The following is a 56,498-nucleotide window of genomic DNA, read 5'->3' as shown; positions in this document are numbered from 1 at the left end:
ACCTTCGCGTGCGGAGGTACGCCGAGCTCGGCGGCGACCGCGTCGTGGTCGAATCCCGCGAACTGGTGGGCGTGCAGGCCCATCGCCCGCGCCTGCAGGGAGACGTGCGCGGACGCCTGGCCGACGTCGTGCGCCGGGATGGTCGGGTCGCCCGGCTCCTCGCCCTCCTCCGCCACGACGGCGACGGAGACGAGGACCGCGGCGGCGCGCGGCACCCAGCCGGAGTTGCCGCGCGACAGGTGCCGCACCAGGACGTCGTGGGTGGCGCTGCCGCGGACGGCGACGAGGTAGCGCCACGGCTGGCGGTTCCCCGCGCTCGGCGCCCACTGCGCCGCCTCGAGCAGCCGGCTGAGCTGCTCGTCGGTGAGCACGTGGCCGGCGTCGAAGACGCTCGGGCTCCAGCGGGAGTGCAGCGGCTCGGCGATGTCGACCGGGTTCATGGGGTCGAGTATCGCGGGGGAGCGTCGCACCCGGCACGCGGGCCGCGCCGGCTCCGGTGGCGGCCGACCTCCGGCGCCACGGCCCCCTCAGGGCAGGGCGATGAAGACCTTGGTGGCCGGCTCGACCGTCTCCCAGGTGCCGGAGAACCCCCTCGGCACGAAGAACGCCTCCCCCGCCCGGAACTCCCGCCGCGCGCCGGTGTCGTCGACGAGCGCCACGACGCCGGTGAGCATCACGCACACCTCGTCGTAGGGGTAGTCGTCGAGGCGCAGCGAGCCCGGCCGCCCGGACCACGCGCCGCCGTACGGCCGCGACTCGTCGGCGCCGAAGACCCGCCACTCGGTCTCCTGCCAGCCGGGCGAGGCGGTGCCCGGCTCCCAGACGGGTACGACGGCGGTGCCGGCGCCGATCTCGATCGTGCGGACGTCGGCCACGGTGGCGCTCATCGGGACTCCTCCTGCTGCCCGGTGAAGCGGCGCAGCACGTTGTGGGTGATCTGCTCGGTGAAGGGGTCGTGGTGGACCAGGCCGCTGACCCACTCGGTGGTGCCGGCGTTGAAGACCTCACCGGCACCGCGCCGGAAGCTGGCGACCATGCCGGCGCCGTACCCGGTCGCGAACCGCTCCGGGACGTCGTCGCCCCACACGGCCGCGACCAGGTCGCGCATCTCCGCGAGAGGTGCGCCGATGGGGACCTCGCCGTCCCACCGGTCCGTCTCGCCGAGGACGGCGGGCGCCATCGCCACGATGGTCAGGTCCTCCGGCGCGCCGTCGGTCCCGGTGGCGTAGGGCAGGCCGTGGCGGAAGGTGTAGTCGACGCCGTCGACCTCGAACGCCGCCACACAGACCGGAGCCGCGCCGAACACGTCGCCGTAGAAGAGGTCGGTCCCGGCCAACGCCCAGTGCTCGGGGCGGTAGACCGTGTAGCCGCCGCTGCTGCGCGGCGTCGTCGCGCCGTAGCGGGCGTAGGCGCCGCCGAGCCCGGTCAGGCCCATGGTCCGCGCGCCGGGACGCCCGACGAACGGCGCGTCCCAGGTCGTGGTGACCCGGGTCGGGTCGGTGGCCAGCAGCGGGTCGAGGCGCGGGTCCTTGTAGCAGGTCTGCCGGCCCTCGTCGTCGAGCCGCACCTGCCACACGTAGTTGCCGGCGAAGCGCGCCACCCCGCCGCCGGCGTCGACGAAGCGGTCGACGACGTCGCGCATCTCCCAGGTCCAGTACTCGTCGTGCCCGACGAACACCGCGCAGCGATAGCCCTCGAGGGCCGCAGGGTCGTCGTGCAGGTCCTGCTGGGTGAGGAAGTCGAGCCGGTAGCCGTGGCGCTCCGCCCACACCACGAAGTGCCGCTCGTAGGTCGCCCAGAAGGCGTCGCTGTGGTGGCGGGAGTAGCCGTGCGTGATCGCCCACTCGTACGTCGGGTGGCGCGGCCGGTAGCCCGGCCCCGGCGTGGCGGGGTTCGCGTTGCGGGGCGCGCCGGGAGGCAGCCGGAGCATGCCGCGCGCGACCGGCCGCCGGCTCGAGAGCACCGGCGCCGGGATGTCGGCGTAGGGGTCGTCGCCGAGGCCGCGGTAGTGGTTGGCGCCGCCCCAGTCGTTGTACGCCGCCAGGGTGCCGGTCGTCAGCACCAGCGCGATGTCGGCGCTCGGCCGGGGTGCGCGGACCACGAAGAAGCCCTCCCGCTCGTGCCTGCGGCCGTCGACCTCGATCCCCACGACGACGAGGTAGAACCCACTGGGCCAGTCCGGGCCGACCGGGATCCGCACCGCGACCGGCCAGCCGCACCCGACCGCGTAGGCGTCCTCGGGCGTCGGGTGCGCGACGCCGGGCAGGTCCGCCGCCGACCACACCTCGACGGGCTCGGCGCCGTCGCGCACCACGCGGACGTCGTACGACGGTGCGGTGGTGTGGACGCTGAGCGCGACCTCCTCGCCGGGGAGGTAGCTGTAGCGGTCGGCGTAGCACCAGATCTCGGGGTTCGCGGGGTCGGCGCCGGGACGCTCGACGGGGAAGCCGGGGATGGACCAGGCGTAGCGGGCGGTGCTCACCGGGCGGCCGCCCTCTCCCGGACGACGCCGGCGACGAAGGCGAGCGCCAGCGGCAGGTTGATGAGCACGTTGTCGCGAGCGCCGAGGCCGGTCAGCAGGCCCATCTTGGAGCAGACGAGGTAGAGCACGACGGCCAGGGCGACGGTGGCGAGCGCCGGCGCGACCAGCCGCTGCCAGCGGCCCTCGTCGCTCCGGTTGCGCGCGAAGAAGCGGATCACGGCGACCGAGGTGAGGATCTGCAGGCACAGGACGCCCACCAGGGTGGGGGTGTTGGTCCAGATGACGACCTGCGTGTACGGGTCGAGGTCGGAGAGGCCGAAGCCGGCGAGCGCCACGACGACGAGCACGGACTGGACGACGACGGCCCGCGACGGGCTGCCGTTGCCGCCCGTCGTGCCGAGGGAGGCGGGGAGCAGCCGGTCCCTGCCGAGCGCGAACAGGTAGCGGGCGCCTGCGTTGTGCAGGGCGAGGACGCCGGCGACGAAGCTGGTGACGATGAGGACCTGCATCACGTCGGTCATGAACCCGCCGAGGTAGGCCTGGTTGATCGCGAACACCAGCTGCGACGGGTCGCCGGCCAGGGCGGCCTGGAGAGCGCCCGGCCCGATCGCCATCAGCAGGATCCACGAGACGAAGGTGTAGGTGACGGCGAGCAGCCCGACGGCGAGGTACGTCGCGCGCGGCACCGTCCGGCGCGGGTCGCGGGCCTCCTCGGCGTAGACCGCGGTCTGCTCGAAGCCGATGTAGACGACGAAGGTGATCACGAACAGCGAGCCCAGCGCGCCGGCGTCCCAGCCGGACGGGTCGAAGCCCGCGAGCGTGAGTCCCTCGGGCGCGCCCTGGGCGAGGATCGCGACCGCCAGCGCGAGGAGCAGGCCGAGCTCGCCGACGAGCAGCAGCGCGAGCACGCGCGCGCCGACGTCGACGCGGCAGTAGGAGACGACCGACACGATGATCCCGAGGGCGACGGCGCACACGCCCCACGGCAGGTCGACCCCGGCGAGGTCCTCCAGCGTGATCGATGCGAACAGGCCGGCCGCGGCGCAGAAGCCGATCTCGCCGAGGGTGTACGCGACGTACGCGACCAGGGCCGAGCCCGCGCCCACGGTGGGACCGAGCCCGCGGGTGACATAGGCGTAGAACGCGCCGGCGTTGCGGACGTGGCGCGACATCGCGCAGAAGCCCACGGCGAAGAGCGCGTAGACCAGGCCGGCGGCGAGATAGCCGACGGGGGCGGTCTGGCCGCCGACGAGGAAGGCGAGCGGCGCGAAGCCGGCCATCACGGTCAGCGGCGCCGCGGCGGACACCACGAAGAACACGAGGTGCCGCGCGCCGACGGCATCGCTGCGGAGCGCTCCGGCGGCCGGCTCCAGATCGGTCTGTGACATCGGTTCTCCTCGCACACATTTGCCTATCGATCGATAGGCGACGGCGTCACTGTAGGACCGCGTGCGCCGTTTGTCTATCACTCGATAGACTGCCGTCATGGCGCGTGCGAAGGTCTCCCGGGAGCAGATCCTGCGCGAGGCGGCGCGACTGTTCGCGATCAAGGGCTTCCACGGCACCTCGACCCGCGAGATCGCCGAGGCCGTGGGCGTGCGCCAGCCCTCGCTCTTCCACCACTTCGCCTCGAAGCACGACATCGCCCGCGCGCTCTACGAATACGACCACGAGCGCTCTCCCGGCCTGCAGGGGCGGCGCGAGCTGCCCGAGGGCACACCGGCGTCCGTCGAGTTCTACCAGTCGGTCCGGCGGGAGATCCTGGTCGAGATGACCAGCGCCTACGACCTCCGCGGCCTCTACCTCAGCGCGCTGATCGACGAGCCCGAGTTCCTGCCCTGGCGCACGGCGTACGACGCGGCGATGGCGCGCTCGCGTGCCGTCATCGAGCAGGGCGTGGCCGACGGCGAGTTCGTGACCACGCGGGCCGACGTCGTGATCGAGATGCTCGACGCGACCATCAATCAGGCGGTCCGGTGGTCCGGCACCCAGCACGACCCGTCGGTGCCGGACGACGTGGCGGTGCTGGCCCTGCGGCTGGTCATCGCCCGGCCCGGCCGGATCCCCGCCATCCGCCGGCAGGCGGACCGGCTGCTCAGGGACGCCGGCACGCCCTGGGCCGACGAGCTGGAGCAGCTGGACGCCTGAGCCCCCGGCTCAGCGCGCCGACGACCGGTGCGCCGTCGCGACCGGCGTCCGCGCTTCGTACTCGGCCACGGCCAGCTCGCCGGCGCGGGTGATGTGGGCGGCGCAGGCCTCGCGGGCCGCGACCGGGTCGCGGCGGCGGGCGGCGGCGTCGACGATCCGCACCAGCTCCTCGAGCGAGAGCCGGACGCGCTCGTCGTCGGTGAAGGCGAAGTGACGGAACATCCCGATCCGCAGGTGGATCCGCTCGATGCTCTCGCGCAGCACGTCGTTGGCGGCACCGGTGAGCATCCGCTCGTAGAACTCGTTCTTGAGGGCGGCCCGGGTGGCGAGGTCGCCGGGGACGAAGTCGCGCTCCATCCGCGTCAGGTGCTCGATCAGCCCGGTCGCCTCCTCGGCGCTCGCACGGACGGCGAAGCGCTCGCCCATCAGCCCCTCGAGGCAGGCCCGCACCTCGTACATCGCGATGATGTCGCAGCGCGTGAGCACGGTGACGATCGCGCCGCGGTTGGGCAGCAGCGTGATCAGGCCCTCGGACTCCAGCTGCCGCAGGGCCTCGCGCACGACGGTGCGGGACACGCCGTAGCGCTCGCAGAGCATCGGCTCCACGAGCCGCTGCCCCGGCGCGAGCTCGAGCTGGAGGATGTCGTTGCGCAGCGCGCGGACGACCTCCTGACGTACCGGCGCGGCCGGAACCGTGATCATCGCCTGCTCCCTGTGCCGGCCTGCGCGGGCAGGCCTTGATCGTATGACGGTATGACGATTATGGTGACCGATGTCACGGCTGTCCATCTCGGGCGTGGTCACCCGCTCGAGCCGGGGGACCGACGGCCTGGACACGGCGAGGAGGAGGCTGTCGTGCCGGACCAGTCCGCACGCGATGCGCTGGACGCTGCCAAGGCGGCCGTGCTCAACGAGGACACCGGGCCCGGGGCGCCCGCGCCGGCGCTGGTCGACTCGTGGCGCCGCTCCCGCGACGCCCTGGGCCAGCCGTCCAACGTCCGCGACGTCCCCCACGTCGGCGAGGAGCTGCTCGACGCCCACCTGCTGGAGATGATGCGCAGCCCGCTGCAGCGCTTCGCCGACACCCTCGACGGCACCGGCCTGGGCCTGCTGCTCTCGGACGCGAACGGGCGCATCCTCGAGCGCTGGGTGGGCGACCGCGCCGCCAGCGCCCACTTCGACAAGGTCGGCACCTTCCGCGGCTCGGTCCTCTCGGAGGAGTCGGTCGGCACCAACGGCGTCGGCACCGCCCTGGTGACCCGCAGCCTGGTCCAGGTCCGGGGCGCCGAGCACTTCGCCGACTTCTACCAGCGCGCGGTCTGCACGGGCTCGCCGCTGCTGCACCCGATCACCGGCTCGCTGCTGGGCTCGGTGACCCTCTCCTCCGACATCAGCCCCGGGACCGAGCTGCTCCGGCCGCTGCTGCAGACCATCGTCGAGCGGCTGCGCCAGCACATCCTGGACGTCGAGACGCCGGCCTCCCGGCAGGCGCTGGAGGGCTTCATCCAGGCCGTCCGACGCTACGCCGAGCCCGTGGTCGCCGTGGGCCACAACGGGCTGGTCATCCAGAACGCCCTGGCCAGCAAGCTCAGCCCGGCCCAGCTGCAGGAGATCCAGGAGGCGTGCCGCGAGGCCGGCGCGCCCGAGGGCCGGCCCACCCGGGTGCACACCGCCAGCCTCCAGCTGGAGCTCACCACGCTCGCCGACGACAACCACGTCGCCGTCGTCCTCGACGCGCCCCGCCGGACGACGGGGACGACGGGGACGGCGGGGACGGCGCGCCGGCTCGCGCCGGTCGCCGGCCTCGGCCTGGTCGGGCGCACCCCGGAGTGGCTGGCCGTGCTGCAGCAGGTCGCGCGGGCCCGCGAGGAGGACGGGCCGCTGGTGATCGCCGGCGAGCCGGGCACCGGCAAGCTCTCCGTGGCCGTCGGCCGCCCCTGGAGCGCGGCCGAGGCACCGGACGCCTCCGACGCCTCCGACGTGGTGGTCGACGCCGCGGAGAGCCATGTCGTCGGCACCCAGGCCTGGCTCGCGGGGATCGCGCAGCACCTCACCGGCGACCGGCGCCTCGTGGTCCGTGGAGCCGACACGCTCGACCGCGCGGCCCTCGCCGGACTGCGCACGCTGCTGGCGCACGCCGCGGCGGCGCCGTCGGTCGTGGTCACCGTCTCCGCGACCGATCCGGCCGAGGCCGAGGAGCTCGCCGTCCGGCTCGGCGGCGGCCGCGTGGTGTGGGTGCCCCCGCTGCGCGAGCGGGCCGCGGATCTGCCCGAGCTGTGGAACTCCTTCGCCCGGGTCCTCGCGCCGGGCGCCGGCATGGTGCTGCGGCCCGAGGCCCTGAGCCTGCTGCGGGGCCACCAGTGGAGCGGTAATCTCACCGAGCTGCGGCTCCTGGTGTCGCGCCTCGCGCAGTCCGGCCGGACCGGGCCGGTCGGCCTCGCCGACCTGCCGTCGTCGCTGCGCGACAGCGCGCCGGGCCTGACCCTGATCGAGCAGGTCGAGGTCCGTGCGATCCGCCAGGCGCTGCAGGAGGCCGGCGGCAACCGGGCCCGCGCCGCCGAGATCCTCGGCGTCTCGCGGGCCACGGTCTACCGCAAGATGAAGTCCTACCGGCTGATCGGCTGAGCCGCCCGGACGCCGGCGGCCGTCTCCGCCGCACGCCGGCGGGCCGCGGCGACCAGCCACGGGACCAGCACGCGGCCGAGCACGACCAGGACCAGCACCGCGGCCTGGGCGATCAGCTGCCGCGAGTCCGACCAGCCGAGCGCCCGCAGCAGCTGGCCGAGCTGGGTGAGGAAGAGCGCGGCGACCCCGGACGCCACGACGCTCGCCACGCCACCGCTCAGGGCGGTCCCGCCGAGGACGACGGCGGCCACGGTCGGCAGCAGGTAGGAGTCGCCCAGGAACAGCGGCGGCGTCTTCGTGTAGCCCGCGAGCAGCACGCCGGCGATGCCGTAGCAGGCTCCGGCGGCGGCGTACGCGAGGACCTGGTAGCGCTCCACCCGGATCCCGACGACCTCGGCGGCGCGCGGGCTGACCCCGACCGCGGTCAGCCGCCGCCCGCTCGTCGCCCGGCCGACGGCCAGGCCGGCGATCCCGACGACAACCACGGCGACGACGACCGTGTGAGGGACGCCGAGGGTGCGGTCCAGCGCGAACTGGTTGAGCGCCCGGGCGGCGCCGGCCGGGGTGCCGTCCGCCACGGCGAACACCAGCCCGAGCAGCACGGCGTTCATGCCGAGGGTCGCGATCAGCGGGATGACGCCGAACCGGGTGACCAGCACCCCGGTCACGACGCCCGCGAGCGCCGGGCCGAGCACGCCGGCCGCCACGGCGACGACCAGCGGCCAGCCGTGCTGCTGGGGAAGGGCGGTGCAGAGCACGGCGCCGAGGGCGAGCATGCCGGGCACCGACAGGTCGAGGCCGCGCTGCTGCACGACGAGGGTCTGGCCGGCGGCGGCGATGGCCAGGACCGCCGCGAACGGCAGCATGCTCAGCAACGGCGCCCTGCCCAGGCTGCCGGGCGCCACCAGGGCGAGGCCGCGAACAGCAGCACGGTGGCGACGACGATCGTGGCCGGTCCCGCCGTCAGCAGCCGGCGCACCAGGGTGGTGGTGGCGGTGGTCGTGTCCATGCTCAGGCCTTCCGGGTGCGCTGGAGGCGGCCGAAGAGCACGGCCGCCACGAGGATGACCAGGCCGGGGAGCAGGTAGCTCCAGGCCTGGGGGAGCTGGAGGAACGGCGAGGCCGACAGCAGCTGCTGCACCAGCAGGCCGGCGACCAGCACACCGAGGAACGAGCCGCGGCCGCCGAAGACGCTGGCGCCGGCGAGGACGACGACGGTGATCGACGAGAGCGTGTAGCCGACGCCGGGACGCCCGTCGCCGATGCCGATCTGCGCCATCAGCAGCACCGCGGCGCCGCAGGTGAGCGCGCCCGCCAGGAGGTAGGCGCCGAGCTGCGCACGCGTCGTACGGACGCCGATCTTCTCCGCGGCGTCCCGGCGGGAGCCGGTCGCCCGCAGCGCCACGCCCCATCGGGTACGACGCAGCGCGACCTCCAGCACGACGGCGACCGCGGCGGCGGCGATGATCGCCACCGGCAGGGGCCCGACCCGGGCCATGACCTGGGTCGAGACCGACTCCGCGACGACGCCGGCCGGCACCTCCCGCAGGGTCAGGGAGATGCCCTGCAGCGCCATGAAGACGGCGAGGGTCGCGACCACCGCGTCGACGCCGACCACGGCGACCAGGACGCCGTTGACCAGGCCCACGGCGAGCGCGGTCAGCGCCATGAGCAGCAGGCCGACGGCCGGGCTGCCGCCGTCGACGAACCAGAACGAGCCGACCACCACGAGCAGGCCCATCAGCGGTCCCACGGACAGGTCGATGCCGCCGGTGAGGACGACGAGGTGCTGCGCCGCGCCGACCAGCACCAGCGGGGCCGCCATGAACAGCAGGTTGTAGATGTTGAAGGAGGAGAAGTACGACGGGTTCTGCGCGCCGACCACCAGGCCCAGCAGCGCCATCACGCCGACCAGGACCGCCGCCGGGGCGTGGTCGCCGGCGAGCAGCCGGCGCAGGCCGCGACGACGCGGGGCCTCCTCCGTCCCGCGCTCGCGGACGGTGGTGGCGGTGAGCGCGGCGTGCGCGATCGCCTCCTCCGTGACCTCGTCGCCGGCGAGCTCCTTGACGACCGTGCCGCGCGAGACGATCAGCACCCGGTCGCACAGTCCCTCCAGCTCGACGCCGTCGGAGGAGAGGAGGACGACGGCCGCGCCGCCGTCCGCGACCGAGCGGATGATCCGGTAGATGTCGACCCGGGCGCCGGCGTCCACGCCCTGCGTGGGCTCCTCGGCGAGCAGCACGCCGGGGTGGGCGAGCACCGTGCGCGCCATCACCACCTTCTGCTGGTTGCCGCCCGAGAGCGCGGCGACCGGCGTGTCCACCGAGGGCGTCTTGATGCCGAGCTCGGCGCGCTGCTCCTCGGCGCGCGCGGCGACCGCGCGGGTGCGCACCAGTCCGGCGGTGCTGACCTCGTCGAGCGTGGCGGCCGCGATGTTCTCGGCGACCGACAGCGGCAGGAAGACGCCGTCCTCGTGACGGTCCGCGGGGACGTGGACGACACCGGCCCGTCGGGCGTACGCCGTGCTGCCGCGGGCGAGCCGCCGGCCGTCGACGAGCACGTCGCCCCTGCTGGGCTCCAGGCCGGCGAGGGCGTGCAGCAGCTCGGTCTGCCCGTTGCCCTGCACGCCGGCGAGGCCCACGACCTCCCCCGCCCGGACCGTGAAGGCGACGTCGTGGAAGCCCTCGCCCGAGAGGCCTTCCACGACGAGCTGCTCGTGGGTGCCGACGGATCCGGCGACCGATCCCTTCGGTGGGAAGACCGCGTCCAGGGCCCGGCCGACGACGAGCTCGACGACCTGGTCCTCCGAGACCTCGGCGGCGGCGTGCACGCCGCGGGTGCGCCCGTCGCGCAGCACGGTGATCCGGTCCGCGACCTCCTTCACCTCCGGGATGCGGTGGGAGATGTAGACGACGGCCGTGCCGTCCGCGACGATCTCGCGCAGCCGGCGGAAGAGCAGCCGCACCTCCTCCAGGCTGAGGTGCTCGGTCGGCTCGTCGAGCACCAGCACCCGGGGCCGCAGCGCGAGCGCCTTGGCGATCTCGATGACGAACCACTGCTCGATCGGCAGGTCGCCCACCCGGGCGCGCGGGTCGATGTCCATCCCCCAGGGGGCCAGCTGCTCCCGGGTCCAGGCCACGGATCCGCGGACGCCGCCCGCGGGGGCGAAGCCGACGCCGACGGCCATGTTCTCGGCGACGGTGAGATCGGGCAGGAGGGCGGGGTGCTGGCGGACGATGGCCAGCCCCAGGGCGCGCGCCCGCTCGGGCGAGGCGTGGGCCAGCGTCTCGCCGACGATGACCACCTCGCCCTCGTCCGCGGCCAGCGCGCCGGAGGCGATGGCCATGAGCGTCGACTTCCCGGCGCCGTTCTCGCCCACGAGGGCATGCACCTCGCCGCGCTCGACGACCAGGTCGACGTCCGCGAGCGCCTGCACGGCACCGAAGCGCCGGCCGATGCCGCGCAGCTCCAGGGCGTGCCCGGCGGTGGTGCTCACCCCCGCGGCGGCCGCCGCGTCCGTGTGCGTCACGCTCACTGCGCCAGGTACCCGCCGTCGATGACGAGCTCCGCGCCCGTCATGAAGCCGGAGTCGTCACTGGCGAGGAAGACCGCGCCCTGGGCGATCTCCTCGGGCTTGCCGGCCCGTCCCATCGGCGTCTGGCCGACGACGTACTCGTTGACGTCGGGCGCTTGGGCGTCGGTGAGCGGTGTGCTGATGAAGCCGGGATGCAGCGAGTTCACCCGGATGCCGTCCCGGGCGTAGGTGATCGCGGCGTTCTTCGACATATTGCGCACCGCGCCCTTCGTGGCGTGGTAAGCGTGCCCGCCCGCGACCGCGGCGGAGCCCCAGATCGAGGACACGTTGACGATGGATCCGGCGCCCTGGGCGAGCATGGCGGGCACGACGGCGCGCATGCCGAGCCAGGTGCCGGTCTGGTTGATCGCGACGACCCGCTGCCAGTCCTCGACGCTGAGCTCGTGGACCGGCTCGTAGGTGATGATGCCCGCGTTGTTGACCAGGACGTCGACGCGCCCGTGGCGCGCCACGACGTCGCCGACGACGCGCTGCCAGTCGTCGTCGCTGGAGACGTCGAGCTGCTGGTACTCCAGGCCGGGGCGGCCGTCGAGGTAGTCGACGTCGCTGCCGCGGCTGGTGGCGATCACGGTGGCGCCCTCGCGGGCGAACACCTCGGCGATGGACTGGCCGATGCCGCGTCCGGCGCCGGTGACGATGGCGACCTTGCCGGTGAGTCGGGACATGGGGTTGCTCCTTGGGGTGCGGGACCCGTCGGCCCGGCCGGGTCTCCGACCGGGCCGACGGTGGAACGGGAGGGGTCGGGGTCAGTCGAAGAGCGCCTGGAGCTCCTCGACGGTGAGGCCGGAGGAGAGGATCGCGTCGGGCGGCAGCGACTCCTCGCACTTCGGCGCCTTCGCGGCATCCGTCGAGTCCTCGATGATGTCGAGGTTGTACGTCGACGGCTCGTCGTTGCGGATGCCGTTGTGGGCCGCCAGGCCCTTGTGGAGCGCGACCTTGACCACCCAGTTGCGCGACGACTCCGTCGCCACCTGGAAGGTCGGGTTCTTCTCGGCGTGCTCGTACCACAGGCACGCGAACTCGTTGGAGTCGTTGGCCGACCACACCGGGAGCGGCTGGCCCGCGGCCAGGAAGGCGCGGATGCCGCCCACGGAGCCGCCGCCGTAGTCGGCGACGATGCCGTCGATCGCGTCGTACTTGGTCAGCAGGCCGGCCACCACCTGCTGGGTCTTGCCCGGCTCCCAGTCGGTGCTGACGGGACCGTCGGTGTTGAGCAGCGTGACGCCCGGGCTCTCCTGCGCGGCCTTCACCACGCCGTCGTACACGCCCTGGGAGTAGGAGTTGCCCGGCAGGCCGCCGAGCATGACGAGGTTGCCCTTGCCGCCCATCTTCTCGATGGTCCAGCGGGCGAGGTTCTCGCCGTAGGTCGTGATGTCCTCGGAGACGAAGTCGACGTAGTCCTTGCCCGGCTCCCCGCCCGGCGACCCGACGAACGGCACGACCTTCACGCCGGCCGCGGTCGCCTTCTTGATGGTCGGCAGCAGTGCCTCACCACCGTCGACGAAGGTGACGATGACGTCCACGCCCTGCGCGACGAGCGAGTTGATGTCGGCGATCGCCTTCTGCGTGTCGCCCTGCGCGTCGGTGTAGAGGACCTTGGTGATGTTGTCGCACCGGGCCGCCTCGGCCTCGAACACGGCGCGGGTGATCTTGCGCCACGAGTTGCCGCCGAAGCCGTCGGCGAGCGCGACGGTGATCTCGTCGTCACCGCAGAACCGGTCGATGTCCTCGATCTGGTCCTGGGTCCCGACGACGCCGACCTGCTGGCCCTCGACCGTGTCCTTCGCGCCGCCGTCGCCGGACGGGGCGCCCGTCGAGCACGCGCTGACCGCGCTCGCCAGTGCCGTCGCCGCAACCAGCGCGACGACTCCCTTCTTGCTCACCTGCATCTGTGATCTGTCCGCCCTGTCGATGGGTGCTGTCCGTCACAGCACCTCCTTGGACGGCGAGTCTTCGACCTCCCGGGGTGGTGAGCTGCGTCACTCTGCGACGGGACTGTCGCAATCTGCGACAGCCCTCGCATCGCCGAACCGCCCGGTTCAAGGTGAGGGCGTGGCTCCCCGCCACACCCTCCCGGCCCCGCGACGCGGGCCCCACCGGTCGAGGGTTCCCCGCTCGGAAGGAGACGTCAGCGATGACGCAACCGGTGCCGCAGGACCTCCTCGGCGAGATCTACGCCCAGTGGGCCGTGGAGATGCAGGCCCATCCCGACATGTCGCTGCAGCTGCTGCGGATCATGTTCGACGACTGGCAGCGGGCGACCGCCGAGCCCGCCGGGGTGACCTACCGTCACGCCGACGTCGCCGGAGTGCCCGGGGTGTGGGCCGAGCCGCTCGGCGCGGACGGCGACGAGGTGGTGCTGCTGCTCCACGGCGGCGGGTTCGCGCTGGGATCGTCCGCCTCGCACCGCAAGCTCGGCGGGCACCTCGCCCGGGCGTGCGCCGCCCCGGTCTTCGTCGCCGACTTCCGCCTGGCGCCCGAGCACCCCTACCCCGCCGCGATCGAGGACGCCCTCGCCGTCCTGGCCGCGTGGCGGGCGGAGGGCCGCGACCCCGCCCGCACCACCCTGGTCGGCGACTCCGCCGGCGGCAACCTGGCGATCGCGACGACCCTGCGGCTCCTCGCCTCCGAGGACCCCCTGCCGCGCCAGGTGATCACCATGTCTCCGTGGCTGAACATGGAGAACACCGGCGCCACCCTGGACAGCAACGACGCCACCGACTTCCTCATCACGCGGGAGGGTCTCCAGGCCAATATCGACCGGTACATCGGCGGCGCCTGCGACCCGACCGAGCCGTTCGCCAACCCGCTGTACGCGGACCTGACCGGCTTCCCGCGGCTCTACATCTGCGCCGGCTCGGTCGAGTCGCTCTTCGACGACAGCGTCCGGCTGCACGAGCTCGCGCAGAAGCACGACGTCGACGTGACCTTCTCCGTCGGGCAGGGCCAGCAGCACGTCTACCCCTTCCTCGCCGGGCGGACCGAGCGCGCCGACCAGGAGATCGCCGCCATCGCCGACTGGTACCGCGCCGGCCTCTCCCGCTGACCCCGACCGAACCACCCGAGCCACCCCGAGCCACCCCGAACCAGAAGAGGACACCACCCATGAGCACCGACCTCCCCGTCGACCACGACGCCCTCGTCATCGGCGCCGGCTTCTCCGGCCTGGCCCTGCTCCACCACCTGCGCGAAGCCGGTCTCTCGACCCACGTCGTGGACGCGACCGACGGCATCGGCGGCACCTGGTGGATCAACAACTACCCGGGCGTGCGCACGGACAGCGAGTTCCACTACTACTCCTTCTCCTTCTCCAAGGAGGTGCGCGAGGAGTGGACCTGGACCGAGCGCTACCCCAGCGGCAAGGAGGTGCTGGCCTACCTGAACTTCATCGCCGACCGGCTCGACCTGCGCAAGGACATCGAGCTGGGCATGCGGGTCAGCCGAGCGGCGTACGACGAGGCGGGCAACCGGTGGGTCGTCGACTTCGAGGACGGCAGCCGGCAGACCGCGCGCTACCTCGTCAGCGGGATGGGCGTCCTCTCCCAGCCGATCCTCCCGGACATCCCGGGCATCGACGGCTTCGCGGGCACGACCTACCACACGGCGGCCTGGCCGCGGGAGGGCGTGGACCTGCGGGGCAAGCGGGTCGGCATCATCGGCCTGGGCGCCTCCGGCATCCAGGCGGTGCCGGTCATCGCCGAGCAGGCCGAGGAGTTCTACGTCTTCCAGCGCACGCCCAACTACGTGGTGGAGACCAACAACGAGAAGGTCGGCGCGGAGTGGATGCAGTACGTGCGCGACCACTACGACGAGATCTTCGAGCAGGCCGCCGCCCATCCCTTCGGCGTCGCGATGGAGTACGCCGAGAAGAGCGCGCTCGAGGCGTCGCCGGAGGAGCGGCGCGCGGTGTTCGAGAGCAAGTGGCAGGAGGGCGGCTTCCACTTCGCCAACGAGTGCTTCAACGACCTCGCGACCAACCACGAGTCCAGCGAGCTGGCCTCGGAGTTCATCCGCTCCAAGATCCGCGAGATCGTCGAGGACCCCGCCACCGCGGAGCTGCTCTGCCCGAAGGACTACTCGTTCAACGGCAAGCGCGTCCCGACCGGGCACCACTACTACGACACGTTCAACCGCGCCAACGTCCACCTCGTCGACGTGAAGTCGACCCCCATCTCGGAGATCACCGAGCGGGGCATCCGGGTGGGTGGGACCGAGTACGACCTCGACGTCATCGTCTTCGCCACCGGCTTCGACGCGATGACCGGCACGCTGACGACGATCGACATCGTCGGCCGCGACGGCCTGGTCCTGCGGGAGAAGTGGGAGCGGGAGGGCCTGCGCAGCAACCTCGGGATCTCGGTCCACGGGTTCCCGAACTTCTTCATGTCGCTCGGCCCGCAGACGCCGTACTCGAACCTGCCGGTGCCGATCCAGCTCGGCGCCCAGTGGCTGCAGCGCCTGCTGGTCTGGGCCCGGGAGAACGACGTCCCTCGGATCGAGGCGACCGCGGCCTCGGAGCAGTGGTGGCTCGACGAGACCAACCGGGCCGGCGAGGCGACGGTGATGTGCTCGGAGGGCGAGAAGGCCGGCGCCTGGTTCCTCGGCCACAACGTGCCCGGCAAGGGTCGTGCGTTCCAGGTCTACATGGGCGGCGGGCAGGTCTACCAGGAGTACTGCCGCCAGGTGGAGGCCGAGGGCTACGCGTCCTTCCTCAACGACCGGGTGGCCGCCGACGACACCGCGGTGGTGCCCGCGTGAGCGCTGCTGTCGCCGGCGAGCGGGCCCGCGCACCGGAGCGGTCCGGGCGCGTGGCCGGCAAGGTCGCCGTGGTCACCGGCGCCGCGATGGGCATGGGCCGCGCCACCGCCGAGCTGCTCGCCCGGGAGGGCGCCGCGGTGACGCTGACCGACATCGACACGACCGAGGGCGCGGCCGCGGCCCGGGCGATCCGGGACGCCGGTGGCCGGGCCGCGTTCCGGCCGCTCGACGTCAGCGACGAGGCCGCCGTCGCCCGGGTCTGGGCCGAGGTCGTCGCCGAGCACGGCCGGATCGACATCCTCGTGAACTGCGCGGGCGTGATCGGTCCGGACAAGCCGACGCACGAGGTGACCGAGGCGGAGTGGGACGCGCTCTTCGCGATCGACGTCAAGGGCGTGCTGTGGGGGACCAAGCACGCCGTGCCCTACATGATCGAGCAGGGCGGCGGCAGCATCGTCAACTTCTCCTCGATCTACGGACTGCGCGGCAACGACGAGTTCTCGGCGTACCACGTCGCCAAGGGCGCGGTGACGATGCAGACCCGGCAGGACGCCGCGACGTACGGCAGGCACGGCATCCGGGTGAACAGCGTGCACCCCAGCACCGTGCTGACGCCGCTGGTCGAGGGCATCGCCGCCGAGTTCCCGGGCGGGATCGCGGCCTACGAGGAGGTCAACACGACCCATCAGTCGCTGCGCCGGCTGGGCCGTCCCGAGGAGGTCGCGTACGGCGTCCTCTACCTCGCCTCCGACGAGGCGTCCTGGGTCACCGGCGTCGCGCTGCCCATCGACGGCGGCTACACCGCCCGCTGAACCGCCCCCACCCCATCGCACCCCGCGGGACCTCCCGCACCAGGAAGGAACCTCCATGACCACAGCTGAGACCGTCGCCCCGACCGGATCGACGGCGGCCGGTGGCGTCCGCACGAGCCTCTACATCGACGGCGTCTGGACCGACCCCGGCCCGTCCTTCGAGGTGATCGACCCCGCGACCGGGCACGCCGTCGCCCGGATGGCCGACGCCGGGGCCGCCGAGACCCGGGCCGCCCTCGACGCCGCCGTCGCGGCCCAGGACGCCTGGGGCCGCTGGGCGCCGCGCGCCCGGGCCGACCTCTTCCACCGGGCGCACGGCCTGCTGCGGGAGCGCGCCGAGCAGTTCTCGCGGGTGATGACGGCGGAGAGCGGCAAGCCGCTGAGCGAGTCGCGCGCGGAGTTCGACCTGTCCGCCAGCTTCTTCCTCTGGTACGCCGAGCAGATCACCCACCTGCACGGCGGCTGGGCGCACGGGTCGCACGGGGGCTACCGGGTCGTCACGACCCACCAGCCGGTCGGGCCGTGCCTGCTGATCACGCCGTGGAACTTCCCACTGCTCATGTCGGCCCGCAAGGCCGGCGCGGCCCTGGCCGCCGGCTGCACGGTGGTGATGAAGACCGCGCAGGAGACGCCGCTCACCGGCGCGCTGTTCACCCAGACCCTCGCGGACGCCGGCTTCCCGGCCGGCGTGGTCAACCTGCTGCACACCACGAGCTCGGCGACGATCTCGGAGACCGCGCTCGCCGACCCGCGACTGCGGAAGATCAGCTTCACCGGCTCCACCGGCGTCGGGAGCCTGCTGCTGCAGAAGGCCGCTCCCCACATCGTCAACGCGTCGATGGAGCTCGGCGGCGACGGCCCGTTCGTGGTGCTCGACGACGCCGACGTCGACCTCGCGGTCGAGCAGGCGGTGATCTGCAAGTTCCGCAACGCGGGCCAGGCCTGCGTCGCGGCGAACCGGATCATCCTGCACGAGGCGATCGCCGACGAGTTCACCGCGAAGTTCGTCGCGGCCGCCCGGGAGCTGCGGGTCGGCAACGGCTTCGAGGACGGCGTCGACGTCGGCCCGATCATCAGCAGCCGGCAACGCGACCGGGTGGTCGACCTGGTCGAGCGGTTCCGCGGCATCGGAGCGCACGTACTCACCGGCGGACGGCCGGCCGCGGGGGACGGCTACTTCTACGAGCCGACCGTGATGACCCTCGACAGCCGCGACCACGAGCTGTGCACCGAGGAGCTGTTCGCGCCGCTCGCCGCGCTCTACCGCGTGGGCGACGTGCAGGAGGCGCTGGACTTCGCCAACGACACCAGCTACGGACTCGCGGCGTACGTCTTCACCCGCGACCTGGACCGCGCGGTGGCCGTCGCGGAGCGCCTGGAGTTCGGCATGGTCGGGATCAACCGCGGGATCATGGCCGACCCGGTCGCGTCCTTCGGCGGCATCAAGGCCTCCGGCCTGGGCCGGGAGGGAGGTCCGGACGGCATCCACGAGTTCCTGGAGCCCAAGTACCTCGCGATCACGGTGGACGAGGCGAAGGCGGGCCTGCGATGACCCGGACAGCCAACGACCTGCGCCTCGGGCTGCTCCGGCAGCCCGGCACGGTGCTCTTCGGTCCCGGGCAGCGGCACCAGCTCGCCCGGATGCTGCCCGCCTGGGGCGGCCGCGCGCTGTTCTGCACCGACGAGCGGATGGCCGGCGACCCGATCTACCGCGAGCTCGTCGCCGAGGTCGAGGAGGCGGGCACGAAGGTCACCACCTACAGCCGGGTCCAGCCGGACCTCCCGCGCCAGGACCTCGAGGCGGTCGCCCGCACGCACGACGCCGCCGAGTTCGACGTCGTGGTCGCGATCGGCGGCGGCAGCGTGCTGGACTTCGCGAAGGTCGCCGCGGTGCTCCTCGCCCGCGGTGGCGACGTGGCCGCCCTGTACGGCGAGAACGTCGTCCCCGGCCCCGGGCTGCCGCTGGTGACGGTGCCGACCACCGGCGGCACCGGCGCCGAGGCCACCTGCATCTCGGTGGTGTACGACGACGCCCGCGGCATGAAGGTGGGGATCGCCAGTCCCTGGCTGGAGGCGGTGGCGACGGTCGTCGACCCCGAGCTCACGCTGAGCTGCCCGCCGGGGCTCACGACCGCGACGGCGGCCGACGCCCTCACCCACCTGGTCGAGGCGTTCACCGCTCGCGCCAAGAACCCCGGCCCCGCGGAGATCGAGGCGCACCTCTACGTCGGCAAGAACCTCCTCACCGACACCTGGGCCCGGCAGGGCCTGCGCCTGGTTCGCGACGCGTTCCCGCGGCTGGCCGCGGACCCGGCCGACCTGGGCGCCCGCTCCGACACCATGCTCGCCGCCTTCTCCGCGGGCATGGCGATCAACACCGCCGGGACCGCCGCCGCGCACGCGCTCCAGTCCCCGATCGGCGCGCTGACCCACACCGCGCACGGCATCGGCGTCGGCGCGCTCCTGCCGTACGTGATGCGGTTCAACCTCCCGACCCGGGTCGAGGAATTCGCCGAGGTCGCCGAGCTGCTCGGCGTCGTCCCGCGGGGCGGGTCGGCCGAGGCCGCGGCGCGGGCCGGCATCACCGCGGTCGAGGACCTGCTGGCCACGATCGGCTGCCCGCCGGACCTCGCGGCGCTCGGCCTGCGGCCCGAGCACGTCGACCAGGTCGCCGACCAGGCCCTGCTGGCCACCCGGCTCACCGCCAACAACCCCCGGGAGCTCGACCGGGAGGATGCCGTCCGGATCCTCGAGCGCGGCCTCGCCGGCGACCGGAGCTGGTGGTCATGACGATCGGCGTCCTGGGCGCCGGCTCGATCGGGGTGTCCATGGCGATCGTGTTCGCCCGCGCCGGACACGACGTCCGCTGCTGGGACCCGTACCCGGACGCCCGCACCCGCGCGGGCGCCGACCTCCGGGACCGGCTGGACCGGCTGGCCGGGCACGGCCTGCTGGCGGAGGAGCCGGCCGTGGTCGCGGACCGGGTCGAGCTCGTCGGCGAGCTCGACGACGCCGTGGCGCAGGTCGAGCTGGTCCAGGAGTGCGCGCCCGAGCGCCTCGACGTCAAGCAGGGCCTCTACCGGCGCCTCGCCCACCTCACCGCGGACGACGTCCCGCTGGCCAGCTCCAGCTCCGCCCTCCGCGCCGGCGTGCTGGCCGAGGGCAGCACCGTGGAGCACCGGGTCCTCGTCGCCCACCCGGCCAATCCGCCGTACCTGCTGCCGATGATCGAGGTCGTCCCGAGCGTCGCGACGAAGCCGGCGGTCACCCGCCGTGCGACCGAGCTGTACGCCGCGGCCGGGCTGCAGCCGATCGCCCTGCGCCGCGAGGTCGAGGGCTTCGTGTTCAACCGCCTCCAGGGCGCCGTCCTGCGCGAGGCGTACTGCCTGGTGCGCGACGGCGTCGTCGACGTGGCGGACCTGGACGCCGTGGTGCGCCTGGGCCTGGGCCGCCGGTGGAGCGTGGTCGGGCCGTTCGAGACCGTCGACCTCAACACCCGCGGCGGCATCGCGGCGCACGCGGAGCGGATGGGCCCGGCGTACGAGCGGATGGGGCGCGAGCGGGGCCAGCACGACCCGTGGACCCCCGACCTCGTCGCCACCGTCGCCGCGCAGCGCCGGGCGCTGGTCCCGCTCGAGGAGTGGGAGGCGCGGGTCGCCTGGCGCGACGAGCAGCTCATGCGCCGCGCGGTGCTGGACGCGGAGGAGGACGTGCCGGGAGCCCGGGGCTCGCGTTGACGTCCGACGCGCTCGGCCCGGATGTGCGCAGGTCTGGCCGCCAGGACGTCCTGGCCCCTCCGAGCCTGGACTGCGTGGCCGGCAGCGTGGCGCTTGCCGCGAAGCGGCGTCGACCGCGAAGCCTGGGCCGAGCTTGCGAGTGCCCGGGCGAGCGGTCGACGAGCGACACGCTCGGCCCGACAGCTCAGAACCGCAGCCACTCCAGCACCGCCCGCACCCGGCGGTGGTCGTCGGTGTCGGCGGGCAGGTCGAGCTTCGCGAAGATGCTGTTGATGTGCTTGGCGACGGCCTTCTCGGTGACGACCAGCGCCTGGGCGATGCCGGCGTTGGCGCGGCCCTCGGCCATCAGGGCGAGCACCTCGCGCTCCCGCTCGGTGAGCCGGTCGACCGGGGTGTCCTTGCGGCGGTCGAGGACGGCGGCGACGACCGAGGGGTCGAGGACGGTGCCGCCGTCGGCGACCCGGCGCAGGGCGTCGACGAACTCGGCGACGTCGGAGACCCGGTCCTTGAGGAGGTAGCCGACCGCGCCCTCGCCGCTCGCCAGGAGCTCGCGGGCGTAGAGCTGCTCGACGTACTGCGAGAGCACCAGGACCGGGAAGCCCGGCCGGCGCTCGCGGGCGGCGATCGCGGCGCGCAGGCCCTCGTCGGTGAAGGTCGGCGGCATCCGTACGTCGACCACGGCCGCCTCCGCGCTCGGGTCGTCGAGCGCCCGCTCCAGCTCGGTGAGGTTGTCGACCGCGGCGACCACCTCGAAGCCCTTGGCCTCGAGCAGCTGGGTCAGCCCGGCTCTCAGGAGCGCGTGGTCTTCGGCGAGGACGATGCGCACGGAACCTCCCAGGTCACGACGGTGGGCCCGCCGACGGGGCTCGACACCGACAGGGTTCCATCGAAGGCTGCCAGACGGGCGGCCACGCCCGGGAGCCCGGTCCCCCCGCGGAGGTCGGCGCCGCCGCGGCCGTCGTCCCCGACCTCGCCGCGCAGCACGGCGCCGTCGTGGCGGATGCTCACCCAGGACTGCGCGGCCCCGGCGTGCTTGGCGGTGTTGGCGAGGCACTCGGCCACCGCGAAGTAGACCGCCGACTCGACCGGCGCCGGCAGCCGGTCGGGTACGTCGAGGGCGAGCTCGACCGGGACCGCCATGTCCAGGGCCAGCGCGGACACCGCGCCCGCGAGGCCGCGGTCGGCGAGCACCGGCGGGTGGATGCCGCGGACGACGTCGCGCAGCTCGCCGAGCGCCGTGGACGACGTGCCGCGGGCCTCGTTGATCAGCCGGCGTGCGGCCTCCGGGTCGGAGTCGAAGAGGTCGTCGGCGAGGCCCAGGCTGAGGGAGACGGCGGCCAGCCGGGCCTGCGGCCCGTCGTGCAGGTCGCGCTCGATCCGGCGCAGCTCGGTCGCCGAGTGGTCGACCACCACGGCCCGCGACGCGGTCAACGCCTCCACCCGCTGCTCCAGCCGCTCGGTGCGGCCGATGGTGAGGATCGCGCGGTCCACGGCCGCGCGACCGCGCAGGAGCGGGACGACGCCGTACCACCAGATCGGGAGCGTCACCACCGCGAGGAAGAGCACCACCGCGAGCAGCGAGACCGCGAACCCGAAGGTCATCGCCCACAGCATCCAGAGCAGGTCGCGCCAGGTCATCGGGTCGGCGGCGCGGGTGCGCAGATCGGCGAGCGGGCCGCCGGTGAGGGGGAGGTACGGCGCCGGCACGGGCGTGCCGAGGACCCGGCCGGCCATCGAGCGGTGCAGCCCGGCCAGGCCGCGCATCGCGGGCAGGAGACCGGCCAGCAGCAGGATCCCGACCCACACCACGACCAGCACCGAGCTGACCACCACCAGCACGAAGGTCACCACGATCGGGGCGAACAGCAGCACGTGCAGGGCGGCGTACCCGGTCACCGTCCAGCGACCGGCGCGCGCCCCACCGTCGGGGCTGACGTCGCCGGGACGGACGTCGTCGAGACTGCTGCTGCTCACCGCACCAGTCTCCCCGACGCGGGCCGGACGGGCAGTGGTGCAGGCACCACTCCCGGACGGGACGCTCCACCCCTGACCTCGCCCCTCGGCGTCGGGAGGCTGGAGCCACTCTCCCTTCTCTCTCCCAGGAGCTCCCATGTCCACAGCCCTGAGCGCGCTGCCCACGCGCGCCGCCCGCTGGAGCGCCACCCATCCCTGGCGCGCGATCGGCGCCTGGCTGGCGTTCGTCGTGATCGCGGTCGGCCTGGCCGCCACCGTCCCCACCAACGACGTCGAGGACGCCGACTACCGGGTCGGCGAGTCCGGCCGCGCCGCCGACCTGGTCGACGCCGCCGGGCTCGACCAGGCGCCGTACGAGAGCGTCCTGGTGCGCGCCCGCTCGGGCGACCTGGACGCCGCCGCCGCCCGCGCGGCCGCCGCCGAGCTGGCCGAGCAGATGCGGAGCGTCCCCGGTGTCGCGGGGGTCGGCGACGCCGTCCCCAGTGCGGACGGCAGCGCCCTCCTCGTCTCCGTCGAGCTGACCTCCGAGGACGTCGACGCCGCGCCGCTGCTCGACGTGACGTCCGCGGTCCAGGCCGACCATCCCGACCTGGTCGTCGCGCAGGCCGGCGACGTCACCATCGGCGACGCGATCGACGAGCGGGTGGGCGAGGACCTGCGGTCGGCGGAGTTCATCAGCCTCCCGATCACGCTGGTGCTGATGCTGCTCGCCTTCGGCGCGCTCATCGCCGCCGGGCTGCCGGTGCTGCTCGCCGCGACCAGCGTCGCCGCGACGATCGGCATCAGCGCCCCGATCTCGTGGCTGGTCCCGGCCGAGCCGACCGTCTACAGCATGATCGTGCTGATCGGCATGGCCGTCGGCGTCGACTACTCGCTGTTCTACCTCAAGCGGGAGCGCCAGGAGCGGGCCGCCGGACGTACGACGCTCGACGCCGTCGCGATCGCCGCGGAGACCTCCGGCCACGCGATCCTGGTGTCCGGCGCCGCCGTGGTCGCCTCGCTGGCGGGCCTGTTCGTGCTCACCGACGTCACCTTCAACTCCCTGGCCACCGGCGCGATCCTCGTGGTCGCGGTCGCCGTCCTCGGCTCGATCACCGTGCTCCCCGCGCTGCTGGTCAAGCTCGGCCGCTGGGTCGACCGGCCCCGCATCCCCCTGCTGTGGCGGCTCACCCGCCGCGTCCGGACCGGCACGATCAGCGGCCGGGTCCTCGGCCCGGTGGTCCGCCATCCCGTCGCCGCGCTGGTCGTCTCCTCGATCGGCATCGCCGCGCTCGCCGTACCCGCCTTCACGATGAAGACGCACCAGGCCAGCATCGAGACGCTGCCCGCCGACATCCCCGCCGTGCAGACCCTGCGCGAGATCACCCGGGCGTTCCCGGGCGAGGGCACCTCCGCCCAGGTCGTCGTGACCGGCGCGGACCCGGCCGCGGCGCAGGCCGCGCTGGAGCGACTCGCCACCGACGCCGAGCGCTCCGGCGACTTCGTGACCGACGGCGCGCAGGTGCGCACCTCCGCCGACGGCGGTACGTCGGTCGTCGACCTCGCGCTGCCCTTCGAGGAGTCCGACGACCGGGCCGCCGACGCCATCGAGCGGCTCCGCGCCGACCTCGCCCCGGCCGCCCTCGACGACCTCCCCGGCGACAGCGCATGGGCGGTCGGCGGCGGCGCGGCCGACTCGCTGGACTACAACGACAAGCGGGACCAGCGGATGCCGTTCCTGCTGGGCTTCGTGCTGCTGCTGACCATGGTGATGATGGTGCTCGCGTTCCGCAGCGTCCTGCTCGGCCTGGTCTCGACCGTGCTCAACCTGGCGTCGGTCGGCGTCGCGTTCGGCCTGCTGTCCATCGTCTTCCAGCACGGCGTCGGCGAGGGCCTCCTCGACTTCACCAGCCCGGGCTTCGTGATCGACTGGATCCCGATCTTCGTCCTCGTCGTCCTGGTCGGCCTGTCCATGGACTACCACGTGTTCGTGCTGAGCCGGATCCGCGAGCTGATCGACCGCGGCCTGCCCGCCCGCGACGCCGTGCACCGCGGCATCGCCGACACCGCCGGCGTGATCACCAGCGCGGCCGCCGTGATGGTCTCCGTGTTCGCCATCTTCGCGACGCTGTCGATGATGGAGATGAAGATGATGGGCGTCGGCCTCTCCGCCGCGATCCTCATCGACGCCACGGTGATCCGGCTCGTCGTGCTCCCCGCGGTGCTGGTGCTGCTCGGTGAGCGGGCCTGGCCGCGGCGCCCGGCCCGGCGCGCCGCCGATGCGGTGCCGGAGCCCGCGCCCGCGCTCGCCCGATGACCGCCTCAGCGTGGCTCAGCGGCGAGCGCCGGGCAGCTTCACCAGTTCTGCTGCGTGGGCCGGAAGAGCAGCTCGTTCATCGCGACCCGGGGGTGGCGGGTCAGGGAGAACACCACCACGTCCGCGATGTCGTCCGCCTCGAGCTGCTCGATCGTGGCGCTGCGGGCGCTCACCGCGGCGAGCACCTCCTCGTCGGTGATCGAGAACCGCAGGTCGGTGTTCGTCGAGCCGGGCTCGAGGACGATGACGCGGACTCCGCGGTCGCCGACCTCCTGTCGCAGCGACTCGCAGAACGCGGTGATGGCGTACTTGCTCGCGCAGTAGCCGGACGTGTTGACGCGCGCCACGCGACCGGCGGCCGACGACAGCTGCACGACCGCGCCCTGTCGCTCGAGGAGGTGCGGGAGGGCGAGCTTGGCCAGGAACATGGAGCCCAGGACGTTGACCTCCATCATCTGGACCCACTCCTGCGGATCGGCGTTCTCGATCCTCGCCATCAGCATGACGCCGGCGCCGTTGACGAGGACGTCCAGACCGCCGAGCTCGTCCACGGTGCGCTGCACGGCGGTCGCGCAGTCCTCCCAGCGCGCGACATCGGTGGGTACGGCGATCGCTCGGCCGCCCTGGCCGCGGATCTCGGCGACGACGGCGTCCAGCTCCGCGTCCCGCCGGGCGGCCACGGCGACGGCCATGCCCTCCCCGCGAGCGCCCGTGCGGTCGCCGCGCCGATGCCCGACGAGCCGCCGGTGACCAGGGCGACCTTGCCCGCGAGGTCGGTCTCGGTCCTCATGCGCTCACCTCCGCCGGGAGCGCGACGCCCTTGTCCGCCGCGAGCCGGGCCAGCTCGTCCCAGGTGCGCTCGTCGATCTCGAGGCCGTCGAGACTGCCGGCACGGCGCCGCCGCTCCTCCAGCTCGCCCGGGTAGAGGATCTCGGTGAAGCCCTCGGCCGGCTCGGTGGCCTTGAGGAAGTCGATGAAGGCGTCGACGTCGGCCGCGAGATCGGCCAGCGGCCGGAACCGCTCGACGTCGAACAGCGCGATGAAGCAGCCGTCGTTGTGCCGGCCCTGCGGGTCGATCCCGAAGCCCAGACCGGTGAGCAGCCCCGAGAGCACCTCCACCATGAACGACAGGCCGTAGCCCTTGTGCCCCTGGTCGGCGCCGACCGGCAGCAGTGCCCCGCCCTCGTAGAAGGCGTTGGGGTCGGTGGTCCCGCGGCCCTCGCTGTCGACGATCCAGCCCGCCGGCACCTGCTCACCACGCGCCTTCGCGACCTGCAGCTTGCCCGAGGCGACCGCCGCGGTCGCCATGTCGATGCAGACGACGCCGGACTGCCCGGACGGCACGGCGATGGAGATCGGGTTCGTCCCGAGGCGCCGCTCCCGGCCGCCGAACGGCGTGACGGACTTCGGTCCGAGCCCCGAGTCGGCGGTCATCACCGCGATCAGGCCGGCCTCGGCGGCCATCGCGGTGTAGGCGCCGAGGCGGCCCACGTGCCCCTGGTGCCGGATCGTCACGCCCGCGACACCGGTCGCCCTGGCCTTCTCGATGGCCATCCTCATCGCGCGGTCCGTGACGACGAAGCCGAATCCCCAGTTGCCGTTGACCACGGCGGTGGTCGGCCCCTCCGTCTCGACCTCGAACGGCGCGCCGGGAACGATATGTCCCTTCTCGATGCGAGCGAGGTAGTCGGCGGTCTTGATCACGCCGTGCGAGTCGTGGCCGACGAGGTTGGACTCGACCTGGCTCCGGGCGACGATCTCTGCCTCCTCGCGCGATACGCCGTACGCCTGATAGAGCTCGCCGAGGAAGCCCTCGAGTACGTCGTGCCTGAGCCTCATGTCATTTCCTTCCTGTATCAGCCGAGGCGGAGGGCGGACAGGGTGTCCGCCCACCGCTGGAGAACCGGCCCCGTGGGGACCGTGAGCTCGAAGGTGGGGCCGCCGGTGAGCGTGGCGTAGTCGGCCTCGTCGATGCTGACCTCGCGCACGGTCGCGGCGATGCCGCGGAGGCGCTGCCCCGCGACGGCGAACTCCCAGCTGCGACCCACCACGAGCCGGTGACCGTGGAGGGCGCCGTCGGCCACCACCGTGCACAGCGCCTCCGCGCCGGGCTCCGCCAGGCGCGCGGCGGTCGAGCTCGATCCGTGCAGTCCGAGCCGCCACTGCGTCGGGCCGAGGACCAGCGCCTCGCCGACGCTGAGCATCGCGACGTGGGCTCGGCCGTCTGGGTCGGTGGTGATCAGCTCGATCGCGTGATCGAGGTGCCGGGCGAGCTCGTCGCCACCGAGCAGACGCTGCACCGCGAGCCGGGTGGAGGCGACGAGGATCTTGGTCACCGGCGCAGCAGTCGCTTGAGGAGAGCGACGAGCACGAGCAGGCCCAGCAGGCCGCCGCCGGCGCGGAGCAGGTGCGGCTTGAGCACGGCGAGCAGATCGAGGCTGTCGTCGACCGGCGCCGCCGCCGGTGCGGCCGCCGGCCGCGGTGCGCCCGGCGCCGCGGCGGTCTCCTCGACCGGCGGCGGGCCACTCATCTCGCGGGCGAGGTTGTCGGCGAACTGGGCGATGATCTTCGACCCGACGTCGGCGATCAGCCCCCGTCCGAGCTGTGCCGGCTTGCCGGTGATCGCCAGGTCGGTGACCAGCTCGACGCGTGCGGCGCTGTCGCCGGCCGGGAGGACCCGGGCCGCGATGTCGGCCTTGACGGTCCCGGATCCGCGCTGCTCCTTGCCCTGGGCGGCGAGCCTCACGCTGTGGTTCACCCGGTCGACGTCCTGCATCTGCATCTCACCGGCGTAGCTGACCGTGACCGGTCCGGCCTTGATCTTCACGCGGCCGGTGTAGACGTCGTTCTCCGAGCTGTCGATGGCGGCGCCGGGCAGGCAGACCGCGATGCGCTCGATGTCCAGCAGAATGGGCCAGGCCTCGTCGATCGCGACGGGGATCTCGAAGCTGTTCTCGAGCTTCACGTGGCTACTTCCTTCCTGTGCGCGGGTCGTCGCGCTCGTCAGTCGGATCCGGAGACGCGCACCTGGGCGGGGTTGAGGGCGCCGTAGCGCGCCTTGTCCGAGGTGATCGCGATCGCCTCCGGCAGGTTCTCGAGGCCGTCCAGGCGGTGGGTGATCATCGAGGAGAGGTCGACTCGTCGCGACCCCACCAGCGATGCGGCGAGCGCCATGTCCTGCGGGCCACCGCCGCTCGGCGGGAACTGGTAGCGCAGGCGCTTGCGGCGGCAGACGTTGAAGTCCAGGCTCACCGGCTCGTGGTAGTGGGCGAGGCTCAGGATGGTGCCCCCGGACGCCACGCACGCGACGGCCTCGCTCACGGTGGCGCCACCGGACAGGCCGACCTTCGGACTGCCGCTGGCCGCCTCGATCACGACGGGCGCGCCGCTGCCGCCGGTGAGCTCCTGCACCCGCGCCGGGACGTCCTCGGTGCTCGCGTCGATGGTCTCGTCCACACCGAGCCGGCGGGCGACCTCCAGGAGGTCGGGACGCCGGTCGACGCCGATCACCAGCCGGGCGCCCGCGGCCTTCGCCACCTGCGCGCAGTTGAGGCCCATCACCCCCTGGCCGAGCACCAGGACGACGTCGCCGAGACCGATCCCGAGGTCCTGGACGATCCGGACGCAGCTGGACAGCGGCTGGAGCGCGGTCGCCTCCCAGTCGTCGACGCTGTCCGGGACCGGCACGAGGGCGTCCGCGGGCACGGCGGCCAGCTCGGAGAAGCAGCCGGGGAAGTGCCGCCCGATGGTGCCGTGGCGGCTGTGCAGCGCGGTCACGCGATCTCCCACCGCGACCTGGCTCTCGCCCGGCGCGACCGCCACGACCTCGCCGCAGAACTCGTGGCCGAACAGCAGCTGCGGGCCCTCCGCGAGTCGCTGCGCGACCACGTCGTACCCCGAGGAGCGCTCACCCTTGAGCAGCTGGACCTCGGTGATGGCCGGCTGCACGACACCGACCCGCACCACCGGCCATCCCGGCCGCGGCTCGGGATCGGGCACCTCCTCCAGGCGGAGGTCGTCGTAGCCGTGGGTGACCCATGCCCTCATGCCGGCGAGCCCACGGGTTCACGGGGCTCCAACGAGGCCAGGCTGCCGCCACCCCCGTCCGGCACGATGGCGCACGCGTCGTCCTCGAACAGGACGCGCACCGGGGTGCCGTCGGGGATCGAGATCCGTGGCGAGGTCTTGACCCGCAGGGTCACCTCGCCCAGCTTGACCATGTGGTCGACGCCGTCGCCCAGGAACGCCCGCGCCGCGACCTCCCCGGTCCAGTCGCCTCCCGCCGCGGTGTCCAGGCTCATCGACTCGGGCCGCACGGTGATGAGGACGCCGTCGCCGACGGTGTGCTCCTGGGCGGATCCGGCCGTCACCTCGCCGAAGGCCGTCCTGATCACGAACCCGGTGCCCTGGGGCGCCGGGCCCACGACCTGGCCCTCGATGAAGTTCGCCGAGCCGATGAAGTCCGCGACGAAGCGGGTGGTCGGCGAGCCGTAGATCTCGCGCGGCTTGCCGAGCTGCTCGATGCGGCCGTGGCGCATGACCGCGATGCGGTTGGACATGGCGAGCGCCTCGACCTGGTCGTGGGTGACGTAGACCGCGGTCACCCCGAGGTCCCGCTGGAGCCGCTTGAGCTCGAAGCGCATCCCCTCGCGGAGCTTGGCGTCCAGATTGCTCAGCGGCTCGTCGAGCAGGAGGAGGGGCGGCTCCATCACCAGGGCCCGTGCCAGCGCGAGGCGCTGCTGCTGACCGCCGGACAGGTCGGTGGCCCGTCGTCCGGCCAGGTGGCCGAGCTGGACGACGTCCAGCACCCGCTCGACGCGCACCCGGATCTCCTTCTTGGACGGCCGCGACTTGCGCGGCATGATCTCGAGCGGGAAGGCGATATTGCGGAAGACATCCATGTGCGGCCAGATCGCGTAGGACTGGAAGACCATGCCCAGCCCGCGCTGGTTGGCGTCGACGTCGATCTTCCGCTCGGAGCTGAACAGCACCCGGTCCCCCAGCGTGATCTCGCCGGCGTCGGGGCGCTCCAGGCCGGCGACGCACCGCAGGGTGGTCGTCTTGCCGCATCCCGACGGGCCGAGCATCGTGAACAGCTCGCCCGGCTCCAGCTCGACCGAGAGATCGTCCACCGCCGCCACGGCCGCCTGGTCCAGCTTCTTGTTGGCTGGGAACGTCCGGTTCAGTCCCTTGATCTTCAGCATGGTTCGTTCGTCCTTTGAGGTTCCGCGGGTAGGGGCTGTCGAGCGGGACGTCGCCGTGGCGAGGCCGGCTGGTCCGCGCTCATATGTTGTCCTCGATGCCGAACCGGCTGCTCAGCTTGCGGGCGGCCAGGATGATGACGAGCAGCACGGCGATCATGACCATGCCGACCGCCGCCACCGCCGGGAACCGGCCGTTCGACCACAGCTCCCAGATCGTGATCGAGAGCACCTCGTTGCCGGGCGAGTAGAGCAGCAGGGAGCTGGAGAGCTCGCGGAGCGAGACGGTCACGACGTAGATCCAGCCCGCGATCAGCCCGGGCATGATCAGCGGCAGGATCACCTTCCGGAAGACCTGCCACCAGGTCGCCCCGCTCATCCGCGCCGACTCCTCCAGCTCGCCGGCCACCTGCACCATGGAGGTCGATGCGTAGCGCATGCCGTAGGGCATGAACCGCGTGAAGTACGCGATGAACAGGACCCAGATGGTGCCGTAGATCGGCAGCGGCACCCACAGGTAGATCGTCAGCAGTGAGAAGCCGAGGACGATGCCCGGCACCGCCAGCGGCGCGGTGGCCAGGAGGTCGATCAGCACCCGGCCGCGCACCTTGGTGCGGATCACGACCCAGGAGGCGATCGCCATCACCAGCATGACGGCGGTGGCCGTCAGCACCGCCAGCAGGATGCTGTTGCGCAGCGAGCGGAGGATGGTGTCGTCGCCGAAGACGTCGCGGTAGTTGGCGAGGGACGGGTTGGTCAGGGTGTCCCAGGTCGGCGGCGAGTAGAAGCTCTGGGTCGAGCCGTAGGCGAGGACGAACAGCGGGAGGACCACGGCCACGACGAAGTAGAGGATGACCAGCGCGCCGATCGGCCACCGCGCGCGGCCGAGGTCCATCGTGCTGGAGCGGAACCCCTTGCCGGTCACGGTCTGGTACGACTTCTGGTTGCGGCGGGTGAGCCGGCCGTACCACCACATGCCGAGGGCGGTGAGCAGCAGCAGGCCGATCGAGTACGACCCGGCCGTCGCCTTGTCCAGCGGGTAGTCGCTCAGCGCTCGCCAGATCCTGCCGGTGAAGACCGTGATCCCGTTCGGCAGTCCGATCAGGGCAGGAACCTCGAACGCCTCGAGGCCACGGACCATCATCACCACGACGGAGGCGTAGATCGCCGGGGCCGCCATCGGGATGGTGATCCGCCGGATGACGGTGCGCCGCTTCGCGCCGCACATCAACGCGGACTCCTCGAGCGAGGGATCCATGCTCTTGAACGAGGCGTACAGGAGCAGGAAGACCAGCGGGGCGAGGTGCTGGCCCTCGACGAAGATCATGCCGGGCATCGAGAAGATGTCCAGGGCCCCGGGACCGAAGAGCGGCTCCAGCCAGTGGTTGATCAGCCCCACGCGGGGCTGCCGAGGTAGATCCAGGCGATGGTCGAGAGCACGCCCGGCGTGATCAGGGGACCAGCGCGGAGGCGAAGATCAGCCCCTTGAAGGGGAGATTGGTCCGGGCGGCCAGGTAGGCCAGGACGCCACCCTGGAGGACCGCGTAGATCGTCGTGCCGATGGCGAAGACGAAGGAGTCCTTGACCAGGCCACCGAATCCGTAGGCCGAGTAGGCGTCCTCGACGCCCTCCAGGGTGAAGGACCCGTCCCGCCACAGCGTCTCCCACACCAGCGCCACGATCGGGCCGATCGCGAGCCATCCGACGACGACCGCGACGACGAGGGTGACGAGGAACGAGGGACGACGGATCGCCGTCAGCAGACGGCCGGATCGGCGGGGTCCCGACGGCGGCCGCTGCGCGGGCGCGGGATCGGTCTTGGTGAGGACAGACATGTCAGGAGGCGGCTCTCACGGTTCACTTGATGATGTAGCGGTCGACGAGCTCGGTCCAACGGCGCGAGGCGTCCTGGTAGGCCTGGGCGGAGTGCTCGCCGACGATCTCCCAGATGTCCACCGGCTCGTTCTCACCCTGCACCACATCGGGCGTGGGCGCGTCCTCCCGGGCGGAGAGGTAGAGGGGTTGATGGTCTGGCCCTCGGCCGAGAGCTCGTAGTCGATGTACAGCATCGCCGCGCACGGGTGCGGCGCCTTCGCCGCCATCGACAGCGCACCCTGGGTCCACTGCGGGTCCACGGGAAGCCACTCCACCGGTGCGTTGGGGCTCTGCTGCTTCAGCGCCTCGACGCCGGAGAGATTGACGCCGGGCGCCACCAGCGCCTCGCCGGCCGCGACCTGGGCGATGATCGCGTCGGTGTTGGCGTCGGTGGTCCGCACGTCCTGCTCGCCGAAGCGCTCGAGGAACTCCTCGCCGTACTTGTTCTCCATCCAGCCGACCCACTGCGTGCCGAGCAGGGTCGTGGACATCGCGATGTGGCCCTTGAACTCGGGCTTCAGCAGGTCCTCGGAGGTCTTCGGAGGGTTGGGCACCTTGTCGGTGTTGTAGATGATGCCGTAGGGGATCTGGTCGCTGATGACGTACTTGCTGTCCGGCCCGATCGCGGTCTCGGGATAGGCCTCGAGCTCCGGCGAGCTGAACGGGGCGAACAGGTCCAGCAGGCTCTCGGCCACCTCGACCTTGACGTCGATGACGTCGGCCTTGTTGACGCCCGCCTGCGCCTCCTTCGACAGCGTCTCGGCGGTCTCGGCGGAGGTGCGCCGGGTCGTCTCGACCTTGATGCCGGGGTACTTCTTCTGGAAGCCCTCCTTGAGCGGCTGCCACAGATCGGTCTGCTGGGCGGAGTAGACGGAGAGCGAGCCCTCCTCCTTCGCGCACTCCTCCAGGTAGCCCTGCCGGTCGTCGCCCGAGTACTGCGCGGCCTCCTTCACCTTCGCCGAGTTCTCCTCGGAGCTGTCGCCACAGCCGGCCAGTGTCACCACCGCTGCCACCGACGTCGCGACTGCGACGAACCGTCCCACCTTCATCGATTGCCACCCTCTCTCCAGGACCCGTGAGCCAGGTCACTTCTGTACCGTGACATGTAATGCATTACATGTCAACGATGTCTACAAGGTTTCCAGAAACGAACGCATGGCCGCGTTGAACGCGACCGGCTGCTCCAGGTAGCAGGCGTGACCCGCTCCCTGCAGCGCCACCATCTGCCCGCGGGGAAGCCGCTCGGCCAGGGGCGCGGCACCCGCGTGCGCCGCGTCCTCGGTGCCGGAGACGACCAGGGCCGGCGCCTGGATCCCGGCGATGAACGACTCCGGCTCCACCTCGGCCCTGATCTCGAAGAGCCGGCTGATCGCCGCCGGATCGGCGTGCTCGCCACGACGGCAGGTCGTCTCCACGAAGAACCGGCCGAGATCGCTGGACCCGAAGTCCCGCGAGAGGACGTCGAGGGCATGGGGCCGGCGCGCGGCCCGGCCCAGCTCGGCGTACTCGCGGATCCGGCGCGCGATGTAGTGGCGGTGCGGATCCCAGCCGGTGCCGCTCACCACGAGCGCGCGCACCGCCTCGGGACGCTGGTGGTACATGATCTCGACGAGATGGCTGCCGATCGAGCAGCCGACGAGGATCGCCGGCCCGCCCCGGGTCTCGCGGTCCACCGCGCGCCACACCGCCGCGGCCAGGTCCTCGATCGTCCACTCCGGCGGGATCGGCGGCGTGGCTCCGTAGCCCGGCAGGTCGACCGCCACGCATCGGTGGCTCGCGGCGAACTCGAAGACCTGGTAGAGCCACGACCACGAGTCCAGCGGATTGGGATGGACGAAGACCATCACCGGATCCCTCGCGTCGCCACTCACCCACGATGCCAGCTCCGGGAGCCGCTCGTCGGCCATCGTCCACGTCACCCCATCTCACTCCATCTCGTCGAGCATCGTCGCGACCTCCGCGGAGGTGGCGACGTCTGCGTACTTCGCGGACAGGTCGAGCAGCGACGCGGCGTGGCTGAGCTCGAGGCGGTCGAACGTGGCGTCCGCGACGACCACTGTCCGGAGGTCGTAGGAGAACGCGTCCACGGCCGTCGCCCGGACGCAGCCGCTGGTGGTCCCCCCGCAGATCACGACGCTGTCCACGCCGCGCTCGATCAGCCGCGCCAGCAGCGTCGTGGCGAAGAACGCGCTCGGCTTGGGCTTCTCCAGGACGATCTCGTCCTCCCGGGGGCCACCAGCGTGTTGATGCGGAAGGGATGGGGCGGTCGGCGTCCGGCGACCTCGGGGCTGACCTTGTCGTTCCAGCGGCCGCGCCCTCCGGGCTCCACCCGCCCGGTCGTGTAGATGACGGGTACGCCGCGCGAGCGCGCGAGGCCGACGAGCGGCACCATCGCGCGGACGGCGTCCCAGGCAGCGGTCCCGCAGCTGCTCCGCCAGCGCCGGACCGACTCCTCGACGGGCAGCTCCTCGGGTCCGCAGAAGGAGTCGTTGACGTCGACCAGCAGCAGGGCCGGTCGCGCGCCCAGCCCGACCCTCCCGCCGAACCCGGCGAGCTCGAGGATCCGGGCATCGCGCTCACTCAGGAACCGCCGCGCGGCGTCGGTGCTCACCTGACGATGTACCTGTCGACGAGCTCGGTCCAACGGCGCGAGGCGTCCTGGTAGGCCTGGGCGGAGTGCTCGCCGACGATCTCCCAGATGTCCACCGGCTCGTTCTCACCCTGCACCGCCTCCGGTGCGGGCACGTCGTCCCGGGCGGAGAGGTAGAGGGGGTTGATGGTCTGGCCCTCGGCCGAGAGCTCGTAGTCGATGTACAACATCGCCGCGCACGGGTGCGGCGCCTTCGCCGCCATCGACAGCGCGCCCTGCGTCCAGTGGGAGTCGATCGGGAGCCATGCGATGGGCGCGACCTTGCCGCCGCTCTTCAGCGCCTCGACGCCCGCGAGGTCGACGGCCGGCGCGACCAGCGCCTCGCCGGCCGCGACCTGGGCGATGATCGCGTTGCCGTTGGCGTCGGTGGTCCGCACGTCCTGCTCGCCGAGGCGCTCGAGGAACTCCTCGCCGTACCTGCTCTCCATCCAGCCGACCCACTGCGTGCCGAGCAGGGTCGTGGACATCGCGATGTGGCCCTTGAACTCCGGTCTCAGCAGGTCCTCGGAGGTCTTCGGAGGATCGGACACCTTGTCGGTGTTGTAGACGATGCCGTAGGGGATCTGGTCGCTGATGACGTACCTGTCGTCCGGGCCGATCGCGCCCTCCGGGTACGCCGCGAGCTCCGGCGAGCTGAACGGCGCGAGCAGCTCGAGCAGGCTCTCGGCCACCTCGACCTTGACGTCGACGACGTCGGCCTTGTCCACCCCGGCCCGGGCCTCCTTCGACAACGTCTCGGCGGTCTCGGCCGAGGTGCGCCGGGTCGTCTCGACCTTGATGCCGGGGTACTTCCTCTGGAAGCCCTCCTTCAGCGGCTGCCACAGATCGGTGTTCTGCGCCGTGTAGACCGAGAGCGAGCCCTCCTCCCTCGCGCACTCCTCCAGGTAGCCCTGCCGATCGTCGCCTGCGTAGCGCGCAGCCTGGTCGACCCGCGCCGACTCGTCCGAGCCGCCCCCACAGCCGGCCAGCACGAGCACTGCTGCCACGGACGTCACCGCGCCGACGACGCGTCCACCGCTCATTCCGAATGTCACCTCACGCTCGGGGGCTCCCGTGACCGGAGTCACTCCGGTACTGTGACATGTAATGCATTACATGTCTAGAACCGATCGGACACCCGGAGGCCGCTCATGGACACCCAGCCCACCCCCATCCCGATCGAGGAGCGCTGGCGCCGGACCGTGCCGCCCGAGGACCTCGCGGTCTACGCGGAGGCCGGCTTCGGCGGGGCACGGGAGATGGGCGAGCGCCCCTGCCTCATCCTCGTCGACGTCGTCGAGTCGTTCCTCGGCCCGCGTCCGGGGGAGCAGGCGCAGCCGGGCGACTTCATGTCCTGCGCGCCGCACGGCTGGGCGCGCATGCCCGCCATCGTCCGGCTGGTCGACGTCGCCCGGGAGGCCGGCGTACCGGTGGTCTTCGTGAAGGGCAACCTGATGGCCAAGCGCTTCTGCGGCGGCTCGGTCAAGGCGTCGGCGGCCCCGGCGACCTCGGCACTGCTCCACTCCCGGGGCTTCCCTCCCGAGCTGCAGCCGAAGGACGATGAGTTCGTGCTGGAGAAGTCCCGTCCCAGCGCCTTCTTCGGCACCCCGCTGGTGACCTACCTCAACCGCAACCGGATCGACACGGTGCTGGTCGCGGGCAGCACCACCTCGGGCTGCATCAGGGCGACCGTGGTCGACGCGGCCGCCTACGACTACCGGGTCCTCCTGGTCGAGGACGCGGTCTTCGACCGGTCGATGTTCTCCCACACCGTCAACACCTTCGAGATGCACCAGAAGTACGCCGACGTGGTCGACGTCGCCCGCGTGGAGCAGCTGCTCACCGGCCGCGGGTGAGCCGACGGGCCGAGGGAGCTCGCGCTCCCCGGGCCCCCGGCCCGCGTCACGCCCCCGGAGCGCCCGCCGCGGTGCTCCTGAGCGCCTCCACGAAGCCGGTCACCGCGCCGTCGCGCTGGCTGCTGGGCAGCGTCAGCACCGAGATCCGCCGGACCAGGTCCGGCGTCCGGACCGCCACCGACGCCACATCGCTCCGGCCCGGGGACGAGGCGCCCAGGGGTGCGATGCTGACGCCCATGCCGACCGCGACCAGGCCCTGCAGGGTCCGGAAGTCGTCGGCGTAGAAGACCACGTCCGGCGTGAAGCCCGCCTGGTGGCAGGCACGTTCGTAGATCTCCTGGTGCGGCGGGGAGTGGCGCTGGAAGATCCATTCGGCGTCGGCCAGCTCGATCAGGTCCAGCTCGTCGGCACCGGCCAGGCGGTGCTCCAGCGGGAGCAGCACGTGGAAGGGGTCGTCGAGGAGGTGGAGGCGGTCCACGGACGTCCCGAAGTCCCTCGGGTCCACGCTGTAGTCGAACACGAGCAGCACGTCCAGGGAGCCCGACAGCAGCGGCTCGAGGGGATCCGCCGGGTTCATCGTGCGGATCGCCACGTCCACGTCCGGGTGGTCGGCACGGAACCTGCGCACGGTGCGCGGCAGGAGCTCGACCCCGGCGCTGGAGAAGGCGCCGATCCGCAGCCGGGACCGGGCGTCGCTGAGGGCGCCCACCGCGAGCTCGAACTCGTCCATCTTCGCCAGCACCTCGGCGGCGCCCGAGGCAACGTCGCGGCCCACCTCGGTCAGCGCGACACCGCGCGGCCCCCGGGCGAACAGGGGACGGCCGACCTCCCGCTCGAGGCGCGCCATCTGCTGGGAGACGGCCGACTGGGTGAGGTAGAGCCGCTCAGCGGCCGCGGTGAAGGACCCGACCTCCGCCACGGCGGTGAGGATGCGCAGCTGCCGGAGGTCCACGCTCAGCGCACCTTCGTCACGACCGGCCGCAGGCCCGGCGGGCCAGGAGTCCTCACACCGCGATGCTACGGCGGGCCGCGACCGGGAACCCGGCGACCTGCTCGGCCAGCAGCCGGAGCTTCGCGTCCAGCCCGGGGTCGATGACGGAGCCGTCGGGAGCGAACGGGGAGACGGAGGAGTTGACCACCACGCCGAGCGGCGTCGCCCACCCACGCAGTGCGTGGATGGTGTCGCGGAGCGAGCCGAGCACGGTCGCACCGGCCTGCCAGCCGGCGGCGGTCACGATGCAGCCGACCGCCTTGCCGTCCAGGTAGGGCGAGCTCTCCTCCGCCAGCTCCTGGAGGTAGTCGAGGGCGTTCTTCAGCAGTCCCGACATCCCCCCGTGGTAGCCGGGCGACGAGATGACTACGTGGTCGGCCCAGCGCACCGCATCGAGCAGCTCCTGCGCGGCCGCGCAGCCGTCCGCCACGCCCCACTGGTACATCGGCATCTCCAGCTGCGCGGCCGTGATCATCCTGGTCCGCGCACCGAGCTCCTCGGCGGCCGCGAGGCAGTGCCGCAGGGCCAGCTCGGAGGTCGAGCGGGGGCTCAGCGTGCCGCCGATGCCCAGGACGTTGGCGCCGTTCGTCTCGATGCTCATCTCACACCGCCGCCAGGGCCGAGGGGATCGGCGCCGCGGCGCCGATCCCGAGCGAGTCGCGCAGCGTCTCGCCCTCGTAGTCGTCGTGGAAGAGACCTCGCCGCTGGAGCTCGGGCGTCAGCAGGTCGGCGATGTCGTGGAGCCCGTCGGGCAGGATGTCGACCATCAGCGTGAAGCCGTCGGCGGCACCGGCCTCGATGCGCTCCTCCATCGCGTCCGCGATGGTGGCCGCCGTGCCCACGAGGTGGTGGTGCGGCCCGGGCGCGCGGGAGAGGAGCTCGCGGACGGTCAGGTTCTCCGTGACCGCGAGGTCGACGACGCTGCGACGCCAGCCGGTGCCCGACTGGAAGGTCTCGTCGGGCGGCAGCAGGTCGACGGGGAAGGGAAGGTCCAGGTGCGCGCGCAGCACGTCCACCCCGACCCCGGTGCGCTTCCACATCAGGCGCAGCCGCTGGTCGAGGGTGAGCGCCTCGTGCGCCGCGGCCTTCTTCGCCTGCGCCTCCTCCTCCGTGGCGCCGAGGATCACCGACATGCCCGGCAGCACCTTCACCTGGTCGGGGTCGCGTCCGTACGCCGCCGCGCGGGCGCGGATGTCGGCGCGGAACTCGCAGGCGGCGGCGAGCGTGTGCTGGGCGGTGAAGACGACGTCCGCGACGCGCGCCGCCTGGTCCCGGCCGGCCGGTGAGGATCCCGCGTGGAAGATCACCGGCCGTCCCTGTCGCGACCGGGGGAAGGGCAGCGGGCCCCGGACCGTGAAGTGGGCGCCGTCGTGGTTGATCTCGTGGACCTTCGCCGGGTCGGCGAAGATCGCGCGCTCCTTGTCGCCGACGAGGGCGTCCGGCTCCCAGCTCTCCCACAGTGCCGCGACCACCTCGAGGAACTCGTCCGCCCGGGCGTAGCGCTCCCCGGCCGGCGGGTGGGGGTCGGTGCCGTACATCTCCGCGGTCGCCGGGTTGGCGGTGGTGACGGCGTTCCAGCCGACCCTGCCGCCGGCGAGGTGGTCGAGCGTCGCGAAGCGGCGCGCGAGGTCGTAGGGGTGGTTGTAGGTGGTGGACCCGGTGCCCACCAGGCCCACCCGCTGGCTGGCGGCGGCCATGAACCCGAGGACGGTGGTGGTGTCCAGCGACCCGCACGGGCGCTCGGTGCCCGTGTCGCGGTTCGTCATCTGCTCGGCCAGGAAGAGGACGTGCAGCTTGCCGCGCTCGGCCGCCTGCGCCATCTCGGCGTACAGCCGCGGGGACACGTAGTCCGACGCCGGCCCCGACCTCACCCGCCACGCGCCGTACTCCATGCCGAGGCCGTGCATCAACGCGGCGGTGAGGATGATCTTGTTGTCCGATGCCATCGAAGGGGCCCTCTCGTGGTGCGCGCGGCCGCGTGCCGCGCGGTGGATGTGGCCGAGGGATTCCGGGGAATCTCCTGCCCTTCGAACCTAGGGTCGGTGCACCCGCACCACCAGCGAGAGTTGCTGGGGTCAGCTATTAGGGATTGCGCTGACGTCGGCGGCGGGCAGCACGACGATGCCGTCGTCGTCACTCGCGAGCACGGCTCCCGGGCGGAAGACCGCGCCGCCGAAGGAGACCGTCACGTCGCGCTCGCCGTTGCCGGACTTGACGCTGCGCCGCGGATTGCTGCCCAGGGCCTTGACGCCGATCGGCAGCTCGGCCAGCCGGCCGACGTCGCGGACGGCGCCGTTGATGACGAAGCCGGACCAGCCGTTGGCGGCGGCCGTCTCGGCCATGCTGTCGCCGATCATCGCCACCCGGGTCGAGCCGTGGACGTCGACGACGATGACCCGGCCCTCCCCGGGCTCGGTGATGATCTGCTTGAGGATCAGGTTGTCCTCGGGCGATCGGAAGGTGACGATCGGGCCGCCGAAGGCCCGCTCACCGCCGTACTGCCGCAGCGGCAGGCTGCACGACTCCAGCCGGTCGCCGAACTCGTCGCAGAGGTCTGCCGTGCTCCTGGGTGCCGGGGCGGCCATCTCGTCCTGCCTCGCTCTCGTGGGTCGGGGTGAGCTACAGCGCTGCTCGGCCGTTGACCAGCGGGTCGATCCTGATGTCGACGATGCTCAGGCCGCGGGGGACAGCTCGAGCGCCTCCAGCTCGTCGAGGGTGCGGACGACCACCCCTCGGGCGCCGAATGCCTGCGCGTAGGCCACCATGTCCGGCAGGTTCTGGCGCGCGACGTCGGCGGGCAGTCCGTACGGCGTCAGGTAGGGCACCTCTGCGCCGTAGGCCTCGTCGTTGACGATGAAGACCGTGAGATCCAGGTCGTTGAGCCGGATCGCGTCGACGTCGTGGGACGACATCATGAAGCCGCCGTCGCCGCAGAACAGCACCACGGGGCGATCGGGATTGCCCGCCGCCGCGCCGATGGCGTTGCCGAGGCCCAGCCCGATCGACCCGTACCCCCGGCTGATCACCCAGCTGCGGCCGTCCCGTGCGTCGAGGAAGGTCGGCAGCGTGCCCGACCACCTGCCCGAGTCCGAGATCACGATCCGATCGGCCGGCAGCCGGGCGTCCAGGACGGCGAAGGCGCGCCGCAGGTCGATGCCGCGGTCCGCGTCGTGGCCGAGGTCGACGTCCGCGACCGATGCCGCGATCTGCGCCCGGCTGGGCGTCGTACCCTCGACCGGGCGCGGGGACAGGCCGCGCCGTCGCCACTCGGCGATCAGCGCGCGGACTCCCTCCCGCGCGTCGGAGAGCAGCCCCAGCTCGGCGCGCGAGGCGTGGAAGGGCTGGTCGACGTCGATCTCGACCTGGACGATCGTCGCGCTCGTGAACAGCGACTCCTTCCCGGTCGTGTACGGGTTCAGCGAGGCGCCGACCGCCACGACGACGTCACTCTGGCTGATCAGGTCGGCGACGAGCGTGGGCGAGGAGTGGCCGCACACACCGAGATTGTGCGGGTGGCCCGAGAAGTAGCGGTTGACGTTGAGCGTCGACGCCACCCGGGCTCCGATCAGGTCGGCGAGCTGTTCGAGCTCGGCACGGCAGTCGGCGTGGACGGCGCCCTGCCCGGCCAGCACGAGGGGACGGCGGGCACCCTCCAGGACGTCCACGATCGCCGTGACGCTCTCGGGGTCGGGGAGCTCGGCCTCCCGCTCCAGCTCCGGTGTCGGCCCCAGCCGGACCGGGTCGTCGATGACGCCGTCGGCGACGCTGAGGACCTGCGGCAGGCCGTTCCAGCGCGCGCCGCGGTACGCCGCCCAGAACGTCTCCTCGAGCTGGCTCCCGTTCGCGACGTGGTGGAAGCCCGCACCCAGTGCCGCGGTGATCCCGCGCTGGTCGAGGTTCTGGTAGAAGGGGCTGATCTTGATCCTGGTCGCCGGTGACTCGGCGACGATCAGCAGCAGCGGAACGTGGTCGTGCGTCGCCGCCTTCAGTGCGTTGACGGCGTTCGCGAAGCCGGGCCCGCGGGTGACCGAGGCGATGCCGACCGCTCCGGTCGTCCGGCTGAAGCCGGCGGCGGCGCTCACCGACGTGGCCTCGTGGCGGGTGCGGACGAAGCGGAAGGCGCCGCTGTCCGCGCCGGCCGCGATCCAGGGCACGTTCGTCTCGCCGAGCATCGAGAAGACGACGCCGGTGCCGCTCCGCCGGATCAGCTCCGGGATCGCCAGGTAGCCCTGCAGCGCTGGCGCGGACTCGACTGCCGCGGCCGGGTCAGCTGATGTGCTCGTCACGGTCTCCGCCTCCGGGTTCGGCCGGTCGTATTGACGTGTAACGTATCACATGTCAGATTTCAGAGCGTGTGACAGCCGTCACCTCGTCGAGAAAGTGGAGTCATGCGCCGAACACCTGTGTTGATCATCGCCACCGGCCTGGCCACGGCCGGCCTGTCCGCCTGCGGCAGCGGGGACAAGGAGGGAGCCGAAGCGGTCGAGGAGGCCGTGCACTACTCCGGGGACGACCGGACGTCGTTCCTGACCGACTGCGCCAAGGACGAAGGCGTCCTGGAGCTCTATACCGCCCAGAACCCGGTGCAGGTCGACGCGCTGTCGGCGGCCTTCACCGCGAAGTACCCGTTCCTCAAGGTCAACGCCACCCGGCGCACGACCCCCGCGACCGCCGAGGCGGTGACGAAGGAGGCGCAGGCGCGGGTGAACAAGGTCGACGTCGTGAGCATCAAGATCGAGGTCGTCGAGACGATGCTCGACATCTTCACCGACTTCGACTCGCCCGAGCTCGACGCCTACGGCGACGACGCCATCGGCACCGACGGCAAGTACGTCAGTGTCGGCCAGGTGCCCTACGGCGTCATCTACAACACCGACTTCGTCTCGGCCGCCGACGCGCCCCAGACCTCCGAGGACCTGCTCGACCCGAAGTGGAAGGGCCGGATCGCCCTCTCGACCACCGGGCCCGGGACCCAGTGGGTCGGCTGGATGAAGAGCCTGTACGGCGAGGAGTGGATCGAGAGGTTCGGCGAGCAGGACATCCACACCACCGAGGCGAACACCAACGCGATCAGCGGCCAGGTGGCCTCGGGTGAGGCCTGGATCGCCCCCGCGATCAACCTCTCCGGCTTCACCGGGCTCAAGGACGCGCCGCTGGAGTGGGTCCCGATCGACCCGACCATGGCCGAGGACACCGTCGCGATCGCCAAGGCCGCCCCCCACCCCTGCGCCGCCATGCTCTACGTGGACTTCTCCTTGTCGAAGGAGGGGCAGATGCTCAGCACCGAGTACATCTCGCCCCGCGACGACGTCGAGGCGACCGGCGTGCTGGCGGGCCTGGAGCCGGCCGGCATCTGGGAGATCCTCGGCGAGCAGGACTCCGACGCCTATTCGGAGGCGATCAAGGAGTGGGGCGAGCTCATCGACCGCTACCTGATCAACTGAGGGTCCTGCCCGGTAGCCGGTGCCGGACGGCACTGACCGAGCAGCGTCCTCGAGCCCGGCGGTCACCCGGTGGCCGCCGGGCTCGCGGCGTCGCGACGTCGACGAAGAGTCACGCAGGCGCGGAGGTCAGCTGCTCCGGTCGACGACGGAGCGTCCCGCGACCAGCCCGCTGTACATGCTCGGCCCGAAGGACGTGCCCTCCAGTGCGGCCCGGCCGTTGATCCGTCCGCCGGCCATGCCCGCCACCTCGCCCGCGGCGTAGAGGCCCTCGATGGCGCGGCCGGACCTGTCGAGCACCTGGCACGACAGGTCCGTGCGGACGCCGCCCAGGTTCTTGCGCGCCACCGGGTGGAACCGGATGGCGTGGAAGGGCGCCTGCGCGACCGTCCCGCGCCCGGTCATGTCCTTGCCGAAGGAGCGCTCGCGCTGCTCACCCGCGGTCACCGCGGTATTGAGCTCGCCCACGGCGTCGCGGAGATTGACCCGGTCGACATCCATCCGGGCGGCGAGCTCGTCGAGGGAGCGGGCGCTCACCACGTGGGGCGAGGTGCGGAGGAACTCCTCGATCCGCTCGCGCAGGGGCGTGCTCCCGTTCCGGTAGTACGGGTCGGCGATGGTCATGGTGGCGGCCAGGCGCGCGTCGATCACCGACCAGCAGCGCCCGTTCGGCTGGGCCAGCAGCGCCTTCGTGCCGGTCGCGCCGCTGCGCAGCGACTCGTCGTGGAACCGGTTGCCCTCGTCGTTGACCCAGATGTCGTCGTCGATCCCCCGCACCGCCAGTCCCCGGTGCCCCGCGGGCGCCCGATGGTCGGGAGTGCCGTAGGGGAACATCCAGACCGCGTCCAGCTGACTGAACTGCGCGCCGACATCGGCCAGCATCCGGTGCCCCTCGCCGACGGCGCCGAGGCCGCCGCCGAGGAGCACGCGCTCGGCGCCCGCCGCCTCCGCGGCGAGCTCACTCACCATGGCGTGGTTGTTGTTGAAGCCGCCGCTCGCCACGACGGTCCGGCCCGCCACGACCTCGACCTCGCCGGTCGGCCCGTCGGCGGTCAGGCCGGTGACCCGGCCCCCCGCCGAGACCAGCCGCGTGACCCGATGGCCGGTCAGCCAGGTGATGCCGGGCAGGGTCCGCGCGTGAGCGGAGAGCAGGCTCATCACCCTCGCGCCTCCCCCGGCCGGCTGGTGCCATCGCGGATGGCGGTTCCCCTCGCGGGCGTGGACGGCGACCCATTCGACGCCCGCGGCGCCGAGCCGGTCGAAGAGCTCGACCCTGCTGTCGCGCAGGTAGCGCTCCGCCCAGGCGACGTCCACGCTGTCGCCGCCCCAGGCGATCCAGTCCTCCAGCGCCTGGTCGGCGGAGTCCTCGATGCCCTGGCGCAGCTGGAGGTCGGACCCGGCGATGCAGGTGCCGCCGCCGGCGACGCCGGCCGTGCCACCGGGCTCAGGGGCAGCGTCCACCACGGCCACGGTCGCTCCCGCGGTCGCCGCCTCGATGGCACAGGAGAGGCCGGCGACGCCGGCGCCCACGACGGCGACGTCGAAGCGCCCGGGCGCGTCTGCGCTCACAGGCGCTCGTCCAGTTCCTTGGCGTCGTCGGGCAGGAACGTGTCCTTGCAGAAGGGGCAGATGAGCTCGACGCCCGCGTGCCGCAGCTCCCAGGAGACCAGGAACGGCTCGTCGCACTGCGGGCAGGTGGCCCAGAAGATCCTCGGCATCGGCGATCACGCTCCCTGGTCGGTCGGGTCGAGCCACTCGTCGAGCCGGACCGCGTCGACGGCGGCCGGGGGGACTCGGAGCTTGGTCGGAAAGGCGCGATCCGTCGGCCGGGTCGCGTCGATGAGGATCCTGCTGCCGCCGAGCGCGCGGTAGTCGGTCGGCTGCTTGAGGTTGTGCAGGACGTCGACGTCGCTGTCAGGATCGGCGTAGACGTGGGTCGCCCACATCACGTCCTCCTCGTTGAAGGCGTCGATGTCCTCGTCGACCACGATCACGGTCTGCAGCGCCGGCACGCGGGCGAGCGCGGCGATCGCGACCTCCTTCGGCTGGCCCTCGTAGGCCTTGCGCATCGAGATGTAGCAGACGAACCGGCCGGCGCCGGAGTACGGCAGGTGCACGGCCTTGACCGCGCCCGTCGTTGCCTGGAGGTGCCGTTGGAGGCTGCCCTCGCGCGGGATGCTGCCCAGCAGCATGTGCTCCCGGTGCCCGCTGAAGACGTCCTGCAGGATCGCGCCGCTGCGGTAGGTGATCGCAGTGACCTCCATGACGGGCGCGAACTCCTGGGCCTGGTACTGGCGGCTGATCTCCCCGAACGGATTCACCACGGTGCGCTCGCCGGGCACGATCTCGCCCTCGATGATGATCTCCGCGTCGGCGGGGACCAGGAACTCCTCGCCCCAGGTCACCGACGGCGTCAGCCGCAGCGGGTGCCCGAGGAAGCCGCCGATCGTCTCGTACTCGTTCGTGCCGTACGGCGTGACCGCCAGCGACCCCAGCCAGAAGCCCGGGTGATGACCGAGGACGTTGACGACCGGGAACCGGCGACCGCGGGCCTCCCACTCGCGCAGCAGGCGGGACAGGTCGGGCGTGTGGATCGTGATGCCGCCCCGGCGGCCCGCCTCGTCGGGGAAGGTCTTGGCGAAGGTGACGTTGTAGAAGTCCTCCTCCGGTCCCTTCATCACGTGCGCCATGGTGAGCACCGGACCGAGGTCCATCTCCGAGTGACGCACGGTGGGCAGGATGTTCATCGTCGCCTCGTCACCGCGCAGCACGTTCTCCTGCACGGGCGCGACGTCGTTGCCGATCACCTCCGGAGCGACGCGGCCGTTGACCAGCTCGCCGTACTGCAGGCCGAGCTCGGGCCCGACGTCCTCGGTGGACAGGTGCAGCATCTCGGCGATCCGCGGCCGGGTCGAGAAGAGGTTGCTGACCAGCTCGAACTGCGAGGGCTTGCCGGTGACGTCGAGGGCGTCGCGGAAGTGGACGGCCTCGTATCGGTTCTGGCGATCCAGCTTCTCCAGGAGCGCGGTCACCTCGAAGTCGACCGGGTTCACCTGGCGGCTCACGGTCCGGTACTCCTCGGGGCGCCCGCTGATCCGTCGCAGGTAGTCGCCCAGCGAACGCTCCGGCGCGCCGGTGTTGTCCGTCATGTGGTCCTCCTCCGCTCAGGCCGTGGCCGCGTTGCGCCCGGCGATCCGCCCGAAGACCGACCCGTTCGTCAGGCCGGACCCCCGGGATAGTTGAAGTAGAAGATCCCGGCGGCCATCTCGCCGCAGGCGTACAGCCCGGGAATGGGCGCCGCGTCGTCGTCGAGCACCTGGGCCTCCGGGTCGACCCGCACGCCGCCGAAGGTGAAGGTCAGCCCACAGGTGACCTCGTAGGCCTCGAAGGGCCCGTCGGTCAGCGTGTTGGCCCAGTTGCTCTTGTTCGGCTCCAGTCCGGACGTGGACCGGCCGTCCTTCACGTTGGGATCGAAGGGCGTGCCGGTGTCGACCGCCGCGTTGTACTCGCGAACGGTGGCCACGAACTGCTCCTCGTCGATGCCGACCATCTTGCGGGCCAGCTCCTCGATCGTGTCGCCCTTGATCTTCGTGACCTGCTTGATCCGGTACTCGTCGCGCAGCAGGTGGACCACCTTCTGGTCGAAGACCTGCCAGGCCCGCAGGCCGGGCTGGGCGAGGACCTCGCGGCCGTAGCGGGCGTAGGTGTAGTTGCGGAAGTCGTAGCCCTCGTCGAGGAACCGCCTCCCGTCCGCGTTGACGAGGATGCCGAAGGGGTAGGAGTGCTTCTGGAAGCCGTCGCCGACCTCGAGGTCGCCGAACTCGGGAGCGTTCGCGTCCCACTGGACGGCATGCGCGCCGGACCAGTTGCCGGCCGCCGAGGCGCCGATGTCCAGGGCCATCCGGATGCCGTCGCCGGTGTTGTAGCGGGTGCCACGCACCTTGGCGACGTCCCAGCCGGTGCCCAGGTAGCGGGTGCGCCACTCGGCGTTGGACTGGAAGCCGCCCGCGGCCAGCACGACCGCGTCGCACTCGATCTCCGACTCGGCTCCGTCCTGGACGACGACCACGCCGTGCACGCCCTGGGCGCCGCGACGGAGCCGGACCGCACGGGTGTGGTAGCGGATGTCGATGTCCAGGCGGTCCGCCTCGTCGGTGAGCATCTGGATCAGGCCCGGGCCACCGCCCACGGTCTCCAGTGTCAGGCCGCCCCAGAACTTGAACCGTCCGTCGACCTTGAAGGCCTGGCGACCGTAGATGGGCAGGAAGCGGACCCCGTGGTCACGCATCCACTTCAGGGTCTCGAAGCTGTTGTCCACCAGGGTGGTCGCCAGCTCCGGATCCGTTCGGTAGTCGGTGACCCTGGCCAGGTCGTCGAGGAAGGTGGCGGCGGGGTAGGTGCCGAAGTCGGTGATCTCCAGCTCCGCCTCGGACAGGTCGGTCACCAGCTCCCGGATGTCCTCCTCGCCCTCGTAGGCGAAGCGCATGGCGCCGGCGGTGAAGGCCGAGTTGCCGCCCCGCAGGTCCTTCGGCGCCCGTTCCAGGACGATGACCTCGGCGCCGTTCTCGCGAGCGGAGATCGCGGCGCACAGGGCCGCGTTGCCACCGCCCACGACGACGACGCGCCGGGCAGGCTTGTTCTGTTCCAAGGGAGTCTTCCTTCTTCTTTGACGTGGGTCAGGCGATGCGGACCGCGCGGCCCTCGAGGCCCGGGCCTGCCGACGGGAACCGCTCCATGACCAGGGGGTCGTGGCCCGGGATCACGAGGCCCTCGGGTCCCGCCAGCTCGGCGAGACGCTCGAACGCGTCGTACATCAGCGGCAGCGTGTGGGCGATCGCGTACGGCGCCCGGTTCTCGTAGTTGGCGTAGAAGTGACTGGCGTCGGCCGCCAGCACGACGGGCCCGCGGTCGGTCTCGACGCGCACCACCTGGGATCCCGGGGTGTGACCGCCCACCAGGTGGAGGGTCACCCCGGGGACCAGGTCGGCATCGCCGTCCAGCCACCGGAGCCGGCCGGCGACGTTGGCGTGGACCAGGGCGGAGAGGTCGTCCGGGTCGCACAGGGCGGCGTACTCCCCCACCCCTGCGTGGCGCCCCAGCCAGAACTGCATCTCGCGCTGCTGGATGTGCACGGTCGCGTCGGCGACCTCGCCGATGTGGCCGGTGTGGTCGAAGTGGAGGTGGGAGAGGACGAGGTGGTCGATCCGCCCCGCCCGAGCTCGGCGGCCGTCTCCAGCGGCGCACCGTGGTACGGACGACCGAGGGCCTCCGACTTGGCGGCGGTGAAGCCGGTGTCGAGCAGGACCGTGGCCTGCTCGGTGCGGACCAGCCACACGTAGTAGGCCATCGGCATGTCGCCGTGGCAGGGCGCCGCGCGGTAGAAGTGCTCGTGCGCCTGCGCCTCCCGGCTGGAGTAGCGGATCGCGTAGATCTCGGCGCTCATGCCGTCCGCCCTCGCCAACGCTCCTCGGGCAGGTCGATGATCACGGTCTTGAGCTGGCTGTAGTGGTGCATGGCCTCGACGCCCTTCTCGCGCCCGATGCCACTGGCCTTGTAGCCCCCGAACGGCGTGGAGACGTCCCCGGCCGGATAGCGGTTGATCTGGACCTGCCCGGCCTCCAGTCGCCCGGCCAGGGCGTGGGCCGAGGTGAGGTCGTTGGTGAAGACCCCCGCCGCGAGTCCGTACCGGCTGTCGTTGGCGATGGCGACGGCCTCGTCCACGTCGTCGAACCTGATCACGGACTGCACCGGCCCGAACACCTCGTTCTGGGCGATGGTCATGGCGTTGTCGACGCCGACGAGCAGCGTGGGCGCGTGGAAGTGGCCGGTCGGCTGGTCCAGCGCATCGGGACCGCCCGCGGCCACCTCGGCGCCCTCGCCCACGGCCGCCTCCACCATGCTGCGCACCTTGGCCAGGTGCGGACCCGACGAGAGCGGGCCGAGGTCGGGGTCGGTCAGCCCGGGACCGACGGACAGGTTGCCCATCTCCTCGGCGCAGCGCTCGACGAACTCGTCGTAGCGCGAGGAGTGCACGAGCATCCGGGTGGTGGCGAAGCAGGACTGGCCGGAGTTGCGGATCGCGGCGGCGGCACCGGCGCGGGCGGCCTTCTGCAGGTCGGCGTCGGCGAGCACGATGGTCGGCGACTTGCCGCCGAGCTCGAGGTTGCAGCCCACCATCCGCTGGGCCGCCATGGTCATGATGGCGGTTCCGGTCGGCACCGAGCCCGTGAACGCGATGTGGCCGACGGCGGGGTGCTGGACCACGGCGGCGCCGGTCGTTGGCCCCCGGCCGAGTGCGACGGTCAGCACGTCCCGGGGCAGGATGCCCGACCGGTCGAGCAGCCGCGCGAACACGAGGGTCGAGAGCGGCGTCACCTCGGACGGCTTCACGACGACCGTGTTGCCGCAGGCCAGGGACGGCGCGGCGCCGCGGCACAGCTGGCTCAGCGGCGAGTTCCAGGGCGTGACGTGGGCGACCACGCCGTAGGGCTCCCTGACCGTGTACACCAGCTCGTCGGACCGGGTCGGGATCGTCTCGCCGTGGTTCTTGTCGGCCACTCCGGCGTAGAACTCGAAGTAGCGGGCCGAGGTCTCGACGTCGGACCGGGCCTGGCTCAGCGGCTTGCCGGTGTCGATGCTCTCGAGGTCGGCCAGCATGCCGGCGTTCTCGCGGAGCAGGTCCGCGACCCGGCGCAGGGCCCGGCCCCGCTCGGAGTGCCGCATCGTCCCCCAGGGCCCGCGGAAGGCCTCGGCGGCACCGAGCACGGCCCGGTCGACGAGGTCCGCCCCGGCCTCGCCGGTCGCGACCAGGACCTTCCCGGTCGCGGGGTCCTCGACGTCGATCGTGTCCCCGTCGGACCGGAGGACCTCGCCGCCCACGAAGGCGGCGCAACGATCGTCGAGGTCCAGGCCGGCGACGAACGCGGCGACCTCGTCGACGGTGGTCACGAGGCGTCCTCCGCGGCCGCGGCCTCGGCGAGGATGTCGTTGACCGCCTCGACCGCGTGCCGGGCGCGCGGGAACCCGATGTAGGGGATCAGGTGCAGCAGGATCTCGCGGATCTGGGTGGGTTCGAGCAGGCCGTTGCGCAGCGCGCCCCTGACGTGGGCGACCAGCTCTCCCTCGGCCTCCAGCGACGCCAGCGCGGCGATCGTCACGGCGCTGCGGTACGACAGCTCCAGGCCCGGGCGCGGCCAGACGTTGCGCCACACGTGGTCGATGCTGATCTTGGTGAAGTGGTCCATGGCGTCGCCGTTGCCGGCCTCGGCCGCCACCACCCAGTCACCGCCCATGATCGCGCGGCGGATGTCGGCGCCGTCGGTGGCGTCGTGGATGCTGGTCATTGCTTTCTCCTCGTTCTCGGTCGTCATCGCAGCCTCAGTCCTGCTGCGTCGCGGATGGCGCGGGTGACCATGACGCGTGTCAGGTGCCGGCGGAAGTCGGCCGGTCCGTGCCGGTCGTCCAGCGGCTGGATGCCCGCGGCGTACCCGCCGGCCACCTCCAGCGCCAGGTCGGCGTCGGCGACCCGGCCGACGGCGTGCGCGTCGACGTCGGGCAGGCGGGTGGGCGAGGTGCTCGAGCCGAACACGACCGTGCGCAGCTCCTGCACGCGGTTCTCGACGTCGGCTCGCAGCACGCAGGCGGCGCCGGCGAGAGCGAAGTCCCCGGTCCGCTGGGCGACCTCGACCACGCCTGTCCGAGCGCCGCCGGGGAGCGGGGGAATGCGGACCTCGGTGAGCAGCTCCCCCTCCTCGATGGACGTCATGTAGGCGCCCTGGAGGAAGTCGGCCGCCGGCACGGTACGGCGACCGCGCACCGAGCTCAGCACGATCTCGACCTCGAGCAGGAGCGCGAGCGCGGGGAGCTCGGCCGCCGGGTCCATGTGCGAGAGGCTGCCGCCGATCGTCCCCCGGTTGCGGATCGGCTCGTGGGCGACGTACCTCAGGGTGTCGCGCAGGATCGGGTGCGACTCCACGACCAGGGGGGAGTCCAGGAGGTACGACATGGTGGTCATCGCGCCGATCCGCAGGCCGCCGTCGGGCTCGCGCCGGACGAAGCGGAGCTCGTCCAGGTCGCCCAGGTCGACCAGGACCTCGGGCTGGGACATCCGGAAGTTCAGCAGGGGGATCAGGCTCTGCCCGCCCGCGAGCGGCCGGACGTCGTCGCCGCGCTCGGCGAGCTCGGCGAGATCCGCGAGCGCCTCGTCCAGCGACGCCGGGGTGCGGATGTCGAAGGCGGCGGGCTTCATGCGATCGCCTCCTCGAGCGCACCGGCCTCCTGCACGGCCGCGAAGATCCGGGCCGGGGTGATCGGCGTGGTGCCGACGACGACCCCGAGCTGGGCCAGGGCATCGTCGATCGCCGACGCGATCGCGGCGGGGCCGCCGAGGTAGCCGCCCTCGCCCGTCCCCTTGGCGCCGTACGGATGCAGGGGCGACGGCGTGCGCTGCTCGGCGAGCCGGATGCGGGTGGGCATCACGTCCGCCGTCGGCAGCATGTAGTCCATGAAGGAGGTGGACAGCGGCTGGCCGTCCTCGGAGTAGTCGAAGTGCTCGAGCAGGATCGAGCCGATCGCCTGGGAGATCCCGCCGATGACCATGCCGTCGACGACGAGCGGGTTGATGACCTGTCCGCAGTCGTGCACGACGTAGTAGTCGCGCAGCCGGACCCGGAAGGTCTCCTTGTCGATCTCGACCACGGGGATGTGGACCGAGAAGCCGTAGGACGGGAACCCGTGCTGCAGGCGCCGTTTCTCGTCCAGGCCCAGACCGCCGCCCGGCAGCTTGGCGATCGCGGTGATGGTGAGGCCGGGCTCCTCGTCCTCGGGGATGCCGAGCTGCTCGTGGTACGCCGCGTGGATCAGCTCCTTGACCGTGACCCGGCGGCCGTCGCCGTCGGCGGTGACCGCCATGTCCCGGTACGTCAGCCGGTCCTCGGGGAGGTCGAGCCGGAACGCGGCGATCCGCAGGAGCTTGGCCCGCATCTTCGCCGCGGCCTTGTGCACGGCGCTGCCGAGCATCAGCGTCATCCGGTCGCCGATCGGCGTCGCACCGACCATGCCGGAGTGGGAGTTGCCGCGCTCGACCACGATCCGCTCGCGGGGGAAGCCGAGCTCCTCGCACAGCAGCTGGGTGACCAGCGACTCGTGGCTCTGGCCGGTGGACTGGAACCCGATGGTCGCGATCAGGCTGCCGTCATTGGTGATCGTGAGCTTGGTCGTCTCCGGCGTCATGCCCGGCGCCTTGGGGTTGAGGAAGGAGAAGATCGCCTGGTTGCCGCCGCTCGGCTCGACACAGGTGGACAGGCCGACCCCCAGCAGGGTGCCGGGCGTGGGCTCGGGGCGCTCCACCAGCGGGCACCCGGGCATGCTCAGCGCCTTCTCCAGGGCTCCCTGGAAGTTGCCGGAGTCGTACGTCGAGCCTGACGGGATCCGGTAGGGGAAGGCGTCGGCGGGGATGAGGTTGCGCCGGCGGATCTCCACCCGGTCGATCCCGAGAGCCCGCGCGATCCGGTCCATGGAGCGATCCAGCACGTAGTTGTGCGGTCCCATGCCGAAGCCGCGGAAGGGCGCCTGGTTGGTCTTGTTCGTGGTCACCGCGGTCCCGGTGTAGCGCACGGCCTCGATGGTGTAGGCGCCGACGACCGCGGTCACGGGCTTGCCCATCTGGAGGGGTCCGCGGCCGACGTACGCGCCCACGTCGTCGACGATGTCGAGCTGGAAGCCCTTGACGACCCCGGCCTCGGTGACCGCGAAACGAGCGCTGAAGTAGCGGTCGGGGCCGTGCGCGTCCCCGGCGATCAGGTTGTCGCGGCGGTCCTCGATGTACTTGACCGGCCGCTTGACCGTGCGCGAGGCGTAGGAGGTCAGGAAGACCTGCTTCCGCCCGCGCTTGGCACCGTAGGAGCCACCGACCTCGATGTCCTGGTGCAGCAGCACCTGGCGGTCACTGAGCCGCAGCACCTTGGCGATCTCAGAGTCCAGGTGGGGCGACTGGTGCGACGCCCAGACCTCGAGCACGTCACGGCGGACGTCGTAGTCGGCGATCACACCCATGGTCTCCAGCGGCACGCCGCCGTTGCGGTTCCACCGGTAGTCGAACTCGAAGACGTGGTCCGCGGAGGCGAAGATCTCGTCGACGTCGCTGCCCCAGTCGAAGCTGTCGTGCCACACGACGTTCGAGCCGATCTTCTCGTGCAGGACCGCCGCGTCAGGGGCCATCGCCGCCTTGGGATCGACGACCGGGTCGAGCTCCTCGTAGTCCGCCACCACCAGGTCGGCGGCATCCTCGGCGATGGCGCGCGAGGTCGCGATGATCGCGGCCACCGGCTCGCCCGAGTAGCGGATCTTGTCGACGGCCAGCGGATACCAGAGCACCTCGGGAAGGTCGAGGTTCTGCGGGACGGGCAGGATCGCCTCGGCCAGCTCGCGGCCGGTGATCACCGCCAGGACGCCCTCGGTGGCCAGCGCCTCGCTGACGTCGACGTCGATCAGCCGGGCGTGGGCGACCGAGGTGGAGGCCAACGCCAGATAGGTCATGCCCGGCCGATCGACGTCGTCGATGTAGCGGCCGCGACCCTGGACGTAGCGGAAGTCCTCGCGCAGCGGGAAGGGCTTGCCGATGTAGGTGAACTCGCGTTCGGGTGCCGGCTCACTCATCCGCTGCCTCCTCCTCGCTCTCCAGTCCCTGGGGATCGGCGACCAGGTCGTCGACCGCGTCGAGGATCTGCTGGTAGCCGGTGCAGCGACACAGATTCGCCGAGAGACTGTCCTGGACCTCCTCGCGGGTCGGCTTGGGGTTGTCCCGCAGGAACGCGGTGAGGCCGATCAGGATGCCGGACGTGCAGTAGCCGCACTGCATGGCGTGGTGGCGCTGGAAGGCCTCCTGGAGCGGGGTCAGCGTGCCGTCCGGCGCTGCGAGCCCCTCGACGGTGGTGACCTCCCTGCCCCGTGCCTGCACCGCGAGCATCAGGCAGGACCGGACGGTCCGGCCGTCGACCATGACGTTGCAGCAGCCGCAGACCCCGTGCTCGCAGCCGGTGTGGGTGCCGGTCGCCCCGACCTCTCGCCGCAGCACGTCGAGCAGGCTGGTGCGGGGCTCGGCGTCCACGGCGACCGGGGCACCGTTGACGCCGAACTGGATCCTCACCTCACTGCCTCCGGCTGGCGCAGGTCGAAGACGGCGCCGGCCGTCCCGGCGCTCATCCGGACCTGGTCCTCGGCGGACAGCGCGGCCAGCTGCTCGGGCACCAGGGAGGTGCGAGCGGTGAAGGGGTAGTCGGTGCCGACCAGGACCCGGTCCGGCACGCGGCTGGCCAGGAAGGCGACCACCTCCGGGTCCAGCATCGCGGTGTCGTACAGGAAGTGCTTGAGGTACGACGACGGTGCGCGGCCCGCCGGCAGTGCCACGTCGATCTTGTCGTCGGCGACCTGCTGGTCCAGGCGGCCCGCCTGGAAGGGCAGGAAGCCGCCACCGTGCACCAGCACGATCTGCAGGTCGGGCAGCTTCTCGAAGAGACCGGTGACGATCATCCGGGTCGCGACCAGCGAGGTCTCCAGGGTCCGCCCGTAGAGGCTGCGGAAGTCCTTGTCACCCTCGATGGCCGAGGCCGGGCCGACGATCGGCGGGTGCAGGACGACCGGGATCCGGTTCTCGGCGGCGGCGGTCCAGAACGGCAGCATCTCCTCGTCGGCCGCCGAGCCCTGGGGGAAGTGGGTGGCCATCATGACGCCCACCGCGCCCAGGTCGGCGCGGGTGCGCAGCATCTCGGCGACGGCCGCCTGCGGGTCGGCCGGGTAGACGGTGGCGAGCAGGCGGACGCGGTCGCCGATGGTGGGCAGCCCCTCGGCCATGGCGTCGTTGAGCGCCCGCGACCAGGCGATGCCGGCCTCCCGCTCGAAGCCGTTGCCCTGGATGTCCATCCACGGGCCGACCAGCTGGGTGCCGACGCCCTGCCGGGTCATCCAGCGGTCGCGGGACGGGCCGTCGCTCATGCCGACCGGAAGGGGACGGAGCTGCTTGCCCCCCGGCAGCGTGATCACGGCACGGTCGCCGCTGCGATCGACCGTGATGCCGCCGTACTCGTCGCCGCTGGACTCCATCAGCGCCAGCACCGACTCCGGCACCGCGTGTCCGTGGACATCCACCGCTTCACATGACGCCACTGCTCCTCCTTCTCATGGGGATGTGCTGCCGAACGTTCCGTGCTCGATCAGGGCGATCAGCGAGGTGCGCGCCGAGCGGACGTGGTCGCCCATGAGCTCGCCGGCCCGCTCCGCGTCGCCGTCGCGGACCGCCTCCGCGATCGCCTGGTGCTCGCGGTGGGAGGCCTCCAGCCGCTCCAGCTGGCTGAGGTTGCGGTTGCGCAGGATCCGGACCCGCTCGTCGATCTGGCGCATGATCCCGGACAGCACCTCGCTGCGGGCGAGCTCGAGCATGCGCAGGCGCCGCTTGACGACGAGCTCGATATAGGCCGCGCTGTCGCCCTGGGCCGCGATCCGGGGCAGGTCCGCCGCGCTGTCGTAGAAGGCCTGCCGTTCCTCCTCGGACGACCGCTCGGTCGCCCACCGGGCCATGACGGGCTCGAGCGACTCCTTGAGCGTGTAGACCTCGAGCACCTCCTCCGGCGTGATCTCCCGGACGTACACGCCCACGCGGGAGACGATCCGGACCAGGCCTTCGGACTGCAGCCGGGTCAGCGCGTCGCGGACCGGGGTCCGGCTCATGCCGAGCTCGACGGCCAGCTCGTCGATCTTGATCTTGGTGCCCGCCGGCAGCTCGTCGCTGATGATCCGCTCGCGAATGTGCTCCGTGGCGGCGTCGGTCGCTGAGAACGATCCGAGAGTCGTCATCGGCAGCCTCCTTCTCCTGTCGTTGTGATCCTGACATCTAATGCATTACATGTCAACGGGACTTCTCTTGTCCCGCCGGCGCATCGAAACCGTGTCGCCCTCGGGCGAAGGCGGCGTACGCCGCCACGAGTACACACCCAGCGCCGACCCCAGCGGTGGCGAACCCCACCGCCACGCCGAGGGCGCCGATCATCGGTCCGATGATCACCGGCCCCGAGGTCGACGCCGTCTGGTTCGCCAGGCTCCGCAGCCCCATCGCGACGCCCAGGCTGCTGGGCGGCGTCGAGTCGGCGACGACCCCATCAACAAGGGCAGGCTCAGCCCGACGCCGATGCCCACCAGGCACGGCAGCACGAACACCAGCCACGTCGGCGCCAGGACCGGCGTCAGGACCAGGGCCACGGCGCCGCACCCCACGCTCGCCGTCGCCACCAGCGCCTCCGAGCCCGTCCATCGCGACAGCGGGCCCGCCATCGGCGCCGCCGCGGTCGCCACGATGCCCATCAGCGACATGACCACGCCGATCAGGCCGGCGCCCACACCTCGCTCGGCCAGCAGGATCGGGAGGAACGTGGTGAACACGATCGTCACCCAGATCCGCGCGAAGGTCGCGACGAGGACGAACCGGAGGCCGGGCTCGCGGAGCAGCTCCAGCGCACTGGCCCGCTCGACCTGCTCCGCCTCCGCCCGGCCCGAGCCCCGCCCCGATGGCCGTTGGGGAGACGCAGGCCGAGCAGGAAGAAGACCAGGGCGTACGCCGCCGGGACCGCCAGTCCCCATCGGAGCCCGACGGTCTCCGCGGCCGTGCCAGCGAGCAGCGGGCCCGCCAGCTGGCCGACGTTGGAGCAGAAGCTGAAGCGGCCCGCGTGCGTCGCGCGCTCCGACGGCGCTCCCACGTCGGAGATGTAGGCCTGGGAGGCGACCCAGCCCAGTGTCCGGCTCAGGGCCAGGAACGGCTGCAGGGCCAGGAACCACCAGAACGTGGACGGCACGATGTAGGCCGCGGAGAGGATCGCGCACGATCCCGTGCCCAGGAGGTAGCACGTCCGCGGCCCGAGCCGGTCGACGAGCGAGCCCAGGGCGACCGACGACAACGCGGCGGCGAGCGAGCCCGAGCCCACGATCAGGCCGACCTGGTCGAATCCGGCGCCCATGGCCCGCGCCTGGAGCGGGATCAGCAGGACGATCTGGGCGTTCATCGACAGCCCGAACCCCCCGATCGCGTAGGCG

Annotated in this window: 55 protein-coding genes (2 of these 55 running past the window's edge); 11 read left to right on the top strand and 44 right to left on the bottom strand. The window is 72.2% G+C overall.

Annotated features, from left to right (window positions below; all coding sequences use genetic code 11):
* From FIV44_RS15995 to FIV44_RS15980, 4 genes are all read right to left on the bottom strand, one after another.
* Nucleotides 1-440, bottom strand: partial view of a nitroreductase family protein gene (locus FIV44_RS15995; protein WP_141005298.1) — the 5' portion only. It extends 190 nt beyond the left edge of the window; 440 of the gene's 630 nt are visible here — the first part of the coding sequence; its start codon is at nt 438-440; its stop codon lies beyond the left edge, outside the window.
* Nucleotides 441-527: 87 nt separating this feature from the next.
* A complete protein-coding gene (locus tag FIV44_RS15990; RefSeq protein WP_141005297.1) occupies nt 528-887 on the bottom strand; it encodes a cupin domain-containing protein in 360 nt (119 codons plus the stop codon).
* Nucleotides 884-2,482, bottom strand: a complete 1,599-nt coding sequence (locus FIV44_RS15985; RefSeq protein ID WP_141005296.1) for a N,N-dimethylformamidase beta subunit family domain-containing protein — start codon at nt 2,480-2,482, stop codon at nt 884-886. Before FIV44_RS15985 ends, FIV44_RS15990 begins: the two co-directional genes overlap by 4 nt.
* A complete protein-coding gene (locus FIV44_RS15980) occupies nt 2,479-3,870 on the bottom strand; it encodes an APC family permease (RefSeq protein ID WP_141005295.1) in 1,392 nt (463 codons plus the stop codon). Before FIV44_RS15980 ends, FIV44_RS15985 begins: the two co-directional genes overlap by 4 nt.
* 97 nt (nt 3,871-3,967) lie before the next feature.
* Between FIV44_RS15980 and FIV44_RS15975 the strand changes: the two genes are divergently transcribed.
* A complete protein-coding gene (locus tag FIV44_RS15975; RefSeq protein ID WP_141005294.1) occupies nt 3,968-4,630 on the top strand; it encodes a TetR/AcrR family transcriptional regulator in 663 nt (220 codons plus the stop codon).
* Nucleotides 4,631-4,639: 9 nt separating this feature from the next.
* On the opposite strand, the gene FIV44_RS15970 is transcribed toward FIV44_RS15975, so the two are convergent.
* Entirely contained in the window at nt 4,640-5,332 is a 693-nt protein-coding gene (locus tag FIV44_RS15970) for a GntR family transcriptional regulator (protein WP_141005293.1), read from the bottom strand.
* A gap of 153 nt (nt 5,333-5,485) precedes the next feature.
* On the opposite strand from FIV44_RS15970, the gene FIV44_RS15965 reads away from it, so the two are divergent.
* Nucleotides 5,486-7,255 carry a sigma-54-dependent Fis family transcriptional regulator gene (locus FIV44_RS15965; RefSeq protein WP_141005292.1) on the top strand — a complete coding sequence of 590 codons (1,770 nt, stop codon included), beginning with the start codon at nt 5,486-5,488 and terminating at the stop codon, nt 7,253-7,255.
* On the opposite strand, the gene FIV44_RS15960 is transcribed toward FIV44_RS15965, so the two are convergent.
* The 5 genes from FIV44_RS15960 to FIV44_RS15945 form a co-directional block, all read right to left on the bottom strand.
* Nucleotides 7,237-8,121 (bottom strand): ABC transporter permease, encoded by an 885-nt coding sequence (locus FIV44_RS15960; RefSeq protein WP_141005291.1) that lies wholly within the window; start codon nt 8,119-8,121, stop codon nt 7,237-7,239. The two genes, FIV44_RS15965 and FIV44_RS15960, sit on opposite strands and share 19 nt — an antisense overlap.
* Nucleotides 8,122-8,123: 2 nt before the next feature.
* Entirely contained in the window at nt 8,124-8,264 is a 141-nt protein-coding gene (locus FIV44_RS30580; protein WP_181410616.1) for a hypothetical protein, read from the bottom strand.
* Between the two features lie 2 nt (nt 8,265-8,266).
* A complete protein-coding gene (locus tag FIV44_RS15955) occupies nt 8,267-10,783 on the bottom strand; it encodes an ATP-binding cassette domain-containing protein (protein WP_219996033.1) in 2,517 nt (838 codons plus the stop codon).
* Nucleotides 10,784-10,785: 2 nt separating this feature from the next.
* Entirely contained in the window at nt 10,786-11,514 is a 729-nt protein-coding gene (locus FIV44_RS15950) for an SDR family NAD(P)-dependent oxidoreductase (protein WP_141005290.1), read from the bottom strand.
* Nucleotides 11,515-11,595: 81 nt separating this feature from the next.
* The gene (locus tag FIV44_RS15945; protein WP_181410615.1) at nt 11,596-12,732 is read right to left on the bottom strand and encodes a substrate-binding domain-containing protein; all 1,137 of its coding nucleotides are present in this window, start codon (nt 12,730-12,732) and stop codon (nt 11,596-11,598) included.
* Between the two features lie 251 nt (nt 12,733-12,983).
* Here FIV44_RS15945 and FIV44_RS15940 point away from each other — a divergent pair, with 251 nt between their 5' ends.
* From FIV44_RS15940 to FIV44_RS15915, 6 genes are read left to right on the top strand one after another with little or no spacing between them, the layout of a single operon-like run.
* Nucleotides 12,984-13,895, top strand: a complete 912-nt coding sequence (locus tag FIV44_RS15940) for an alpha/beta hydrolase (protein WP_141005288.1) — start codon at nt 12,984-12,986, stop codon at nt 13,893-13,895.
* A gap of 59 nt (nt 13,896-13,954) precedes the next feature.
* Nucleotides 13,955-15,607, top strand: coding sequence for a flavin-containing monooxygenase (locus tag FIV44_RS15935; protein ID WP_141005287.1), 1,653 nt, complete (start codon nt 13,955-13,957; stop codon nt 15,605-15,607).
* On the top strand, nt 15,604-16,419 hold the full coding sequence (locus FIV44_RS15930) for an SDR family NAD(P)-dependent oxidoreductase (protein ID WP_219996032.1): 816 nt from the start codon (nt 15,604-15,606) through the stop codon (nt 16,417-16,419). Before FIV44_RS15935 ends, FIV44_RS15930 begins: the two co-directional genes overlap by 4 nt.
* Before the next feature lie 55 nt (nt 16,420-16,474).
* Entirely contained in the window at nt 16,475-17,971 is a 1,497-nt protein-coding gene (locus tag FIV44_RS15925; RefSeq protein WP_141005286.1) for an NAD-dependent succinate-semialdehyde dehydrogenase, read from the top strand.
* Entirely contained in the window at nt 17,968-19,209 is a 1,242-nt protein-coding gene (locus tag FIV44_RS15920) for an iron-containing alcohol dehydrogenase (protein WP_141005285.1), read from the top strand. Before FIV44_RS15925 ends, FIV44_RS15920 begins: the two co-directional genes overlap by 4 nt.
* Nucleotides 19,206-20,156 carry a 3-hydroxyacyl-CoA dehydrogenase gene (locus FIV44_RS15915; RefSeq protein ID WP_141005284.1) on the top strand — a complete coding sequence of 317 codons (951 nt, stop codon included), beginning with the start codon at nt 19,206-19,208 and terminating at the stop codon, nt 20,154-20,156. Before FIV44_RS15920 ends, FIV44_RS15915 begins: the two co-directional genes overlap by 4 nt.
* 184 nt (nt 20,157-20,340) lie before the next feature.
* On the opposite strand, the gene FIV44_RS30575 is transcribed toward FIV44_RS15915, so the two are convergent.
* Both FIV44_RS30575 and FIV44_RS15910 read right to left on the bottom strand, forming a co-directional pair.
* On the bottom strand, nt 20,341-20,982 hold the full coding sequence (locus tag FIV44_RS30575; protein WP_181410614.1) for a response regulator: 642 nt from the start codon (nt 20,980-20,982) through the stop codon (nt 20,341-20,343).
* Complete coding sequence (locus tag FIV44_RS15910) at nt 20,946-22,130, bottom strand: sensor histidine kinase (RefSeq protein WP_246086462.1); 1,185 nt, start codon at nt 22,128-22,130, stop codon at nt 20,946-20,948. Before FIV44_RS15910 ends, FIV44_RS30575 begins: the two co-directional genes overlap by 37 nt.
* A 136-nt stretch (nt 22,131-22,266) precedes the next feature.
* Here FIV44_RS15910 and FIV44_RS15905 point away from each other — a divergent pair, with 136 nt between their 5' ends.
* Nucleotides 22,267-24,426: an MMPL family transporter gene (locus FIV44_RS15905; RefSeq protein WP_141005283.1), complete on the top strand. Its 2,160-nt coding sequence runs from the start codon at nt 22,267-22,269 to the stop codon at nt 24,424-24,426.
* A 38-nt stretch (nt 24,427-24,464) separates the two neighbouring features.
* Here FIV44_RS15905 and FIV44_RS15900 read toward each other — a convergent pair whose 3' ends face one another.
* From FIV44_RS15900 to FIV44_RS15845, 13 genes are all read right to left on the bottom strand, one after another.
* The gene (locus FIV44_RS15900) at nt 24,465-25,118 is read right to left on the bottom strand and encodes an SDR family NAD(P)-dependent oxidoreductase (RefSeq protein WP_219996031.1); all 654 of its coding nucleotides are present in this window, start codon (nt 25,116-25,118) and stop codon (nt 24,465-24,467) included.
* A gap of 94 nt (nt 25,119-25,212) precedes the next feature.
* Nucleotides 25,213-26,265, bottom strand: coding sequence for an Ldh family oxidoreductase (locus FIV44_RS15895; protein ID WP_141005282.1), 1,053 nt, complete (start codon nt 26,263-26,265; stop codon nt 25,213-25,215).
* Between the two features lie 17 nt (nt 26,266-26,282).
* Entirely contained in the window at nt 26,283-26,762 is a 480-nt protein-coding gene (locus FIV44_RS15890; protein ID WP_141005281.1) for a hypothetical protein, read from the bottom strand.
* Entirely contained in the window at nt 26,759-27,391 is a 633-nt protein-coding gene (locus FIV44_RS15885) for an SRPBCC family protein (protein ID WP_181410612.1), read from the bottom strand. Before FIV44_RS15885 ends, FIV44_RS15890 begins: the two co-directional genes overlap by 4 nt.
* 38 nt (nt 27,392-27,429) lie before the next feature.
* A complete protein-coding gene (locus FIV44_RS15880; RefSeq protein ID WP_141005279.1) occupies nt 27,430-28,473 on the bottom strand; it encodes a zinc-dependent alcohol dehydrogenase in 1,044 nt (347 codons plus the stop codon).
* Nucleotides 28,470-29,630: an ABC transporter ATP-binding protein gene (locus tag FIV44_RS15875; protein ID WP_141005278.1), complete on the bottom strand. Its 1,161-nt coding sequence runs from the start codon at nt 29,628-29,630 to the stop codon at nt 28,470-28,472. Before FIV44_RS15875 ends, FIV44_RS15880 begins: the two co-directional genes overlap by 4 nt.
* A 79-nt stretch (nt 29,631-29,709) precedes the next feature.
* Nucleotides 29,710-31,026, bottom strand: a complete 1,317-nt coding sequence (locus tag FIV44_RS15870; protein WP_141005277.1) for an ABC transporter permease — start codon at nt 31,024-31,026, stop codon at nt 29,710-29,712.
* 52 nt (nt 31,027-31,078) lie between these two features.
* Nucleotides 31,079-31,462 (bottom strand): hypothetical protein, encoded by a 384-nt coding sequence (locus tag FIV44_RS15865; protein WP_141005276.1) that lies wholly within the window; start codon nt 31,460-31,462, stop codon nt 31,079-31,081.
* 15 nt (nt 31,463-31,477) lie between these two features.
* Nucleotides 31,478-32,551, bottom strand: a complete 1,074-nt coding sequence (locus FIV44_RS15860; RefSeq protein WP_141005275.1) for an ABC transporter substrate-binding protein — start codon at nt 32,549-32,551, stop codon at nt 31,478-31,480.
* A gap of 81 nt (nt 32,552-32,632) precedes the next feature.
* The gene (locus FIV44_RS15855; RefSeq protein WP_141005274.1) at nt 32,633-33,421 is read right to left on the bottom strand and encodes an alpha/beta fold hydrolase; all 789 of its coding nucleotides are present in this window, start codon (nt 33,419-33,421) and stop codon (nt 32,633-32,635) included.
* A 6-nt stretch (nt 33,422-33,427) separates the two neighbouring features.
* Complete coding sequence (locus FIV44_RS15850) at nt 33,428-33,712, bottom strand: isochorismatase family protein (RefSeq protein WP_342778910.1); 285 nt, start codon at nt 33,710-33,712, stop codon at nt 33,428-33,430.
* The gene (locus FIV44_RS33600; RefSeq protein WP_342778830.1) at nt 33,658-34,113 is read right to left on the bottom strand and encodes a hypothetical protein; all 456 of its coding nucleotides are present in this window, start codon (nt 34,111-34,113) and stop codon (nt 33,658-33,660) included. Before FIV44_RS33600 ends, FIV44_RS15850 begins: the two co-directional genes overlap by 55 nt.
* Complete coding sequence (locus FIV44_RS15845) at nt 34,110-35,174, bottom strand: ABC transporter substrate-binding protein (RefSeq protein ID WP_141005272.1); 1,065 nt, start codon at nt 35,172-35,174, stop codon at nt 34,110-34,112. Before FIV44_RS15845 ends, FIV44_RS33600 begins: the two co-directional genes overlap by 4 nt.
* 108 nt (nt 35,175-35,282) lie before the next feature.
* On the opposite strand from FIV44_RS15845, the gene FIV44_RS15840 reads away from it, so the two are divergent.
* Nucleotides 35,283-35,987, top strand: coding sequence for an isochorismatase family protein (locus tag FIV44_RS15840; RefSeq protein WP_141005271.1), 705 nt, complete (start codon nt 35,283-35,285; stop codon nt 35,985-35,987).
* Nucleotides 35,988-36,033: 46 nt separating this feature from the next.
* Here the strand turns inward: FIV44_RS15840 and FIV44_RS15835 are convergent, their stop codons facing one another.
* The 5 genes from FIV44_RS15835 to FIV44_RS15815 all read right to left on the bottom strand — a co-directional run bounded on the left by FIV44_RS15835 (nt 36,034) and on the right by FIV44_RS15815 (nt 41,264).
* Nucleotides 36,034-36,939, bottom strand: coding sequence for a LysR family transcriptional regulator (locus FIV44_RS15835; protein WP_181410611.1), 906 nt, complete (start codon nt 36,937-36,939; stop codon nt 36,034-36,036).
* Nucleotides 36,940-36,991: 52 nt separating this feature from the next.
* Entirely contained in the window at nt 36,992-37,579 is a 588-nt protein-coding gene (locus tag FIV44_RS15830) for an NADPH-dependent FMN reductase (RefSeq protein WP_141005269.1), read from the bottom strand.
* Nucleotide 37,580: 1 nt separating this feature from the next.
* A complete protein-coding gene (locus FIV44_RS15825; RefSeq protein WP_141005268.1) occupies nt 37,581-38,924 on the bottom strand; it encodes an NtaA/DmoA family FMN-dependent monooxygenase in 1,344 nt (447 codons plus the stop codon).
* A 129-nt stretch (nt 38,925-39,053) separates the two neighbouring features.
* Complete coding sequence (gene rraA, locus FIV44_RS15820) at nt 39,054-39,563, bottom strand: ribonuclease E activity regulator RraA (protein ID WP_141005267.1); 510 nt, start codon at nt 39,561-39,563, stop codon at nt 39,054-39,056.
* Nucleotides 39,564-39,650: 87 nt separating this feature from the next.
* Nucleotides 39,651-41,264, bottom strand: coding sequence for a thiamine pyrophosphate-binding protein (locus FIV44_RS15815; RefSeq protein WP_141005266.1), 1,614 nt, complete (start codon nt 41,262-41,264; stop codon nt 39,651-39,653).
* A 102-nt stretch (nt 41,265-41,366) separates the two neighbouring features.
* Between FIV44_RS15815 and FIV44_RS15810 the strand changes: the two genes are divergently transcribed.
* Nucleotides 41,367-42,422 (top strand): ABC transporter substrate-binding protein, encoded by a 1,056-nt coding sequence (locus tag FIV44_RS15810; protein WP_141005265.1) that lies wholly within the window; start codon nt 41,367-41,369, stop codon nt 42,420-42,422.
* Nucleotides 42,423-42,548: 126 nt separating this feature from the next.
* On the opposite strand, the gene FIV44_RS15805 is transcribed toward FIV44_RS15810, so the two are convergent.
* The 14 genes from FIV44_RS15805 to FIV44_RS33230 all read right to left on the bottom strand — a co-directional run.
* Complete coding sequence (locus FIV44_RS15805) at nt 42,549-43,988, bottom strand: FAD-dependent oxidoreductase (RefSeq protein WP_181410610.1); 1,440 nt, start codon at nt 43,986-43,988, stop codon at nt 42,549-42,551.
* A complete protein-coding gene (locus FIV44_RS30570) occupies nt 43,985-44,137 on the bottom strand; it encodes a hypothetical protein (protein WP_181410609.1) in 153 nt (50 codons plus the stop codon). Before FIV44_RS30570 ends, FIV44_RS15805 begins: the two co-directional genes overlap by 4 nt.
* A gap of 6 nt (nt 44,138-44,143) precedes the next feature.
* Nucleotides 44,144-45,568, bottom strand: coding sequence for a UbiD family decarboxylase (locus FIV44_RS15800; protein WP_141005263.1), 1,425 nt, complete (start codon nt 45,566-45,568; stop codon nt 44,144-44,146).
* A 68-nt stretch (nt 45,569-45,636) separates the two neighbouring features.
* The gene (tcuA, locus tag FIV44_RS15795; RefSeq protein ID WP_219996030.1) at nt 45,637-47,067 is read right to left on the bottom strand and encodes an FAD-dependent tricarballylate dehydrogenase TcuA; all 1,431 of its coding nucleotides are present in this window, start codon (nt 47,065-47,067) and stop codon (nt 45,637-45,639) included.
* Between the two features lie 28 nt (nt 47,068-47,095).
* Nucleotides 47,096-47,752: an N-acyl homoserine lactonase family protein gene (locus FIV44_RS15790; protein WP_181410608.1), complete on the bottom strand. Its 657-nt coding sequence runs from the start codon at nt 47,750-47,752 to the stop codon at nt 47,096-47,098.
* 106 nt (nt 47,753-47,858) lie between these two features.
* On the bottom strand, nt 47,859-49,367 hold the full coding sequence (locus FIV44_RS15785) for an aldehyde dehydrogenase family protein (RefSeq protein ID WP_219996029.1): 1,509 nt from the start codon (nt 49,365-49,367) through the stop codon (nt 47,859-47,861).
* Nucleotides 49,364-49,762, bottom strand: coding sequence for a carboxymuconolactone decarboxylase family protein (locus FIV44_RS15780; protein WP_181410607.1), 399 nt, complete (start codon nt 49,760-49,762; stop codon nt 49,364-49,366). Before FIV44_RS15780 ends, FIV44_RS15785 begins: the two co-directional genes overlap by 4 nt.
* Before the next feature lie 23 nt (nt 49,763-49,785).
* The gene (locus FIV44_RS15775) at nt 49,786-50,667 is read right to left on the bottom strand and encodes an FAD binding domain-containing protein (RefSeq protein ID WP_141005260.1); all 882 of its coding nucleotides are present in this window, start codon (nt 50,665-50,667) and stop codon (nt 49,786-49,788) included.
* Complete coding sequence (locus tag FIV44_RS15770; RefSeq protein WP_141005259.1) at nt 50,664-53,075, bottom strand: xanthine dehydrogenase family protein molybdopterin-binding subunit; 2,412 nt, start codon at nt 53,073-53,075, stop codon at nt 50,664-50,666. The genes FIV44_RS15775 and FIV44_RS15770 overlap by 4 nt, the downstream gene beginning before the upstream one ends.
* A complete protein-coding gene (locus FIV44_RS15765; RefSeq protein WP_141005258.1) occupies nt 53,068-53,565 on the bottom strand; it encodes a (2Fe-2S)-binding protein in 498 nt (165 codons plus the stop codon). The genes FIV44_RS15770 and FIV44_RS15765 overlap by 8 nt, the downstream gene beginning before the upstream one ends.
* Nucleotides 53,562-54,563: an amidohydrolase family protein gene (locus FIV44_RS15760; RefSeq protein ID WP_141005257.1), complete on the bottom strand. Its 1,002-nt coding sequence runs from the start codon at nt 54,561-54,563 to the stop codon at nt 53,562-53,564. The genes FIV44_RS15765 and FIV44_RS15760 overlap by 4 nt, the downstream gene beginning before the upstream one ends.
* 30 nt (nt 54,564-54,593) lie before the next feature.
* A complete protein-coding gene (locus tag FIV44_RS15755; RefSeq protein ID WP_141005256.1) occupies nt 54,594-55,268 on the bottom strand; it encodes a GntR family transcriptional regulator in 675 nt (224 codons plus the stop codon).
* A 204-nt stretch (nt 55,269-55,472) separates the two neighbouring features.
* Nucleotides 55,473-55,859 carry an MFS transporter gene (locus tag FIV44_RS33235; protein WP_181411269.1) on the bottom strand — a complete coding sequence of 129 codons (387 nt, stop codon included), beginning with the start codon at nt 55,857-55,859 and terminating at the stop codon, nt 55,473-55,475.
* Nucleotides 55,856-56,498, bottom strand: partial view of an MFS transporter gene (locus FIV44_RS33230; RefSeq protein WP_181410606.1) — the 3' portion only. Its footprint extends 44 nt past the window's final position; 643 of the gene's 687 nt are visible here — the last part of the coding sequence; the start codon falls outside the window, past its right edge — the gene reads right to left on this strand; it ends in the stop codon at nt 55,856-55,858. Before FIV44_RS33230 ends, FIV44_RS33235 begins: the two co-directional genes overlap by 4 nt.

This window comes from Nocardioides humi (assembly GCF_006494775.1).
Classification (GTDB): domain Bacteria; phylum Actinomycetota; class Actinomycetes; order Propionibacteriales; family Nocardioidaceae; genus Nocardioides; species Nocardioides humi.
The sequence above is the reverse complement of the archived record's forward strand: the minus strand, read 5'-3'. Positions and strand labels throughout refer to the sequence as shown.

Coding starts and splice junctions, on each gene's coding strand:
- FIV44_RS15920 (WP_141005285.1), top strand. CDS start 17,968: ATGACCCGGACAGCCAACGACCTGCGCCTCGGGCTGCTCCGGCAGCCC.
- FIV44_RS15960 (WP_141005291.1), bottom strand. CDS start 8,121: ATGCTGCCGTTCGCGGCGGTCCTGGCCATCGCCGCCGCCGGCCAGACC.
- FIV44_RS15895 (WP_141005282.1), bottom strand. CDS start 26,265: ATGAGGCTCAGGCACGACGTACTCGAGGGCTTCCTCGGCGAGCTCTAT.
- FIV44_RS15905 (WP_141005283.1), top strand. CDS start 22,267: ATGTCCACAGCCCTGAGCGCGCTGCCCACGCGCGCCGCCCGCTGGAGC.
- FIV44_RS15990 (WP_141005297.1), bottom strand. CDS start 887: ATGAGCGCCACCGTGGCCGACGTCCGCACGATCGAGATCGGCGCCGGC.
- FIV44_RS15800 (WP_141005263.1), bottom strand. CDS start 45,568: ATGACGGACAACACCGGCGCGCCGGAGCGTTCGCTGGGCGACTACCTG.
- FIV44_RS15770 (WP_141005259.1), bottom strand. CDS start 53,075: ATGAGTGAGCCGGCACCCGAACGCGAGTTCACCTACATCGGCAAGCCC.
- FIV44_RS15865 (WP_141005276.1), bottom strand. CDS start 31,462: ATGTCTGTCCTCACCAAGACCGATCCCGCGCCCGCGCAGCGGCCGCCG.
- FIV44_RS15780 (WP_181410607.1), bottom strand. CDS start 49,762: ATGACCAGCATCCACGACGCCACCGACGGCGCCGACATCCGCCGCGCG.
- FIV44_RS15950 (WP_141005290.1), bottom strand. CDS start 11,514: ATGTCCCGACTCACCGGCAAGGTCGCCATCGTCACCGGCGCCGGACGC.
- FIV44_RS15915 (WP_141005284.1), top strand. CDS start 19,206: ATGACGATCGGCGTCCTGGGCGCCGGCTCGATCGGGGTGTCCATGGCG.
- FIV44_RS15925 (WP_141005286.1), top strand. CDS start 16,475: ATGACCACAGCTGAGACCGTCGCCCCGACCGGATCGACGGCGGCCGGT.
- FIV44_RS15970 (WP_141005293.1), bottom strand. CDS start 5,332: ATGATCACGGTTCCGGCCGCGCCGGTACGTCAGGAGGTCGTCCGCGCG.
- FIV44_RS15840 (WP_141005271.1), top strand. CDS start 35,283: ATGGACACCCAGCCCACCCCCATCCCGATCGAGGAGCGCTGGCGCCGG.
- FIV44_RS15935 (WP_141005287.1), top strand. CDS start 13,955: ATGAGCACCGACCTCCCCGTCGACCACGACGCCCTCGTCATCGGCGCC.
- FIV44_RS15755 (WP_141005256.1), bottom strand. CDS start 55,268: ATGACGACTCTCGGATCGTTCTCAGCGACCGACGCCGCCACGGAGCAC.
- FIV44_RS15810 (WP_141005265.1), top strand. CDS start 41,367: ATGCGCCGAACACCTGTGTTGATCATCGCCACCGGCCTGGCCACGGCC.
- FIV44_RS15975 (WP_141005294.1), top strand. CDS start 3,968: ATGGCGCGTGCGAAGGTCTCCCGGGAGCAGATCCTGCGCGAGGCGGCG.
- FIV44_RS15980 (WP_141005295.1), bottom strand. CDS start 3,870: ATGTCACAGACCGATCTGGAGCCGGCCGCCGGAGCGCTCCGCAGCGAT.
- FIV44_RS30570 (WP_181410609.1), bottom strand. CDS start 44,137: ATGCCGAGGATCTTCTGGGCCACCTGCCCGCAGTGCGACGAGCCGTTC.
- FIV44_RS15825 (WP_141005268.1), bottom strand. CDS start 38,924: ATGGCATCGGACAACAAGATCATCCTCACCGCCGCGTTGATGCACGGC.
- FIV44_RS15830 (WP_141005269.1), bottom strand. CDS start 37,579: ATGAGCATCGAGACGAACGGCGCCAACGTCCTGGGCATCGGCGGCACG.
- FIV44_RS15875 (WP_141005278.1), bottom strand. CDS start 29,630: ATGCTGAAGATCAAGGGACTGAACCGGACGTTCCCAGCCAACAAGAAG.
- FIV44_RS30580 (WP_181410616.1), bottom strand. CDS start 8,264: ATGGACACGACCACCGCCACCACCACCCTGGTGCGCCGGCTGCTGACG.
- FIV44_RS15845 (WP_141005272.1), bottom strand. CDS start 35,174: ATGAGCGGTGGACGCGTCGTCGGCGCGGTGACGTCCGTGGCAGCAGTG.
- FIV44_RS15940 (WP_141005288.1), top strand. CDS start 12,984: ATGACGCAACCGGTGCCGCAGGACCTCCTCGGCGAGATCTACGCCCAG.
- FIV44_RS15880 (WP_141005279.1), bottom strand. CDS start 28,473: ATGAGGGCATGGGTCACCCACGGCTACGACGACCTCCGCCTGGAGGAG.
- FIV44_RS15900 (WP_219996031.1), bottom strand. CDS start 25,118: ATGGCCGTCGCCGTGGCCGCCCGGCGGGACGCGGAGCTGGACGCCGTC.
- rraA (WP_141005267.1), bottom strand. CDS start 39,563: ATGGCCGCCCCGGCACCCAGGAGCACGGCAGACCTCTGCGACGAGTTC.
- FIV44_RS15775 (WP_141005260.1), bottom strand. CDS start 50,667: ATGAAGCCCGCCGCCTTCGACATCCGCACCCCGGCGTCGCTGGACGAG.
- FIV44_RS15860 (WP_141005275.1), bottom strand. CDS start 32,551: ATGAAGGTGGGACGGTTCGTCGCAGTCGCGACGTCGGTGGCAGCGGTG.